Origin of the sequence: Microvirgula aerodenitrificans DSM 15089 (assembly GCF_000620105.1) — a bacterium.
GTDB lineage: Bacteria > Pseudomonadota > Gammaproteobacteria > Burkholderiales > Aquaspirillaceae > Microvirgula > Microvirgula aerodenitrificans.
In genome coordinates this window covers 114863-168560 of record NZ_JHVK01000003.1, presented here as the reverse complement: position 1 = coordinate 168560, position 53698 = coordinate 114863, and the positions used below count along the sequence as shown (strand labels likewise).

Here is a 53698-nt window from a genome sequence, read left to right as displayed (position 1 = left end):
CGGGTCGTACTCGACCTGAACCGCGTTTTCCAGCACGGACAGCACGGCACGCGGCACCGTCACGTCGACACCCCGCTTGATCAGATAGCTCACGCCATTGACGCCGACGAACACATCGCCAGCCTCGCCACGCTCCTTGCTGATGTGGATGACGACACTGTCGTTTTTGCCCTTGGGTTGCCTGGCAGCTTGCTTGGGTTCGGTGGATTCGGTCTGTTGGATCTCGTCCATATTCGCTCCTTGGAAAGAGAAATGCCCGCACTGGGCGGGCACTTCGGGTTACTTACAGGTCAGTGACAGCCACTTCAAGCCGCGCCATCCAGGCCTCGTTCAGGCGGATGGCGGTGAAATAGGTTTTCCAGCCCACCGTCCCTCGCTGGCCGAGGGGATCGCCGCCACGGGGAGTCCCCGGATTCAGCACCATCGGTGTGATGGCCGTGGCGCCCTTGAGCGCGACCGTGCCATAGGCGTCCTGACCGACGATCACGATCGGATACACGTCAGCACTGGTGCCGGCGGTCGACTTCATCGCGCCTTTGGCGCCACCAGCATCCACGAACGGCGCCAGCGCAGGAGACAGGATGAATCGGATGCCTTCGACCTTGCCGACTTCGTGCGGCAACGCCTTCATCGACTGTCCATAGAGTTCGACAGGCACGAACCCCGGCAGGGTGCGCAGATCGGCCTCGATGTCGGTATGGCCGAACGCGATGAATGCCGCACTGACCGGCTCGGTCTTGTAGTTCGTCGAGCCGCTCAGCATCTTGGTCACCTCCTTGGCCCGCTGAGCCTTGAGGAATCGGGTCACTGCACGCAGCTTGTTCAAACCGATGGCCGAGTTGACCGCGTTGCGGGCGGCACCGTTGCCGTAGAACACGTTGGTGCCACCACGCAGGACGCCATAGGTCAGCACCTCGATCGTCTCGGCCGCCTGCTCGCCGCACAGCGCGGTCGCATCTTTCAGCACCGGGTCTTCTGCCACGTCGGCAACCTTGTCGGTGATCTCGACCACATCACCGTACTGCTGTAGCGTGGCCGGTACGTCAACGTAGTTCATGGCCCGGGGCGTCGGGGTGACCCCCTCGGACAGCGGCGTGACAGCCGGCGGGAACGGAACCGGGCGGCGGAACTTGACCGCCTCGGCCGTGTTTTTCGGGATCGGCTTGGCCTGGGCGAATTTGCCCAGCACCAGGATCGGCTCGGCGTGCGCCAGCATTTCATTGGCAGCCCACGCCGCCGTGCGCTGGCTGATCGAGCCATAGGTAGTGGTACCCATTCAAAAATTCCTCAGCGTTTCCGCGCGTAAAACTCGAACGCGGATTCAAAATCTTCGGGCGCGCCGGACGATTCCGGTCGCCCCCCTCTGGCCGGGACACCGACGGCAGATTGCAGGCGCCGGTCGCGTTCGGCGGCTACCTTGTCGGTAGCGGCCTTGGCCTGCGTCTGGACCTGCGTCTGTTCCCGCTTGAATTGCGACAGCAGCCACACACTCTCATCGGCGTCATCACTGTTGAGGATGTCGCGGACACGGAGTGGCTGCTGATTGACCCAGCCATGAAATGCCGGATCATTCACCACCTGCATCCAGTCAGGGTGCGCGGCCCCAAGGGCGGCGAACTGCTGGGTCAAGTGGTTTTCGCGCGTCAGCGACTCCGCCGGGAGTCTGGCTGCCGCCGACACGGCGGCCAGATCGGCGCGGTGTCGCTCTCGCTCAGCTTTCAGCACTGCAGCCAATTCAGGCATGTCTGCTTCCAGTTGAGCCATGGTGGCGTCGTCTTGCGACGAGGCCGGTTCCAGCTTTTGCTGCAGCGCACGCTCGGCGGCAGCGCGCCGTTCACGCTCTTCTGCAAGGCGCCGTTGCAGCGCTGCCTGCCGGCCGGCATCGCTGCGCGCCGCCTGCAGAGCCGCATCGCGCTCCGCCTTCAGCCGATCCGCGTCTCCGGACTCGGCAGCAGGCATGGCCGTGTCCGGGGGAGTGGCGGTTTTCGGGTTGCCCGCATCGGGATCGCCATCGCCCCCCTTGCTGGCAGGCTCGGTGGCGAGGGGGGCGCTGCCACCCTGTGCGGCCGAGAACTCGGCAAAGGCGTCTTCGAAGTGCTGTTCTGCCGGCTGACCGGCATTGGCGGTTTGCGCAGGTTGATTGGTGTCCATGCGGTGTTTCCTTTCACGGCGTGGTGGGTGTGCGGCCTTGCGGCGGCAGGGTGAAAAAAACCCGCCATGAGGCGGGTCAGTAACCGGTCGTCTTGGGTGCCAGCGGCGCCGGGTCCCGGGTCAGTGCCAGCACGTCGCACAGCGCGGCAATCCGTCCGCGCAGGTATTGCGACCGGTCGTGGTCGAGCGTCGGTGACTCAAGCTGCTGACGGGCATCCTGCAGGGACTCCTCCACGAATTTGCTGACAGCGCCCCAGGTGTCGGAATGAATATCGACCATCAGATGCCTGCCCCCGTCTGCAGCCGTAGTGCCGCCTCGGCATTGAACAGTTTGTGCTTGCTGTCGAGTGTCAATTCCGTTTCCTCTCGCGCTGCCTGGATCTGCGCAGCGGACAGTTCACGGTCGGACTGCAGCCGCAGTAGAGCCAGTTGGGAATCCTGCTCGGCGGTTGCCTCACGCAACTGCATGTCGTGCGCATCCAACTGGGCATCCAACTGCGCCTTGGCCAGCTCGGCGCGTGCCGCCTCAGCGGCAGCCTGTGCGCGGGCCATTTCGGTTTGCTGGCGCATGGCCAGTTCAGCCTGTTGGGCCTGCATATCCATCTGCAGCCGCTGCGCCTCCATCTGCAACTTTTGCTCGTCCAGTTGCAGGCGCTTCATATCCACCTGTGCCTTGATCATCTCCGGTGGCGGCGTCTGCAGCCCAGCCGGCTGTTTCTGTTTCATTTGCTCATCGGTCAGCACCAGCCCGTCGGCGGAAATGCTCATCGACTGCACCAGCTTGCGGTACAGCGCCGGAATATCGGTCATCGGCCCGAGCACCGGCGAGGATTGCGCGAGCTGAAGCAGATTCAGCAGCCCCTGCTGCGTCTGCTCACGGACCAGCAGGGAGCTGGACCCGAGAGCGATGATCTCCATATCTCCCTTGATCGTTTCATCCTGGTCGTACTGCATGAACCAGTCGTACAGCCGGCTGAGCGTGGGTCGCAACATGTCGTCGTCGAATCGCTTGACGATACGGCGCAGCACGGTAGACGCGCCGGACAGCAGCATGGCCATGCCCTGGGCAGTCTTGGTGACCTCGGGTGTGGCCTGAGTCTGCTGACCCTGAGCGATCTGCGGCAGGCTCGTTTCCTCGTCGATCAGTTGCGCCGCCGTCTGGAATGTCTGCATCAGCTCGTTCAGGTTTGCTGCGACCGGGAACGCTCCGAATGCTGCATTGACCGGCGTGTTGCGCTCGGTTACTTGCCAGAGCTTGCCGGGGCGCAGCACCCACTCCCCGTCGACCGGGGTCACGATCTGGCTGTTGATCACGATTTGTGGCATCACGGACATGGCCGCGTTGTCGAGCAGCATGCGCCATGCGGCATTGGCCACTCGCTGACTGTCGCGGCACAGAGCCGGGATACCGAGGCCGAACGGCCGTGTACTGTCTGGCTCCCATGCGAACACGCTGTACGGCGGTTCTCCGCTGTCGAGTGGGTTGAGAGATGCCTTCAGCACATGTCCATCGCAGATCCACACCACACCGGATACCAGCAGTAGCGCGTCATCAGGCATTTCGACACCAGCGGCAGCCAGATCCTCACGGTCAATTTCGCCGTGGTATTCCCACACCTCGTAGCGGCCGCGATCGATCACGCGTCCGTCGTTGTCGGTTGCCACCTCGTCGACCCGGCCCGCAGAAGCGCTCCGCTTGGGTTCCCCCTCCAGCAGCTCACGAATGGCGTCGGCGTCGAATCCCGGCACGCGAGCAAGGTTACGCAGCGCTTGCCGCGTCATGCGGTGACGCTCAGCCATCCACTCAGCATCGGCAAGAGCGGTCGCGGTTGGGTCGACGAAAAAATCCCACGGCGACACACGTTGCACGCTCGGGCGCAGATCCCGCGTCATTTCCATGGCACTGACAAATGCCCCCGGCGCAATCTCTCGCCGGGCCCAGCGGCGCCGGGTACGGCTCTCGATTGCGGGCCCCTTGACGATGCCCGTGCCGAGCGTGACCGCATCGTGCAGCATCTCGCGCATAACGCCGTTCATGTCACATTCGGCCGTCACATCGTCCATACGGCGTCGCATGCGCGCCGCTGCGTCATCGGCAGACGCCTGACGCTGGGTTGCCATCGGGCCGCTCGGCATGTCGGGCTCCGGTGTCGGCTGGATGTCCCAGTTTCGGTCATCGGTTGGCAGCAGCATTTCCGCCAGCCTGGCCTCGGCAGCCAGGCACTTGGCCCGCGTCAGCCTGACAAACGCAGTCGAGCGTCCCGCCCGCTCCAGCGCAGACAGCGTCTCGGCATCATACCGACCCTCGTACTGGCGCAGGTCGTCGAGCCACCGCTGTTCCAGTGCTGATTTGTCGGCCACTGCACGGTCAATCAGCCCCTGCAGGCGGGAGCCGAATACCTGCATGCGCTCCGCTTGGGCGCGCCGGCTCGCCTCGGCGATCTCATCGTCGAGAGGGGAATCAATCATGGGGATACCTCAGTAGCCGCCGGCTCTGTCAACCGCGGCGAATTGTGAAGGAACACGGATGGCAGTCACCGGCCGCTCAACCGGGTACAGCCGCACGATGGGATAGGTGCCCGCATCGTTGACGTGATCAATGCCACTGGACTTGTCCGGCTCGCCGTTTTTGTCGTATGCCTGCTGTTCCAGACCCTCGGTGAATTTCGGGCAGCGATGCGTGTTTACGCGCATGCGGCGCTGACCGTTTGCATTCAGCAGCATGGCGTTTGTCGCCAACACGCGGTCACGGACAGCCGGGTTTGCGCCAGTCACGTAGATGGAGAATCCCGCTGCGCGCAGAATGGTCAGATCGGATTCGCTGGCCCGCTTGCTGCTGGTGTTTTGACCGGATGCGTCCGGATAGATCGTCACCGCGTGCCCGCGGTCTCGCCAGCGTTCGCTGATCATCTGCGCCATCGTCGGCGTGTCGCGCACATCAACCAGTTCGTCCACTGCAAGCGGGCAGCCATTGCGGATCACGTAGACCACTGCGGCCATGTGCAGCACGTTGAAGTCCATGCCGATGTGCAGCGGCTCCCCCTCATCCATTTCGGCATCAGTGTGAGACAGCGTTCGATCAAAATTCGGGTAGACAGACCCCGACTTCAGGTTGACGAACAGCCCGCGCAGGTAGGCATCGATGAGCTCGGGCGGGTATGAGTCGAACAGCGACGAGATGTAGTCATCAGGCAGGTTCGCTTCGTTGTCGTAGGTACTTGCCTGGATCAGGCCATACAGCGCAGACAGGCCGGGCTTATCGCGCACCGCCTTGACGAATTGCTCATAGACGAACTTGAAGCCCTCCGGTGTCGTCGTGACATCGACGCCATTTTTCAGGCCATTGGCCTGGTACCGCATCCGTGAAATGATCTTCCGCCATGCTTGGCGTGCTTTCTCGGCCTTCATGACGTCCAGCTCGTCACACAACGCCTTGCCGATCTTGAAGCCGACAATGGTCTCCGGCCGCTCCATGGACCGGCAGATTACCGTCCCGCGATAGCGTCGCCCCTCATGGATATGGACCTCCTTGTTGCTCTCGACAATGTTGCAGCGCAGCCCCCAGTCTCTGGCCACCTCCTCGACCGTCGGGTAGAAAATGTCGCGGATTTGCGGATAAGTCGGCGCGAAATACCCAGCGTTGATGCGTGGGTACTCCCAGAAATGTTGCATCAGCCCACCACAGCCGACCCACGTTTTCCCGGACCCAAACCCGGCCACGTAGGCGCGGAATTTGTGCGGCATCGCGAGGAACGAGGCCTGCGGAATGTTGAGGCTAGGCATGCGGTTTCCTTGCGTCCCTTACCTCGACCACCACCTTGACCGGTGACGGTATGTCGTCGTCGGGGTCTTTCAGCTCGGCACGCCGTTTCTCGATCTCCAATTGCTTGATCTCGGCGTCCAGCGCAGCAGCCACCAGGGCGACTCGGCGCGCTTCCAGCGACTCGACGCGCGCAGTCAGCTTGTCGATCAGCGCCGAGTAGTCCCGGACCTTGGCCGTTCTCTTGATCAGGTCGCCGCCGGTCGGCTCGCCGTCGATCTCTACCGGCTCGGTCGTCTCGGATTCGACCTCCAGCGTGTCGCCCTTGTCCTGCTCACGCTGCAGTGCCCGCATCAGACGGATGCGCGTCAGCCGCAGTTCCTCGTCGACGTTGCCCAGCTCGATGCTGGCCGCGATGCCCTGCTCCTCATCTGACAGGAATCGGCTGTACAGGCTGCCAGGGCGGGCGGCATATCGGTTGCCCTTTGCCGCTCCTGGGCTCTTGCCGCCGTGTAGCTTGCAGCGGGTCGAGCCGGGCACCGAGTGGCGCTTGCATGGCTCCCCGCTGCGGGTTTTTGCTCCGCAGAGGGCCATGTGCATGCACCTCGTTCATGGGGTAGTTATTGGAAATCGGCCATCAAACATAAACCCGCCTGACGGCGGGCTTGTGTTTGACGGCTGCGGCACGATCAGAGCAACAGGTTCCGCGCATGCAGCATTGCATCTCGCTCATCTGCGCTGCCGGTCTGACTAAGGGTCTCCGCCCTGACGGACATGAACTTGATCAGGTTAGATCGCTCATCAGCGTCAACCAGATTGGCAGTCACCTCCCCCACGACCTGCGCAATGCGCGAATAGTCATCCGGCCTTGAGCAGACATCGACAATCTGATCCAGCAGTAGCTGTTCGTGTGGGGTAATCCGTTCGGAAGGGTTCATGAGAGTCTCTTGCTGGCAAAATTGTGTCGCAATCGTACGTCAAGAAGCTAGCGCGGACCACCCCCTTTCCGAGGTGCCCGCGCGCAAATCTCACTCGACCAGCGTCAAGGTCGTCACCTGGCCACCGGTGAACACGTCCATGGTCATGGCGATGCGGACAGCGTGTTCAGCGTCAGCGCCGGCCCGCATGGCAGCAATCGCCGGCATGGCGCCCGAGCCGATCGCCCATAGCCATTCGAAGTCGTCAGGCTCGTCAACGCCGTCGGTGTAGGCACGCAGCACATGGCCGTCCCATACCAGTACATCGAATTCAGATTCACCGGCCGGGGTTGGCAGCGACTTCTCTTCGTCCAGCAGGAACCGCTTCACGCCCGGCAGGTACCGTGTATCGCCAGCAAACCCGACCAGACGGTCGCCGAGCCGGAACACCTTCACGTAGTTGTCACGCTCGATCACGCCATTGGCGGTGGCTCGGCCGTCTGCGGCCATCGTTCGGCCATCAAATGCGATCGTGGTCATGCGGCGGCTGCCGGTCTCGGTATGCCATTGAGGTCAGCGATGGCATCTGCCTCGGTCAGAACCGGGCGCGACAGTTGGGTACGCAGCTCGTAGCCCATCAGCGGCCAGACCTTGGCGATGGCATTCTCGCGCGCGATCTTTCGGCCAAGCTCGGTGTCGAAGTTTTCAGGGCTGGCGCACGCGCTCTCTCCGGTGACGGTGAAGCCGTTCTTCAGGACGAGGACGCAGAAGGTCAGCAGGCGCAGGCTTCCGACGTGTCCGCCACCTTGGTGCCGGGCATGCAGCTCCATCTTGGCCAGAGCTCCTTCGATGCCGTGGTCTGCGGTGAAGTAAATCTCGGTGTCGATGTTCGATTCAATATCTGCCGGCGTGATGCGCGGCGCGGTCAGGCCCTTGGCCTGGATTTCCTGCTCGATTTGCTGGTCGTTCATGCTGGCTCTCCCACGATGTACCAGTCTTCGGCCAGCATGTCGGTCTGCGATGCGAGCCAGCCAGCGACTAGCTTGTTGTCCGCAGTCTTCATGCAAATCGTGCTGACGAATTCCGGCTCGCCGATGAGTTCTCCGAAGCCATACTTGAGGCCGCTTTGCAGATCGGAGCCCTTAATCAGGTACAGGAACACTCCCTTTCCGTTCCATCCGGCGCGGGCGACACACTGTCCGAGCTTCATCGCCTCGATGGCCTGTCCGAACGTCATGCCGGCGGCCGGGCGATATGCGCGCTCGAACACATCCTCGGGCGACCACGACACGTAGCCGGCGTACTCGGCAGTGTTGGCCTTGCCGCCGTCGACGTATTCGACGAGGAAGCCTTCATCGGTGCCGTTCTCGCTAGCCGGCAGTTCCCATCCGCGAAACTGGTTGTAGGCGAGCCGGGTCATGGGCTTGGCGTTGATAATCTTGGTGCCGATGTATTGCTGCATTGCATACCCTCCATAAACGGGAAAACCCGCCGGAGCGGGTTGCGGATGAAATCAAGAACAGCTACCAAATCAAGCTGACAATGGCATAAAATTGACGCCACTCAATATTCTCATCGCCATGGATAAAGGAGCCGCTTATGGGGCCAAGGTACATCGTCAGGTCGGTCCACCCTGCCGTAATTCATCAAGGGAGCAGGCCGCAGGCAAGTACCAATATCCCCATCAGGCAGTTCTATCTTTATGACACGGTGCGAGAGCGACGGCTGTACGGGATCTTTCATTCCAAGGCCGATGCCGAAGAGGCCTGCAAAGCCAAGAATTCAGGGTAATGCACTCTCAGCCACCCATGCTGTCAAACGGGCCGGTCTCATCGCCAGCCTTCCCGCCGCCAAGTCGGCCTGCAGCGCCTGAGCGGCCGTCTGCCGGCAGGACGTCGAGTTGTCCGATCGGAACCCGGCGAGTGTTCGGTGTGCTTTACCAAGCCGTGACACATCCATGACCACAGCCAGAAAAATGGCTTATGGATTTTGTATAATAAAAACCATCCAAAACAGATAATCAGCCAATGGCCATTGTTCACGACACCAGGTTTATCCACACGGTCAGCACCAGAAGCACCTTGGCATCAGTGCCGGGCAGCCCCGCGCCTCGAACCGGGATCTATCGATGCAAGGTGTGTGGCTTTGAGGTAGTTTGCCATGCAGGAGACGAACTCCCATCTAATGCACTAGGCCACGCTGGGCACAGCATTTCTTGGCGGATGATCGTTGAGTGCCAGACCACCATGGGACGGGGGCGGTAAACGCAAAACGCCCACCGGATGACCGATGGGCGCACTGATTCACACTATGTATTTGACTCTACAGTGTAACATTCACGCTGTCAAGCAAGCGGTGGCTTGGTTGCGATCTACCATTGGCACCCGAATCAGCTGCAGGTGCTGAATCTCGATGACCAGCATCGCACGCCTTAGGATGGCGTTCAGCCGGCGGTACAGCGCCTTCTCATAGCGGTTTGCCGTCATGTGGCAGCAGGAATGCCGATCAGCGAAGTCCCGACACGACACCCCCTCCCCGCGCGACCACTTCAGCAACAGATCGCGATCCGCCTTCATCCCGTACCGGCCAGGCATGCCGCCGGCCAGAGCGATCGCTTCGGTTTCCCTTCCCGTGAAATACAGCCACAGCACGGCGCGCTCCTCGAACGGCAGCCGATCGACCTTGCCCATAATCAACGCCGCCTGCGCTTTGAGTTCGTTCGGCAACAGGCCACCGAACGATGGCGCGGCTGTCTCGCAGTATTTCTGCGTCTTGGCGAGGACGACAGTCTCCATCCGGAATGCCCAGCCGAGCATGTCTTTCACGGTCATGAACATCATGCCTGCCCCCTCTCGAATTCCTTGACCCTCACCAGCAGCCGCCCACCAGGCACCACGTCGCCGCGGCTCACCACCAGCCGGTCAATCTGGCTGTCGTCGTCCCATGCGCCGCCATGGGTGAGGCTGTCCAGCGTGGCCTTGAGGACGTTGTCCAGATCGCGCCGCCGGCGGTCAGGAGGGCACACCAGCATTTCCACGGTCACCCGGCCGGTCATGCGCCGCACGCGCTCAACCACGCACAGCGCCTGCACCTCGGCCCGGTACCGGCGCCCCTTCTCGCTCAGCAGGTGCCGGCCGGCCAGCGCGCCTTTGTTTGGGCTGCGCCAGTAGGTGTTTGCGCTGGGCGGGTATGGCATGGTCAGCTCGATCATGCTCTGTCCCATCCGGCGGCAACGCGCGCCTTCACGTCGGCAGCCAACTGCTCATCCTGCCGCGCCAGCCATGCGATCAGGTCGCGCCGATAGGCCTGGTGGTGGATTCCGCGGCAGCAGCCCAGAATGAATTTGGCGTAGAAATCGGCATCGCCCAGGTTCATTTCGGCACCTTCACCAAACCGAGCGCAATCCACCGGCGCCACGTCCGTACCATCGCGCGGCGCATGTAGAACTGCCGATCCTCCGTGCTCAGGCTGCCGGCCCGGCCGTCGATGACGTCGTGGCAGGCCGCACAGCCGAATACGGCGCAGATGTCGTCGGATTTGCGCGCCATGCCGTGGGACTCATCCGGCAGGTGGCACAGCACCACAGTGGCGCTGTCGTAGCTGCACACGCCAGCAATGTTCAGCGTGCAGTCCTCGCCGCGTGCGCTCGCACGAAGCTTTTTGCTCTCGATCCTCATGCCTCTTCCACCCAGCTTTCTGCCATTTCCTCGATCTGCTCCGGGCGCATCGACGGCCAATATTTCTCGCTGATGTACCGGCACATAGCTCTGGCCACCTCATGCCGCTCGCCGTCATCCATCGATTCAAACGACAGCGACAGAGGGAACCGCGCCATGGCCATACCGACGCCGGGAACCATGACGCCCATTTCCTCGCAGCCGATACCACCCTCCCACTGGATGCGCTTCAGCACCTGGTGTGCGTCCATGCCGGTGAACGAATCGATATTTGCAGCACACAGGGTGCCGATCCGATGCATCAACCGGTGGAATCGCGGGTTGTTCAGCTTTTTCAGTGTGGCCGAGAGGACATCACCCACCGTGTAGCCCTTCGCTCGCAACTGGCTCTGCGCATAGGCGTCGGCCGGTACCAGTGCGCCCTTGGCGACGCGCAGGAAAACGGTCGGTTTCTGGGCTCGTCTGGTCATGCCGCCACCCCAGCAAACATGTCGGCCTGCCCTGCCTCGGTCTCGTCCCACAGCAGCGCGGCCCGGTAGGTGTCGCATTCGACGCCCGTCGCGGGATTCAGCCGCTTCCCGGCGACGATCACAGCACCTGCGGCGCGCAGCTCATCCAGCCGTCCACAGACGCTCGACTGGAACATGCCCAGGTTCCCGGCAATCTCAGCCCGCAGCAGCGGTACCCGGCTGCGACGCAGTAGCGCGAGGATCTGCTCGCACTGGGTGCCGGCCCGGCCGCTGGCGCGGTGGTTGCGGTAGGCGTTGTTGCGTGTGGCGGTGGTCATGCGGCGACCTCCTGTGGCGTGCCCAGGAATTTGCGCAGGGTATCGCTGATGGGCAGGTTGAATTTCGCGCGGGCCTCGGCGGCGTAGCGGCAGGAAATCGTTGGCCAGTCGCGCGGGGCATCGTTGATTTTCTCGGTCCAGCTCAGGTCAACGCCGGCCGGGTATTTCGACGCACGCGGCGCCAGCACCTGGTCACGGGCCTCGGACAGCATGCGTGACACGTCAGCCTCGTTGCGGGTCGTGCGGCCAGGCGCCGGCAGCGACTGTTCGGGCGGGGCTGCAGCCGGGATCGGCCTGCTCACGTCGGCGGCAGCCTGTTCCCAGGCGGCGCGCCAGCGGCCGGCCAGATCGCGCCACGACAGGTGCTGCATGTCGCCGCCAACGCGCTGGGCAGCCCAGAAATGGCGCGGGCTCGGCCACTGCTCCGGCTGGCCAGCATGGCGGCGGACCATCTGGTCGGCGGCGATGTAGAACGCGGTCTCCGGGTCAGCGCTGGGCTGCGGGCGGCACAGCAGCAGGAATTCCGGCAAGGTCGGCGGCCATTTCTGGGTTTTGCATGCGTCCAGCCCGGCACGAATCTCGACACCAGTCAGGCCAGCCAGCGCATCGGCCCACGTCGATTTCATCTCGCCAGCGTCCACCGAGCCCCACATGTCGGCAAAACGGTTTCCGTACATCGCAGACAGGCGTTTGAACAGGCGCTCGACCCAGGCGGTCGACAGCGGTTCAGACGCGCTGGTATTCAGCATCGACGGTGCGAGCATGCTGGTCTCCTCGGGATTTGCCGGTCAGTTCGGCGATGGTGTTGGCACGACGGTCGGCGACGTTCATCGATGGCTGGCCGGATGGCATGCGCCGCTGAGAGAACTGCGCGGCGTTCCGCAACCAGTTCCGCAGCGCGGCGTCCCAGTCGACGAACAGGCTGCGCTTCGCAACGTGGTAATCACGGAACTTGTCGAACTCATAGCTCAGCGTCACCTGCAGTTCGTCGGCGAGGTGCCGGTGGGCATCCGATGGGGCAAACCCGTCAGGCAGAGGCGATTTGCGGCTGACCGGTTTCGCGGGCGGCACAACCTGAGCGTTAGCGAAGGTTGTAGTAGTCTCTGCAGTAGTCTCTGCTCTTTTAGCTGCGCGTTTTTCGCGTGACATGTTCTGCGTATTCCGCGAATCCTGTTCTGCGTTTTCCGCGTAACTGGAGTCGGCGTTTCTGGCGTGGTAAATCGACGCCAAAATCGCGTTCAGGCGGTCCGCATCCAGGCGGTAATACGGTTTGGCCGGCATGCCTGCGCGGCGGTACTCGATGACACCAAGGTTGACCAATGTTCGGCGGGCGGTCTCCAGCTCGCGTTTCGTCAGGCCGATCTCGTCACGCCATTCGTCTGCAGTTTTGTGGAACCAGTCGCCGTTACCAGTGCGCGGGTGCCAGTAGTGGATCTGCGACAGCAGTAGCGCGGCATTGGCGCAGCCGGTCACGTCGACGAACACTCGCTGGAATGCCACGGGTCGCTCCAGCATCGACAGGAAATTGATACCCACGCCCTACTCCTCCACCGCGTCGCAGAACGCTGTCAGCTCGGGCAGCAGCGGGCGCAGCAGTTCGTTAATGATCTGGTGCATGCGTCAATGCCTCCCGCACTCGCCCATACCCTGGCGTGCGCACTGACAGCTGGCACCGATCTGGCCCATGTAGGCCAGGCAGTCCAGATAGCGCGGCGTCACCGGCACATAGCCGAGGGCCTGAATGGCGGCATCCAGCTTGTCGATGGGGATGCCCTGCTGGCCGCTCAGAAACCTCGACACCTGGGAATCGTCCCACGACAAAGCGTCAGCAACGGCCCGCTTGTCGCGGGGGCTCGTCAGGGCCGAGCGGAAGGCTTGCTCAAGCCCGATCAACGTCGGCGCACTCATACACACTCCTGATCAAAAACGCCTGCGTGCGATTGCACCAGGCCACGGGCAACATTCGACTCATGCATGGCGGTTCCTATGCGACTGGTTCGGTGGTGGGTTTCTCGGGCCAGATCTCGCTTGCGGATGGGCAGAGGTCGTGCCGGCGAATTCGACCATCGGTTACCGCCTCAATCCTGATGGCGAGACGAGGGCCAGCCATCTTCTTCCCGAGAAGTAGGTTTGAAATCGTGGCCTGAGATGCACCGACCATCCGAGCAAATGCGGATTGGCTTCCGGCCTTCTCGACCTCATCCATGAGCGATTTTAAGGTGTTCATGCACGAATAATAACCTTAGTTATGGATTGATACAACCATAGTTCTTTGACCGCATATCACTTCGGTAATAACTTCGCCTCATGGAAAACACGACATCAGCACTAATCAAGCGCCTGCGTGAGGCGCGCGGCTGGTCTCAGGACGAGCTGGCAAAAAAAATCGGCATCAGTCAGCCGGGCTTGGCGAAAATTGAGAATGGTGGCAACACTCGCAAGATCGTTGAAATCGCCAAAATTTTCGGGGTGACGGCCGAGGAGTTGAGTCGCGGCGTCATACATGAAGGTGTCGCGCGAACTGATGACAAAGCTCGCATTGACACCAACGTCTCCCCAGGCCCGGACGTCCGCGGCATGCTGCCCCTGATCTCATGGGTACAGGCCGGGTCGTTCTGCGACGTGATCGACAACCTGGCGCCGGGTGATGCCGAGGCGTGGTATCCGTGCCCAGTCACCCACACCCCAAACGCCTACGTTCTGCGCGTTGAGGGGGAGTCGATGTCGCCAGAGTATCGTGACGGGGAAATGATTTTCGTGGACCCCCGTGGGGGCTACGTACACGGCGACGACATCATCGTGCGCACCCCGGAGGGTAAGGCAACGTTCAAGCGGCTGCAGGTCACCCAGGATGGAACGTTCCTGCTGGCGATCAATCCGGCATGGCCGGAGCGGATCATCCGTATCCCTGATAACTCTCAGATCTGCGGCAAGGTGATTTTCCAAGGACGTCCGCGGTAGCCAGCATGGTCTGGCGCGGTGGGTAGTGGGCGGTGGTGGCCACGGTAGCCGGTGTTGGCTGACATGACCGGTTAGCGAAGATGAAAATATCAACAAAAATTCAAACAGTTAGCGTGGAGAACTAAATGGAAGATGGGATTCGCGTCATCAACAGCATCAGAGTCTGCTTGGAGAAATTAGATTCAGATGTGTACGTTTACTTCGGGATGATAAACAAGGACGGATACCAATCAATTTGCGACTCACTACCCAGGAAGGCCAAAGACCGCGCTATCTTGGTATTGGCTACAAATGGGGGGGATCCGAATGCAGGCTACCGGATAGCAAGGGCTTTGCTGCATACGTACGGGAAAGGCAACTTTTCCATATTGATTCCTACGTCATGCAAGAGCGCTGGGACCCTAATGTGCATAGGTGCATCAGAGCTTGTTATCGCAGACAGAGGGGAGTTAGGGCCGCTAGATATTCAGGTAAGCAAGCCAGATGAGATGTTCCAAAACTCTTCTGGCCTAGATATTTTGCAGGCTGTAAAGTACCTAGAAAGCGCCGCGTTGACTTCGTTCAGGAAAGCTCTGGTCGACATAAATAGGGGAAGCGGTGTCTCCACAAAGACTGCAGCAAGCATCGCCGATGGACTTATAGCATCCCTCTACCAGCCGGTCGTTTCTCAGATAGACCCCGTGAGGCTTGGAGAGATGCAACGGGCAATCAACATTGCTCAGAAGTACGGGGAGCGCCTCAACGCCTACCATGAGAACCTACTAGAAGGGGCGCTGCAGAAGCTGATCTGGGACTACCCAGTCCACGAGTTCGTGATCGACAGGGCAGAGGCAAAAGAGCTGTTCTCAAAGGTTCGTAGCCCATGCCATGAGGAGTCGATAATCTGTGACTACTTAGTTGCGAATGTCGGACCGTACTGGCAGAATCAGCCGGTTACCTTTAACCTTAACCACGTGATATACGGTGTGCTAAAGCGTGCGGTGGAAGCAAGCGCTGCAGTAGCTACGCCAGTCACCAGTGGTGAAATTGACGATCAAATAGGAGATGACCATGGAACAGATGCTTCAGGAAGCCATCAAGAAGTCTCAGCAGGAGACGAGGGAGCCGAAGCTCAACCCGTGGCTGTCGGAACTACTGAAGAGCATGAAACCTACTCCGCAGCATAGCAGTGCGTTCGCGCTGAAGTGCCGCTGACCTAGTTCTGCTTTTCAGGCTAAGCCCCGCCATTCGCGGGGCTTTTTCGCGCCTGCCGTCCTAGCCGCCCACCCCCATCAACAGCCCGCCGCTCGCGGGCTTTGTTACGTCAGAACAACCAGAGTTCTTCCTACCAGCAAGAATTATTACTTTAGTTATTGACTTCATTTATAACCTAAGTTATCTTGCAATCACACCACGGCAACACACCGCCGACCGATCTCAGGAGCCCCCACGCGGGACCAGACAATTGAGCAGGATACGGTTCGATAGCAGGCGGAGAGCGCCTGTCGTAGACGGGGCCCCGCCAGCGCCCGAGAAGCTGAGCAAGACCCGCCGAGAGCAACAAGGCGGGCGATCAGACGACAAGGCGCATGAGGCGCTGCGAATGACTCTGACGGAACGCCGGCCTGTGGCGAGTAACGGGCAAAGGGCCGGTTCAATGAGCCGGCATCGTTGAGAGGGCTGTAGAAGTTCGGAGACCCGCCGAAGCGGGCCCCTTGGTCACAGCATCAGCAGAACAAGCGTGGTCAACGCGAGAATGCACTGGGCCACGTTTATCTTGATGCTCACCTTCACGACGGCTTTCATTCGATGTCCCTGATTGAAAGCCCGTGGCCACGGGCATTTAACCCGCTTGAGCACTTGTATTCCGCCCTTGCTGGCGGATGCCTGACTGCGGCTAGCACGCAATCTGACATTCGGCTTGACCGGCCGGCGGTGGCCCAAGGGCGACCATGGCGGGTTTCACCTTCAGCGCAGTAGCAGCCGCGCCGCCTGGCACTGCTATGCCAGGCCGGCCCCTTGCAGGGGGACGGTTCGCCGATGCTACACGCGGATCGAATGCGTATATAGCCCTCTCAACGATGCATGAACGGCCTCACCAGAAGCCGATCACCAAAGCCGAGACAGGCGGTTTTGGTGGCCAAAGGTCAGCCCGGTGAATCTGCAAACACTGCACGCCGGGCTGCTTGATCAAGGAAGCAAGGACTCAGCCCTTCGTAGCCCCTGACAGGAACCCGGCAAAAAGGCGCTCGCTCAAGGCCTTGGTGATTTCGTGGATCTCTTCAGGATGAAGAACATGCCCGCAGCCAACGCAGGCGTAGCTGTCCGGCCCTTCGCTTGTCTCGGCGTACTTGAGTTTATCGCCAGTGCATTCAGGGCAAGTGATGGGGGTGTTGATAGGAGTAGTCATGAGCATTTCTCCCAATGATTAGTTAGATGGCATTGCTCATTTTATGCGTCATGACGAAAATTTCTATCCGAATTTTCTGCCGCTGGTAAATTTTTTTCTCAAAGGATAGGCATGTCAGAACAACGATTCCAGATCCCATTCGTGACTGTCGATGATGCCGTTGCATCGGCGCAGGTGGTCGAAAGCCTGGCTGCAGATCTGGACAAGGGGCGGTGGGAATTTCTGGTAGAGCCGTGGACGCGGGTCCGAGCAGGCGCCCACGTCGTCATCCCCTACTCAGCCTGGATGAAGATCGAGGCCGAGCTGAGACGCGGGCACAAAAACGGAAAGGCCCCGACTGCTGAGTAGCAGCTGAGGCCTTCCCGGTCCCTACGGATGAGCTTTGCTTTCAACGCAGGGGCAATTTCAATATAGCAGCACCCCGGCGCAATTCAATGCCGGTGCGTGGCTCCCGAGCGCATTATGGTATCGGGAGTGGATCGCCAGCGGCGCGGGTAGCTGCTGCCGGCTGATCGTAGGCCCTCATGGGCTTTCTCCATCCTCTGGCCCGGAGGTTAAACGGGCACCAACACAGAGCGCGCCTTGCCGAAGGAATTCATGGCTCACAGCCGTGGTTCCACGACCGCCGCAGTAGGTCGATTCCGGAAGGTGCTGCGAAGGCGCGCTCTGTGTTGGTGAATGCGCAGGCTGATGCGATAGGGCCAGAATCGAGACGGGCAACCAACCCCGAATTAGGCCAGTAGCTTGGATAAAGCCGAACGAAGACAAGCTGTGCCGGGGAGCAGCGCCGGCCACCAACAGCGCGACGGGCGCGGACTTCCAACCCGTGTACCCAACGTCAGGACGCATGACGAGACCAGCCGGGAGAGCAGCGGCACCCATACCAGCATGAGCGCATGCCGTGGGCCTCGCGTAATGAGGCAAGAACAACCACCCAGCCCGGCCCTGTGCCGGGCTTTTTTATGGGAGACCAACATGGTCACGACTGAATTGGCGGAGCTGGACGAGTTGGACGACGCCACGGTGCTGCGGCTCCGTGCCGAGGGTTGCCGCGCGAAATGCATCATCCGCTGCGGCGTGGCCCTGTTTTTCATCTACCGCTGGAGGATGTGATGGGACCGATCCGCCGCCGTATTTTCACCCGCGACCCGGCCGACACGCCGCTGGCCGTTGCCTGCGATGTTGCTCTCACCACGCTGGGCGCCCTGTTCTACGCCGCTGCTGCTGCCACCCTGGCCGCCATCTGCTACGACGCCGTGCCGCTGGACCTGTGGGGGCTGCTGTCATGGAAATGATCGAGGCCCCTCTGGGTGTCGCCTGGCACTCGAACGACCCACGGTTGAGTACCGACCCGCGCCGGCAGGATGAGGCCGACGATCTGACCACTGCTGCTGATATGGCCGTGACCGACATTGAGGCCGCTGCAGCCCTGGTGCGCTGCGGACGGCTGGCCGAGGCCCGGCAGGCGCTGATCGATTCGGCGTGCGGCCTGATGAGCAGCCTGCAATGAGGGCATCGTTCACCCAGCGCCAACTGCAGGACTACATCCACCGGGCGCGGGAACGACGGGCGTCCGATGCCGGCGGGCCAGCACGCAGCAACGAATACGACCGACGCCGGGCTGATGCTCGGCGTTTTCGCGAGAGCCTGGACGAGCTGATCGGCGCCGTGTTTGGGCCTCGCCGGGATGGACACAGGGAGAGATAGCAATGAACGAACAGTCAACCCAGCAGGCGCTGACCACACGCCAGGAGTTTGGCGGCGCCAGCGCCACTTTTGCAGTCCAGGAAACCGCTGCGACAGCGATCGCCGCCCAGGCGAAGGCCATGGTCGAGGCACGCTATGTGATGGCGTTGCAACGCCCGCGCAACTGGGATCAGGTACGGCAGGACCTGATGAAGGAATGCCGGCGGCCAACATTCGCCAACAACAAAAGCGCCTACTACCGCAAGCCGATTGGCAGCGGCGTGGAAGGCCTCGGTATTCGGTTTGTCGAGGTGGCGTTGCGCTGCATGAAAAACGTCTTGGTGGAAACCACCATGATTTTTGAGGACGACCGCAAAGAGCTGCATCGCGTATCCGTCACCGACCTGGAATCGAATCTCACCTACCCGCTGGATGTGCGTGTCTCGAAGACCGTCGAGCGCTCACGCCCGATGGATGACGGCAGCTACATCAGCGTCCGCACCAACAGCTACAACCGGCCCGTGTACACGGTGCTGGCCACCGAAGACGACCTGCTCAACAAGCGTGCGGCCCAGATTTCCAAGGCGATTCGCACGCTGGGGCTGCGCATCATCCCCGGCGACATGCAGGACGAGGCCGAGGAAATTATCAAGGCCGTTCGCCTGGACGAGGCGGCGCGAGACCCGGATGCCGAGCGCAAGAAAATCGCCGACGCTTTTGCTGGCATTCGCGTGAGGGCCTCCGATCTGACCGAGTACCTGGGGCATTCGCTGGACACCTGCTCACCGGCCGAGCTGGTGAATCTGCGCGGGCTTTATGGGGCGATCCGAGATGGCGAAGCCACGTGGAAGTCCGTAATGGAAAGCAAGGATAGCCAGCCGGCCACAGAGGGTGGCGAGAGCCGCCAGCAGCCGCAGGCATGCAGCAAAGAGACGTTCGACAAGAACGCCGAGGGCTGGAAGAAGGCACTCAAGGCCGGCAGATCGGTCAACGATCTGATTGCGTTCATCCAGACAAAACACAACCTGACCAACGATCAGCGTATGGAAATCGCATCGTGGGCCAATGACGGGGCACAGCAATGAAAATCCACGACCTGATCCAAGGCAGCGACGAATGGGCCGCATTCCGGCTGAATCACCACGGCGCCAGTGAAGCGGCTGCAATGCTGGGTCTGTCGAAAAAGACGACCCGCTCCGAGCTGCTGCATATGAAGCATACCGGTACGCCGAAGGAATTCAGCGACTGGGTACAGAAAAATATCCTCGACTATGGCCATGAGGTCGAGGCAATGGCCCGCCCGCTGATCGAGGACATTCTCGGCGAGGATTTCTACCCGGTAACGTGCTCGAATGAAGATGTTGGCGGGAACCTGTCAGCCTCGTGTGACGGACTGACGATGCTCTACGACACGGCGTTCGAGCACAAGCAATGGAACACCGAGCTGGCCACATCCATTGCCGCCGGCATCCTGCCCGCCGACCACATGCCCCAGTGCCAGCAGATCATGCTGGTGACCGGCGCCGAGCGGGTCATCTTCACCGTCTCCAACGGCACGCGGGAAAACCTGGTCTGGATGGAAGTGCTGCCGTCCCCGGAATGGTTCGATCGCATTCTGGCTGGCTGGGCTCAGTTTGACCGAGACCTGGTCGACTACACGCCGCCCGAAGTGAAGCCCGAGGTCGTGGCCGAGCCGGTGCGCGACCTGCCGGCCGTCATCGTCCAGATCAGCGGCGAAATCGCCGTTCACGAAAACTTCTCCGTGTTCGAGGCTGCCCTGCGAGAATTCCTCGACGAGACGCTGATCCGCGAGCCGCAGACGGATCAGGACTTTGCCGATCTCGACCTGCAGATCAAGGCCATGAAGAAGGCAGAGGAAGCACTCGACGCGGCTGAATCGCAGATGCTGGCTCAGGTGCAAAGCATCGACCAGGCCAAACGCCAGAAGGACCAACTCCACAAGTTGGTCCGCGACAACCGGCTGATGGCCGAGAAGCTGCTCGACAGCGAGAAGGCCAGGCGTAAGGCTGAACGCATCGAGGCCGCGCGCGGCGCGTATACCGCGCACGTCGCCGGACTGCAGGAAGGGATTGTTGGCCTGACGCTGGCCTACCAGATGCCAGATTTCGCAGCCGCCATCAAGGGCCTGCGCACGCTGACCAGCATGCAGGACAAGCTGGATACCGCGCTGGCAAACGCGAAGATCGCGATCGACCTGCAGGCTGCTGACCTGGTCACCAAACTGGAATGGGTCGCCGAGAACGCTGCCGAGCATCGCGCCCTGCTGGCCGACCTGCAACAGCTTTCTGCCAAGCCGATCGATGACTTCAAGCTGGTCATCCGGACGCGCATTGACGCCCGCAAGAAGGCCGAGGAAGCGCGTCTGGAAGCTGAGCGTGAGCGCATCCGGAGGGAAGAGGCGGACAAGCTGGCGCGCGAGGCGGCGCAGGAAGCCACCCGAAAGAAGGCGGAGGAAGATGCAACAGCGGCTGTGGCACGGCTGCCGGCCGACATCCCCGAGGATCCTCAGCCGGTCGCGCTAGAATCCGGCGAGCTCTGGCCACGCAAGGCGTTGACGCATCCGCTGACCAGCCCGGTGCCAGCCACGTCGACCCCGACCCTGCGCCTCGGTCAGATCAATGAACGGCTGTCGCCGATCAGCCTGACGGCCGATGGGCTCGCAGGTCTCGGCTTCACGCACGCGGCAACGGACAAGGCCGCGAAGCTCTACCACGCGAGTGATTTCTCGCGGATCTGCTCCGCGCTGGTTCAGCATATCCAGGCCGCTCAGGGCATGCATGACCCGCAGAAAGAGAAAGCGGCATGATCCACGCAGACCTTGCCGGTTGCCAGTTCGGCCGGCTGACCGTATCCGGTCCGTCAGACGTCAGGATATTCGGTGGGCGCACCGTTCTCTGCCGGTGTCGCTGCGGCGGTTCCATCAGCGTCCGTCCCGGTGACCTGCGCAAAGGGAAGGTGAAGTCCTGCGGCTGCTACCGGCGCGAATTGGCGCTTGCAGCGCTTCAGCGGGCGAACCAGCCCGAGGCCAGGTCTCGGCAACTGGTCTCGGCCAACAGAACGCGGCGCCGAAAACAGATTTTGGCGCTGGGGTCCGTCACCACCACCCGCCAATACATCGACGGTCAACCAGCCCCGCTATGAGCGGGGCGATTCATTTCAAGGATTCGCACCATGGAAATCAAAATCGAGCTGGATCTGCCCAGCATCATTTCTCAGGCTGTCAGCGCCGAACGCATTCAACCCATCGTCGATAAAGCAATCGCCGACGCAGTGAAGTCAGCCATCAATGATGCCACCGGCTACAGATCCGAATTCCAAAATGCGGTAACCAGCCAGATGAAGGCTGCCATGCCGCATGGCATCAATATCGGTGATGTCGCGAAATTCCAGCACATGATTAACAGCGCCATCACAAACGCCGTGCATGGCGCCAACGCCGCCACCATCCAGGCCGCGATGAAAAAAGCGGTTGATCATGTCGTCCCCGATGTGCCCGAGCGGATCAAGCTGTCGGATCTCATGCAGGAAGCCAGGGAAGGATTTCACAAAGGGGCTGGAGATGCGTTCTACGCAAACTACAAGCCGAGCGAGTATGGCGGCGGCTGGTTGAGTTTCGATGAAGACGAGAGCATCAGCAGCAGCCATAGCGCCAGTATCCGCCTCTCGATCGACGATGACGGCACCGTCTACGCTCTCAAACTCAACGGGAAAAGCATCGTTCCGGGCAGCGTGCCGGACGTCATCGGTCAATTCGATAGCCTGCTGCTGTCTATGTACGTTGGCCGAACCAGCATTGACCTGGACATCGACGAGTACGACGTTGAATCGCTTGCATCTGAACAATACGACTGAAAAAAGGACACAGCCATGTGGTTTCGCCAAATCGCCCTCTTCCGCCTCGACCCCAAGCATCTCCCCGATTTCGACAAGCTCGAAACCGCCCTGGCCCGGCATCCGTTCGCCACGTGCGGCGGGCTGGACTGGTACAGCGACGGCTTCGTCCCCGCCGCGCCGCACAAGCCGGACCAGATGCTGGCCCGCGCCGGCGCCGCCGCCCTGGTGACGCTGAAGCGCGAGGACAAGGTGCTGCCGGCCGCCGTGGTGCGTGACTTCGTCGAACGCCGGGTGGCCGAGATCGAGGAAAAGGAACTGCGCCAGGTCGGTCGCAAGGAAAAGAAGGAACTGCGCGAGACGGTCGAGGACGATCTGCTGCCGCGCGCATTCACCAAGAGCAGTCGCAGCCGCTGCTATATCGACCTGCAGTCTGGCTGGCTGGTCGCCGATGCCGGTGGCGCCAAGGCCGAGAGCCTGGTCAGCGCTATCCGTGAACAATTTCCGCCGTTCCCGGCCCGCCTGCCGCGCACGCTGTTGTCGCCGGCCACGGCCATGACGCTGTGGCTGACCGAGGGCGCGCCGGCCGGGTTCGAGCTGGACAGTGACGCCCTGATGCAGTCGCCGGGCGATGACGGCGCGCGCATCCGCGCCAGTCGGCAGGACCTGACCGCGCAGGAGGTTCGCCAGCACGTCGACACCGGCAAGCAGGTGACCAGCCTCGGCCTGATCTGGCAAGAGCGCATCCGCTTTGTGCTGACCGACAAGCTGGAGCTGAAACGCGTGCAGTTCCTCGACGTGATCGAGGACGAGGCCAATCAGGACGGCGACGATGCCGAGGCGCTGTTCGACGCCACCCTGCTGCTGATGGTCGGCGAGCTGCGCGGCCTGATCGGCGAGCTGATCGAAGCGCTTGGCGGCGAGCTGCCGGTGGATAGGGAATAGCAGGCAGCTAGCAGCTATCATTGGGACCGTGTTATGACAAAGTCTTTTCGCATCAATCGGAGTGTGCTATAAATTCTGTCGTCAATATTAATTGATATGCGGACTCCACCGTCCATATAAATTCTACCAAGAAAAATGATTATTATGCTATCAAATGCTGAAATTATTAAACAAGGCGTAATGGAAGGAAATTTTCCTCAGAATCTATATAAGTACCGCCCTCTTGATGACGGGGAAGGTGAAAAACGATCACTGGAAATCCTGAAGAAGTCAGAATTTTGGTTTGCCAGCGCACCAACATTCAATGACCCATTTGATTGCAATCTTTCTGAAGTTCTTCAGCATAGCGAGGAGGATATTGAGGCATACATCGATAAGCACGGATTTTCCTCAAAGAAGAGATCGAATATCAAAAAAAAATTTTCCGACGATCCATCATCCATAAGAAATATGGCCATTAATTCAAGAGCCAAGGCTATAAATTCACGAGGGATACTTTCGTTATCCAGTAACTATGATCAAATATTGATGTGGTCCCATTATGCTTCCAGTCATACAGGGATGGTAATTGGGTTAGACATTCTGGAAGACCCTGAATTTTTTGAAATTCCATTCCGTGTTTCATATGTTGATGAGTACGAGCCACTTGATTACTTCGCGAAACAGAAGGAATCCATCAAAAAAAATATTAGTACCAAATCAAAGAGTTGGGCGTACGAGGAGGAACTACGTATTTTTAAAGAATCTGTAAAAACGTACCAAATTTCACGAAAGGCAATTAAAACCATTCACTTCGGATGCAAAACACCCGATGAAAAAATTCATGAAATTATCAAGAGTTGCGCGACCTGGGACCTAAGCCACTTGCGCTTTTACAAAGCCTCTCCGGCGCATGGCGCTTTTAAACTGACGTTTGATGAAGTCCATGGCTAGTTTGCCTAACAATTCGCTGCAGCGGGCGGCCATAACGAGCCACAGCTAAACTCAAAAGCTGATGGCAACTTTTCTACTAACGCCGGCCGTTCATCAGCCGGATAGTTAAAGCTTTCCTTTGTCAGCAAGTGGCCGACACCAGTCATCACACACTTATGATTTGCATCTGAATAATCACTCTATCTTAAGAAATTCCCAGCCTTCAACCCAGAACCCGCCCCATCCGGCGGGTTTGTCGTTTTCGACACCCCACTGACACCCGGCACGCTCCCGGCGTGCGGCTGGGTGCCGGCTGAACATATGGAGGTCATTGCATGGACGACAGCCAGCTCCAGTTGGACTTCGATGGCCCGCCAACAGAAGACGAGCTCCGATCTGCCCGCGTGCTCATTGAAACAGGACTGGACGTCAGCTTGATCGAGCGCCGCCATGACGGCGGATGGATCCTCTGGCACGACCCGATTATGGCCACGCCAGGCGCTATTCCTGATGGCGCCCCACCGGAATGCGCTGACCAGTTCTGGGCGAGCGTTGAGGCAGCCATGGGTCTGCTGGAGGCGCACGGCTGGCTCATTACCAGCGACACGGGGTTGGTGACGGTATTTGCCCCGGGCGAGAGAGAAAGGATTGCAGCATGAGTACCTACCACGGCTACGGCCAGGACCATCACATCACCGAACGGAGCGGGGCCGATGCCTGGAAGCAATCGAATCCCGGCACGCCTCTGGCGGCTGATCCGCACGCTAGCGCTCTGGCAGGCGCGGATGCACCGCTGGCTGGTGGTGATACCGGCGATCAGGGCGAGGAATAGCCATGACCCGCGATGAACACACAACGAACCGCCCCACCCCGGGCGGTTCTGCATTTCAGGAGACAGGAATGGATGACTATCTGACCCGCGTGGCCGAGGCCGTGCGCGATGCTGTTTTAGACGAGACCGTCATTGTGGAAATGCCTGCCTTACGAACGGTTTGCCGTGACCGAATCGACCTGCCGGCGGTCATCGCCAGCGTGCCGAGGCCGGAGCCGGTGGCGTGGAGGCATAGCCATACCCATTCCCTGCATGACCTTGCAGCCGATGTTGAACTGGCTGACGGGGATGAGTGGGCCGAACCGCTCTACGCCGAGCCGGTAGCCGCTCAGCCGGCCGTGCCGGGTGAAATCGACTGCAGCGACGCTCCGTATATGCCGGCAGACATGGAACCGGACTTGGCGTACCGGGACGGCTGGAATGCATGCCGGGATGCCATGCTCGCCGCCGCGCCCGAGGCGCCGCAGCCGGCCGCCGCCCGCGACGTGCTGGCCGAGCGCCAGCGGCAGGTAAGCGCTGAGGGATGGACGCCGGAACATGACGACGTTCATAGCCATGGCGAACTTGCACAGGCCGCAGCCTGCTACGCCATCAACGCCCATCAGCAGGAACGACTGAAGCAACTCATGGGCCCGGCTGGCTGGCCGTGGGATTACTCGTGGTGGAAGCCGGGACTGCCCCGCCGCGATCTGGTCAAAGCCGGCGCACTGATCCTGGCCGAGATCGAGCGGCTGGACCGCGCCCGGGGAGCACAATCATGACCGACACAAATACTCCAGCCCTGCCGGCCTGGCTGCTGTCCGCTGACGACATGAAAGCCCTGATCCGCTTTGCCGAGTGCGCCGAGGACTGGGACACCGACGAGCACGACGTGTCGAAAGAGGCCATGAAGCGCCTGGAGCGCCTGGGCGCAGTTCGGTCGCTTGGATTTGGCCGACATGAAACGACAGCATTCGGCGACGCCATGCTCGCCGCCGCGCCCGAGGTGCCGCAGGTGGACTCTCAGGCCATGCAGGCCGACGAGCTGCAGGCGAACGTCTACCTCGACCGTGACGAGATAGCCGGCCTGCGGGCGCAGAACGATCAGCTGCTGGCGGCATGCAGGAAAGCCGTGCTGGCGCTGGGACATGCCGCAGAGCGGCACCCGGTCTATCGCCGTGACTACGATGCACTGAGCGCCGCCATCGACGCCGCCCGGCCCGAGCAAAAAAACCCGGCAGCGCCATAGGGGAGTAGGCGCCACCGGGTTTGAGGTTCAACGATAGAAAACAGCACGCAAAAATTCACGTCCGCCCTGATGGGCGGCTTTGCTTTTATGGAGAGCCGACATGGCATGCACACACCGACGGCACATCAAACCGACCGTCATCGGCGTCTATCAGGCGTTCGCCGAAATCGACGACCTGCTCCACCGCCTGGATACCGAGGGCGCCATTCTGGTCGACCAGGACGACATACCGGTATTTCGGGCCGGGGACGGCCAGTGGTACCGGACTGGGCCGGCATTCGACGGCCGGCTGGATTTCTGGCGCCTGCTCCAGCAGCGCATGCGGCGGACGCTCCCGATCATGCCGATCGAGGCCGTATTCGTTCGTCTGCGGGATGGCGGCCAGGTGCTGGCCCGGGAGCTGGCCGACGCGCGACGGGCAGTTGACGAGCTGCGCGCCATCTACCGTGGCCTCAGCGTCACGCTGATTGGGGATGTGCGCGACAGCGTGCTGATCCGCAATGAGCTGGACCGACAGGCAGCATGACGCACGACACACCAACAACGGCCGCCTACGGGCGGCTTTACTTTTATGGAGGCAGCAAATGGCCACGCTCGATCTGATGGAGGAAACGCTCCCCCTCAACGCAGCGGCTCGATTCCTGCAGGTCAGCGAACGAAAGCTCCGCTACCTGGTCGCCGGCAACAAGATCCCGTCGTCGAAACCCGGGAAGACCCGGGTCTTCCGTCGCTCGGCGCTTGTCGCCTACCTCGTCTCGCTCGAAAATGCAGGCGCGCACAATCCGGGCGCGCGAAAGGATGGAACATGGGTATCCGATTGCGCGGCTCAACATGGTGGGCCGATTACACGACGCCGAGTGGCAAGAGAGTTAGACGATCTCTTGAAACCAGCGACAAAAAATCCGCCCAGGAACTGTACGACCAACTGAAGGCGGGAGCATGGAGACAGGAACGGCTGGGCGACAAGCCCGACAAGACGTTTGATGAGGCGGCGCTGCGCTGGCTCAGGGAGAAGGCCAGCAAAAAGAGCCTGGACGACGACAAGTCGAAGATCAGGTACTTCCTGACCTATTTCGGTGGCCGATCGCTGGCCGGCATCACGGCGGACGAGATCAAGGCGGCCGTGAGCGAACTGATTCATCGTCGCGGGAAAGGGAAAGGGGCGTCACGGATCACTGGCCAGCCGGTAACCGACTCGACCCGGAACCACTACCTGACGTGGATGCGATCGCTGATGCGCCGAGCGCAGGATGAATGGGGATGGCTGGACAAGGCCCCTGCCATGGCCAAAGCCAAAACGCCGAATCGCCGGATTCGCTGGTTGACCAACGAAGAGGCCGCGAGGCTGATCGAATGCGCGCCGCCGCATCTGGCTGCGATCATTCGGTTCGCTCTGGCCACCGGTCTGCGCCGCTCCAACATCATCAATCTGGAGTGGTCACAGGTCGACCTGCAGCGACGGGTCGCGTGGATCCACCCGGATCAGGCCAAAGCCGGCCGGGCGATCGGCGTTGCGCTGAACGACTCGGCCTGCGCGGTCATTTCCGAGCAGCTCGGTCGGCACCGGCGGTTCGTGTTCACCTATGAGGGACGGCTGATGCGACTGGATGCAAACACCGCCTGGCGCGCGAGCCTGCGCCGGGCCGGGATCACGGATTTCCGGTTCCATGACCTGCGGCATACCTGGGCCAGCTGGCTGGTTCAGGCCGGCGTGCCATTGTCGGCGCTACAGGAAATGGGGGGCTGGGAGAGCATCGAAATGGTTCGCCGTTACGCGCACCTGGCGCCCGCTCACCTGGGCGAGCATGCCAAACGGCTGGATTCGATTTTGGGAGGGTTTGGCACAAATCCGGCACAAACAAAAAAGGGGTCAGACGTTGAGACCGTCTAACCCCTTGATTCTACTGGTGCCGTTGAAGTGAATCGAACACTCGACCTACTGATTACGAATCAGTTGCTCTACCAACTGAGCTACAACGGCAACCTGACCTGCGGAATGTCGATGAATCGGCATTCCATAAACTGTCCCGAGCCGCGAATCGTTCGCTGACTGAGGGTGCGAATAATAAAGACTGCCGCCGCCGCCGTCAAGCCCCGCAAGCCAGTAGCGGCGGGGCCTGGCGGGGATCAGCGTGAGCCGACGCCGGCGATCTGCAGCACGATGCGCGCGGCCAGGCTGGCGCCGTCGCGCTGCAGCTCGCGGTGCAGGCTCGCAAAACGCTTCGACAGCCATTCGCGGTAGCGCGGGTCGTCCAGCGCGTTCAGTGCGGCCTGGGCGATGTTGTCGGCGGTTGCGTCATCCTGCAGCAGCTCCGGTACGACAAAGCGGCCGGACAGGATATTCGGCAGGCCCACGTACGGCAGGCGCAGTTTCTTTTTCACCAGCCGATACGTGCTGTTGGACACCCTGTAGCTGATGACCATCGGCCGCTTGGCCAGCGCCACTTCCAGCGTTGCCGTGCCGCTGGCGGCCAGTACCAGGTCGGAAGCGACCATCGCTTCACGCGCATGGCCAAACAGCACGCGGATCGGCAGGTCTTCGGCCTTTTCGGCGTAAAGGTGGTGGCGGAAGCGTTCCATGGTCGGCCGGGTCGCGATCGGCACCACAAACTGGGCATCCGGGCGTGAGGCCAGCAGCCGGCGCATGGTGGCGATGAACAGCGGCGCCATGTAGTCGACTTCGGACACGCGGCTGCCGGGCAGCACGGCGAACACCGGCACGTCCTGCGCCACGCGCAGCACCTTGCGCGCCGCTTCGCGGTCCGGTTCCAGGTCGAAGTTGTCGGCATACGGATGGCCGACATAGGTGACCGGCACGCCGGCAGCCTTGTACAGCGGCGCTTCCATCGGGAACAGCGCCAGCACATGGTCGACCGCGCGCTTGATCTTGTGGATGCGTTCGCCGCGCCATGCCCAGATCGACGGACTGACGTAGTGCACGGTGCGCACACCGCCACGCTTCAGCGCGGTTTCCAGCCCGAGGTTGAAATCGGGTGCGTCGATGCCGATGAACACGTGCGGGCGTTCATCAAGCAGCGCGCGCTTGAGGCCACGGCGGATGCGCAGCAGGCGCGGCAGGCTGCGGATCACTTCGGCGTAGCCGCGCACGGCCAGCGCCTCCTGCGGGTACAGGCTGTTCAGCCCCTCCCCCTGCATCCGGGGTCCGCCGATGCCGACGAACTCGATGTCGCGATGCAGCGCCTTCAGCGCCGCCATCAGGGCAGCACCCAGGCCGTCTCCGCTGGCTTCGCCAGCGACCATGGCTACTCGAAAGGAAGTCGTGCGGTGAAAAAGCGTCATGGTTTAGCGGATGATGCCGCGCGTGGTCCGGGCGAAGAATTCGTTGAAAAGAGCCAGCTCGGTCACCGTTTCCGACCCCTTCGCGATCTGCGCCTTCGCATCGTCGAAGCTCAGTCCGTTGCGGTAGAGCTGCTTGTACGCCATGCGGATGGCCTTGATCGCCTCGGCGGAATACCCGCGACGCTTCAGCCCTTCGCTGTTGATGCCGACCGGCGACGCATGGTTGCCGGCGGCCATCACGTACGGCGGAATGTCCTGCACCACGATCGAGCCGCCGGCCGTCATGGCATGGGCGCCGACATGGCAGAACTGGTGCAGTGCGGTCAGGCCGCCAAGCACCACCCAGTCGCCGAGGGTCACGTGACCGGCCAGCGTGGCGTTGTTGGCCAGGATGCAGTGATCGCCGACCTGGCAGTCATGCGCGATATGCACGTAGGCCATGATCCAGTTGTCGTTGCCGACCCGGGTCACGCCCACGTCCTGCACCGTGCCGAGGTTCAGGGTGCAGAATTCGCGGATGGTATTGCCGTTGCCGATTTCGAGGCGGGTTTCCTCGCCGGCGTATTTCTTGTCCTGCGGCGCCTGGCCCAGCGAGGCGAACGGGAACACGGTGTTGTTCTCGCCAATGCGGGTATGGCCTTCGACCACGGTGTGATGACCGATCTTGCTGCCCTTGCCGACACTCACGTGCGGACCGATGACCGCGTACGCGCCAATCTCGACATCAGTGTCGATCTGCGCGGCGGGGTCAATCAGGGCCGTAGGGTGAATCGACATGTCAGATCTCCCGGCGGGCACACATCAGTTCGGCTTCGCAGGCGACTTCGCCATCGACCAGGGCACGGGCGGAGAACTTGCCGATACCGCGGGCGACGCGGAGCATTTCCACTTCGAACACCAGCTGGTCACCCGGCACCACCTGGCGCTTGAAGCGGGCGTTGTCGATGCCGACGAAGAAGTACAGCGCATTTTCCTGGCGCACGTCGCCATCATGGGTCTTGATGGCCAGGATGCCGGCGGCCTGCGCCAGCGCTTCGATGATCAGCACGCCCGGCATGACCGGGTACTGCTCGAAGTGACCGACGAAGAACTGTTCGTTGGCGGTCACGTTCTTGATCGCCCGGATACGCTTGCCGATTTCGATGTCCAGCACGCGGTCGACCAGCAGGAACGGATAGCGATGGGGCAGCAGCTTCATGATGCCGCGGATGTCGATATGGTTGGAGACGTCGCTCATGAGGGTCTTCCTGTCTTGAATTCGTAAGTTGCTGCCAACGGTTGGCACAGCACCGTGGCACTGGTGTTCATTCGCCGCTGCCGTCCCGGCGCTTAAGGGCGTCAAGTTCTTGCTCCAGCGCCTTCATGCGGTCGAACAGGCTGCCGATCTGGCGCACCCGCGCGGCATTGGTCAGCCAGTCGCGATGTTCGGCCAGCGGGTAGACGGCGGTATAGACGCCGGGGGTGCGGATGGATTTGGCCACCAGCGTACCGCCGGAGACCTGCACCCGGTCGCCGATATCGAGATGGCCGGAAATCATCGCCGCCCCGCCCATCAGGCAGTACGCGCCAATGCGGGTGCTGCCGGCCACGCCGACGCAGGCCGCCATGGCAGTGTGCTTGCCGATCCGGCAGTTGTGCGCGATGTGGATCAGGTTGTCGAGGCGGACACCGTCCTCGATCACGGTATCGCCCAGTGCACCACGGTCGACCGTGGTGTTGGCGCCGATCTCGACGTCGTTGCCGATCAGCACGCGGCCGATCTGCGGAATTTTTTCCCAGTGGTCGCCGGCAAACGCGTTGCCGAAGCCGTCGGCGCCAATCACGCAGCCCGGATGCAGGATGCAGCGCAGGCCGATCTCGCAATGGTGCTCGACCACCGCATGCGCATACAGCAGCGTGCCGTCGCCGATGACCGCCCCGTCGCCGACGCAGGCGCCGGCCGACAGTATGACACCATGGCCGATAACGGCATTTTCGCCGACAAATACGTTCGGCCCGATCTGCGCATCCGGCGCCACGCGGGCGCTGGCGGCGACATGGGCGGAAGGATGCACGCCAGGCACCGCGACCGGCAGCGGGTGAAACAGCGTGGCGACACGGGCAAAGTACAACTGCGGATCGCGAACGGCGACATGCGGCTGTGCCAGCGTGCCCGCCAGTGCGGTCGGGACGATCAGCGCCGCAGCGGCGCTGGTCGCCGCCTGTGCGGCGTGCTTGATGGTCACGAAGGCGATATCGCCATCCGCGGCTGCGGACAGCGTGTTCACGCCGGTGATGACCCGTTCGCCATCACCATGCAGTTCGCCGCCCAGCCGGGCGACCAGATCGTTCAGGGTCAGCATGATGGCCTTGCAAAAAAACCGCGGCCGACTAGGCCGGCCGCGTGTTGCACCGTACGCACAGTGCTCAGTTGTCCATCGCCTTCAGGATGCGTTCGGTCAGATCGTGCTTCGGGTTGACGTAAACCGCTTCCTGCACGATCAGGTCGTAACCTTCCTTCTTGGCGATGTCGAGCACCGCCTGGTTGGCACGGTCCAGCACCGAAGCGAATTCCTCGTTCCGGCGCGTGGTGAACTCCGCCCGCAACTGGCCCTGCTTCTGCTGGAACTCCCGCTCGATGGAGACCAGATCGAGCTCCTTCGACTTGCGGTCGTTCGCGCTGAGCTTGCCCTTGTCGAGCGTCTGCTTCAGGTCGCGGGCCTTGTCAGCCAGCTGCTTGAGTTCGCCATCGCGACCGGCGAACTCCTGCTCAAGCCGCTTCTGCGCGGCGACGGCCGGCGCCGCCTCGCGGTAGAGGCGCTCGATATTGACGTAACCCATCTTGAAATCGGCCAGGGCCGGCATCGCAATGGTCAACGCCAGCATCGGCAGCAAAATGCGGGACAGATTCATGCATCCCCCTCAGGTCAGAACGTTGTGCCCAGCGAGAACTGGAAGCGCTGCAGGTTATCCTTGTTTTCACCGCTGTCTTCACTCTTCAGCGGGAACGCGTAACTGAACTTCATCGGGCCCATCGGCGACAGCCACGACAGGGCCAGACCGGTAGAGTAGCGCACATTGTCACGCCAGGTTGCGGTCGAACCATCGCCGCCCCACAGCGTACCGGCATCGAAGAACGCCGACGCACGCAGCGTCTTGTCATCCTTCATGCCCGGGAACGGGAACAGCAGTTCGGCATTGATGATGGCACGACGGGTTGCACCGTAGGCATCGTCATTCTCGTCCTTCTTGCCGATCGACGCGTTCTCGTAACCGCGCACCGAACCGATACCACCCAGGTAGAAGTTCTGGAAGAACGGCACCGAATCGGTCTTGCCGTAGCTCTGCACCGCACCCAGTTCGCCATTCAGCGCCAGCACCAGCCGCTTGGTCAGCGGGAAGAACGTCTGCTGACTGCCAACCAGGCGCATGTAGTTGATGTCACTGCCCGGGACCGACATTTCGTAGTTGATGCGCGAAATGCGGCCGGTGGTCGGCCACAGGTAGCTGTCGCGCGTGTCGCGTGCCCAGCCTACCTTCCAAAGATAGTTCAGGTTGTTGGTGCCGAAGTCATCAACATACTTCTTGTAGCGGCTCGGGCTGCTGTCGAAGACCTTGACCTTGGTCTGCTCGACACCGAGGCTGGTGTTGATCGTGTCGTATTCGGTGATCGGAATCCCGAAGCGGACGTCGGCGCCGACGGTGTCGGTGCGGTACTGCTGGGTATTGGTCTCGTTCGGCGAGTAGCGACGATAGTAGGCATCGTAGCCGATCGACACGCCGTCTTCGGTGAAGTACGGGTCGGTGAAGGAGAAGTTCAGGTAGCGGTTCAGCTTCGACGTGTTGAACGACGCGCTGACGGCCTTGCCCGAGCCGAAGAAGTTCGACTGCGAAATCCCGGCGGACAGGATCAGACCTTCGTCCTGCGCGTAGCCGGCGCCCAGCGTCACGTTGCCGGTCGGCTTTTCCGTCACCTTGAAGTTCACGTCGACCTGGTCGGCGGTGTCGGGCACGGCCGGGGTCTCGACGTTGACGTCGGTGAAGTATCCAAGCAGGTCGAGGCGTTCCTTCGAGCGCTTGATCTTCTTGGCGTCGTACCAGCCGGCTTCCATCTGGCGCATTTCACGGCGCACGACTTCGTCGCGGGTCCGGGTGTTGCCGGTCACGTTGATCTTGCGCACATAGGTGCGGCGGCCCGGGTCGACAAAGAAGGTGAAGGCGACTTCGCCCTTTTCCTTGTTCACTTCCGGCACGGCGTTGACGTTGGCGAACGCATAGCCGTCCTGGCCGAGGCGATCGGTCAGCGCGGTAACCGACTGGTTGATCTTGTCGCGGGTGAACACTTCGCCCGGCTGGATGACCAGCAGCGGCTTCAGTTCACTCTCGGGCACGATCAGGTCACCGGCCAGCTTGACGTCGGTCACCTTGTACTTCTTGCCCTCGGTCATGTTCACGGTAATGAACATGTCCTTCTTGTCCGGGCTGATGGAAACCTGGGTCGAGTCGATGTTGTACTCGAAGTAGCCCTGGTTCAGATAGAACGAGCGCAGCTTCTCCAGGTCACCGGTCAGCTTCTGCTTCGAATACTGGTCGTCCTTGGTGATCCACGAGAACCAGCCCGGGGTCGACAGCTGCATCTGGTCGGTCAGATCGTCGGCATCGTAGGCATTGTTGCCGACGAAGGTGATCTGCTTGATGCGCGCGGCAGCGCCTTCGCTGATATCGAGCGTGACGGCAACCCGGTTGCGATCGAGCTTGCTGACCGACGGCTTGATTTCGACCGAGTACTTGCCCCGGCTGAAATACTGCCGTTTGAGTTCCTGGACGGCCTGGTCGAGCAGCGCCTGGTCGAAAATCCGGCTCTCGGCGAGACCGTTTTCCTTCAGGGCCTTCTTCAACTGTTCCTTGTCGAACTCCTTGGAACCGTTGATGCTCAACTGGGCAACGACCGGGCGCTCGTCAACCGACACGATAACCACGTCGCCTTCGGTCTCCACCCGGACATCATTAAAGAAGCCGGTGGCGAACAGCGCCTTGATGGAGGATTCGGCCCGATCGTCGGTAAACGTATCCCCCACCTTGAGCGGCAGGTAGTTGAATACCGTGCCGGGCTCGGTGCGTTGCAAGCCCTCGACCCGGATGTCACGGACAACAAAGGGCGCTACGGCCCAGGCCGGCAGCGCGATCAGCCCGATGACGGCCGCGGCAATGTGTGTCAATTTCATAAGGTGGCGGTTATCCCGCAAAAAGACGGGTTATGTCGTTGAAAAAAGCAAATAACATCAGGGCGGCCAGTGCCGAGAACCCGATGCGGCGGCCGATTTCCTGCGCTCGCGCAGACAGCGGCCGACCACGAATGATCTCGGCCGCATAATACAGCAAATGCCCGCCGTCCAGCAGCGGAATGGGGAGCAGGTTGAGTACGCCGAGGCTGATGCTGATCAAGGCCATGTAATCCAGGAAGGCTTCCCAGCCGGCGCGCGCGCTCTTGCCGGCGTAGTCGGCCATGGTGATCGGCCCGCTGATGCTGGCCGGTGACACGTCTCCGGTCACCATGCGTCCGATCATCCGCGTGGTCAGCGATACCGACTGCCAGGTCTGGGTGAAGGCTTCGCCGATCCCGCCCAGCAGGCCGGGATCGCGGCGGAACTGCAGCCCGTTCATCCAGTCGGCGTCCGGTGCCGGCGCAATGCCCAGCCGCCACGGACCGTCCGGCGTGGCACGCTGCGGCGTGACGTTGACCGTGCGCGGCGCGGCGCCACTGTGCTCGACCGTCAGCGCCAGCGGCTTGCCGCCGCTGTGCAGCACGGCGGTCACCAGCCGTGTCCAGTCACCGTCCAGTGCCACGCCATTGACGGCCAGCACGGTGTCCTCGGTCCGCAGCCCGGCGCGGTCGGCGGCGCTGCCGGCCTCGATATAGGCCAGCCGGGTCGTCAGCCGCAGCGGCGACAGGCCGAACGGCCCGATGCCGCGTTCGATGTCCAGATTGGCCAGCTGGGCTGGCGGAATGCTCACCTTGCGTTCGACGCCGCCATCGCTGATGCCGACCACCAGCGGCGAGCCGCGATCGGTCACGCCGTCCACCAGTTGCAGCCGCAGTTGCTGCCAGTCCTCGACCGCTTCGCCATTGATCGACACCACCGACTGTCCGGCGCGCAGCCCGGCCATGGCCGCCGGCGTGTCCGGCGCCACCATGCCGATGACCGGGCGGATGCCCTCGACGCCATTGAGCAGGGTCAGCCAGGTCAGCACCACCGCCAGCAGCATGTTGGCGACCGGTCCGGCCGCCACGATGGCGATCCGGTGCCAGACCGGCTGCAGATCGAACGCCCGCGCCCGCTCCTCCGGCAGCACGGCCACGTCCTCGCGGGTGTCGAGCATCTTCACATAGCCGCCCAGCGGGATCGGCGCCAGCGCCCACTCGGTCTCGCCGCGCCGCCAGGTCACCAGCGGCTTGCCGAAGCCGATGGAGAACCGGACCACCTTGACGCCAAGGCGTCGGGCGACCCAGTAGTGACCGAACTCGTGGAACGTGACCAGCACGCCGAGTGCGACCAGGAAGGCAAGAAGGGTTGTCAGCATCCAGGCAAAATCCTTGTTGAGTCAGCGGGTCATGGCGAGCGCATCGCGCAGCGCCCGCGTCGCGTGTTCCGGCCGGTCGACCGGCAGATTGTGGCCGGCCCCCGGCACCACGATCAGCCGCGCATTCAGTGCGCGGGCCAGACGCTGGCCGATCGGCAGCGGGAAAATCCGGTCATCGCTGCCCCAGATCACCACCGGCAGCGGCCACGGCTGCGCCGGGTCCAGGGTGGCAACATAGTGATCGCGGTTGGCATTCAGTTCGCGGATCAGCGCAAGTTGCGACGGCCGGCGACCGGCGAAATAGTACTGGAGCACATCGCGCAGCACCCAGTCCGGGGCATCGCGGGAAGAATGCGAGTAGACCAGCCTGACCAGCCGCCGCAGCGCTTCCGGCGTATCCGGCACGAACAGCGCTTCGGCCGACGGCACCCCGGCCCGGGACAGCAGGTCGCGGGCATCGGCGTCGGTGTAGATCCAGCCCGGCGAGTCCACCATGACCAGCTGGCTGATCCGCTCCGGCACCCGGCGCGTCAGTGCCTGGGCGACAAATCCGCCATAGGACAGGCCCACCACTCTGACCTCGCGCAGGTCCAGTCGTTCGAGCAGCGCGGCCAGCGCCGCCGCCTGCGCATCCAGCGAGGGCGGGCGCTGCGAGGTCGACGCGCCGAACCACAGCAGGTCCGGCACCAGCACGCGGTGGTCGCGCGCCAGGTCAGTCATCTGCGCCTGCCAGTTCACCAGCCCGTTGCCGCCGAAACCGTGCAGCAGCAACACCGGCTGGCCGCTGCCGGCTTCGCGCCAGGCCAGTCGCCCGTCGGGCAGATCCAGCGTCTTCGACACGAACCCCTTGCCGCTGACGACCGAGTCGGCCCACCACGCCTGCATCGCCGACGGCGAGCACGCGGTCAGCGACACGGCCAGCAGAGTGGCGCTCAGCCAGCGAAGTACGGTCTGTGACGAAAGTTTCATGCGGATGCCGGATGAAAAGCAGGCGGCAGAGTCTAGCATGGCGCGGCGGCATCGCGCGCCGCATGCTGATCGGCTGACGGGCCGGGCCCGAGCAGTTCGACCAGCGCCAGCAGGGCGCGTGGCGCCCGGTCGCGCCGCCACACCAGCCAGGTTTCCGCATCGGCAACGGCACTGGGCAGGCGGTGCAGCGCCAGCGGCAGGTGCATGTCGCGCTGGGCATCGACCACCGTCTTCGGCAACAGCGCAATGCCCATGCCGGCGGCCGCGCAGCCGAGGATGGCCTGGAAGGAGCCGAATTCAAGAATCGAGGCCGGAAACACGCCTTCGGTACGGCACCAGTGCTCCAGCCGTTCGCGATAGGCACAGCCGGCGCGAAAGGCCAGCAGCGTCGGCGCCGGCAGGTCGGCCGCCTGGCCGACCGGAGCGTGGCCGGCTTCAGTCACCAGCACCAGCTCCTCGCGCCACAGCCGGCAGCCATCCAGCTGCGGGTCGGAAACCGGCCCGGCAATGAACGCGGCGTCCAGCCGGTAGTCGCAGACCTGGTCGATCAGCGTCCGCGTCGGCCCGGTTTCCAGTGACAGGTGAACGGCCGGATAACGGCGGTGATAATCAGCCAGCGGCAGTGGCAGACGTATCGCCGCCGTGGTTTCCATCGAACCGAGCCGCAGCTGGCCCGACGGCGCCGCACCGCGCACCGCCTCGCGCGCTTCATCCGCCAGCGCGGTCAGCCGCCGTGCGTAACCGAGCAGCTCGCGCCCGGCCGGGGTCATGATCATCTGCCGCCGGTCGCGATGGAACAGCGCCGTGCCGAGCTCGTCTTCCAGCTGGCGCAAGCGGGCGGAGACGTTCGACTGCACGCAGTGCAGCGCCTGCGCCGCCCGGGTCACGCCCCCCTGCTCGGCCACGGCGGTAAACAGTCTGAGGCTGGACAATTCCATTGCAACGGCCTTCCGGATCATCAATAACGAACGATGTGTTCATATTAAATCGTTTCTGATGATGATCAATATTGGCTAGTCTGAAGATCAGCCCAGCCCGGAAGCCCCCATGCCCGTCCACACGTCCCGCCCCGGCCTCTACGGTCTCGTCGCACTCTGCCTCGCCATGGGGCTGGGACGCTTCTTCTATACCTCGATGCTGCCGCCGATGCTGGCCGAGCAGCGGCTGACACTGGCCGACGGCTCGGCGCTGGCATTCTGGAACTATGCCGGCTACCTGGCCGGCAGCATGGTGATGGCACGCTACCCGCTCGCGCGCCGGCTCAGCCTGCGGCGCGGGCTGATGGCCGGCGCCGGGCTGACGGTGCTGACCATGGCCGCCATGATTCCGGACTGCCCGCCGGCGCTGTGGTCGGCGCTGCGCTTTGTCGCCGGCTTTGCGTCAGCGCTGATGTTCGTCTGCATCTCGACCCTGGTGCTGCCGCGTGCGGATGCCGCCACCCGGGGCATATTGTTTGCCGGCGTCGGCGTCGGCATCGTGCTGTCCGGCCTGCTGTCCGGCCTTGGTGAAGGACTCGGCCTGTCGTCGGCCGTCACCTGGGCGCTGGGCGCGCTGCTCGGACTATTGTCGCTGGCCTGGATTGCCCGGCCACTTGCCGCACCGCGCTCGGCGCAGGCCGCGCCGGCCACCCGGAGCGCCGTGTCCCAGTCCGCGCTGACCTGGCTGTACGGGCTGGCCGGTTTCGGCTACATCATCGCTGCCACCTATCTGCCCACTCTGGCGGCCGAGACACTGGGCAACACCCGTGCCGGCGGCTGGATCTGGCTGGTCGCCGGCCTCGCCGCCATGCCGTCGCCCATCCTGTGGGCGAAAGCCAACCACCGCTACGGCACCGCACCGATGCTGACGCTGAACCTGCTGCTGCAGGCGATCGGCGCCGCCCTGCCCGCGCTGTGGCCGACCCAGGCCGGCCTGTACCTGACTGCCGTGCTGATCGGCGGCACCTTCATGGGCACGGTCACGCTGGTCATGCCGCTGGCCCGCTCGCTGCCGCTGCGGCCGAATCATCATCCGCTGGCCTGGATCGTCGCCGCCTATGGCCTCGGCCAGCTGGCCGGTCCGCTGCTGGCCGGCTGGCTGCGCCACAGCAGCGGCAGTTTCGCCCTGCCGTGCCTGATCGCCGGCGCCGCCCTGCTGCTGGCGCTGCCGCTGGTGCCGGCCGCCTGCGGCAGCCGCCGCTCCGTTTCCCCACCCCAACCCTGAACTGGAACCCGCCATGCCTTATGTCAATATCCGCATTACCCGCGAAGGCGCCAGCGCCGAACAGAAACAGCGCCTGATCGAAGGCGCCACCCGGTTGCTGGCCGATGTGCTCGGCAAGAACCCGGCCACCACCTTTGTCATCATCGACGAGGTGGAGACCGACAACTGGGGCATTGCCGGCGAAAGCGTGACCGAACGCCGCAAGGACGGTCGCTAGCACCGGGCGCCCGCCAGGCCGCTGGCCGCGCCGGAACCGCCCCCGTATCATGGCCGCGCCATCACTCCTCCTGTGCGCACCATGCTGCTGAATGTCATCTGGGCCGGATTCATTCTGGTCGCCGTCGTGTCCGCCTTCGTCCAGACGCTGGTGTTCGGCAATGCCGATATCCTGCCGGCGCTGGTGCGGGCCATGTTCGACACCGCCCGCACCGGCTTCGAGATCGCCCTCGGGCTGACCGGCGTCATGACACTGTGGCTCGGCATCATGAAGATCGGCGAGCGCGCCGGGCTGATCGCGCTGATGGCACGCGGTCTGGCGCCGCTGTTCCGCCGCCTGTTTCCCGGCGTGCCGGACGGCCATCCGGCGCTGGGCAGCATGACCATGAATATCGCCGCCAATATGCTCGGCCTCGACAATGCCGCCACGCCGCTGGGTCTGAAGGCGATGCGCGAGCTGCAGACGCTGAACCCGGTGCCGGATACCGCCACCGACGCGCAGATCCTGTTCCTGGTCATCAATACCGCCGCCGTCACCCTGTTTCCGGTCACCATCTTTGCCTACCGCGCGCAGCTCGGCGCCGCCGACCCGACCGATGTGTTCATCCCGCTGCTGCTGGCCAGCTATATCGCCACCCTGGCCGGGGTGGCACTGACCGGCGTCATCCAGCGCCTGAAGCTGTTCGATCCGGTCGTGCTCGCCTATGCCGGCGGGCTGACGCTGCTGGTCGGCGGCGTGACTGCCTGGTTCGCCAGCCTGCCGCCGGAGCAGATGCAGCGCCAGTCGGCCATGTGGAGCAATGGTCTGCTGCTCGCCGTGGTCACGCTGATGATCGTTGCCGCGCTGTGGCGGCGGATCAATGTGTACGAGGCCTTTATCGACGGCGCCAGGGAAGGCTTCCAGGTTGCGGTCGGTATCATTCCGTATCTGGTGGCAATGCTGGTGGCGATCGCGCTGCTGCGCGCCAGCGGCGCGCTGGAACTGGCCATTGGCGCGGTGCGTGCCGCGGTCGCGGGTTTCGGTTTCGATACCCGCTGGGTCGACGCACTGCCGAACGGGATCATGAAATCGCTGTCCGGCAGCGGCGCACGCGCGGTGATGATCGACAGCATGAAGACCCATGGTGCGGACAGCTTTGTCGGTCGTCTGGTATCCATCATCCAGGGATCGAGCGAAACCACCTTCTATGTGCTGGCGGTGTATTTCGGCGCAGTCAATATCCGCAACACCCGCTATGCCGCCGGCTGCGGGCTGTTTGCCGACCTGATCGGCTTTATCGCGGCGGTCGGCGTTGCCTATCTGTTCTTCGGCCATCTGGCATGACACCATGGGGGGTCGGCCGGTGGGCATTGAGACAGGGATCTGCAGCAACGCGAACCCGCGCTTGATGTCAGCCGTCGCCACACGTTACCGTCCCCGCCCCATTACTGAAGCCAAGGCCCGTCATGTTGGAAACGATCACGCTGTTCTTCAGCAAGGTGCTGTTCATCATCGCTGCGCTGTTCCCGATCCTGAATCCGCCCGGACACGCGCCGATCTTCCTGTCGCTGACGGCGCACAACACCCATGAAGAACGGGCCATCCTCGCGCGCAAGGTCGGCATCTACAGCTTCGTGCTGCTGCTCGCTGCCATGTATGTCGGCGGCTATGTACTGAAGCTGTTCGAGGTCTCGCTGCCGATCGTGCAGGTCGGCGGCGGCTTTCTGGTGACGATGGCGGCATGGGAGATGCTGACCGACAAGCACGACATCGCCCGCGACCAGGGCGATACCGGCCACCTGACCCGTGACCAGCTGTCGCAGCGCGCGTTCTACCCGCTGACCTTCCCGATCACCGTCGGGCCGGGTGCGACCACCGTGGCCATCACCGTCGCCGCCAACCTGCGCGGCAGCGGCACGCTGGCCAGCGCCAGCCTCCAGCACGTGACGGTGCTGGTACTGGCCAGTCTGGTCGGCACCGGGTTGATCGCCTTCTCGCTGTACGCCTGCTACCGCTATGCCGATACCCTGCTCCGCGTGCTCGGCAATACCGGTACCATGGTGTTCATGCGTCTGTCGGCCTTCATTCTGATGTGCCTCGGCGTGCAGATCATCTGGGACGGCCTGACCCAGCTCGTGCTGCAGTTCGGCCTGGCCCACCTCAGCGGCTTCGTCAAATGAGTGACATGAAAACCTATATCGTCGGTGGCGCGGTGCGCGACCGCCTGCTCGGGCTGCCGGTACGCGACCGCGACTGGGTCGTGGTCGGCGCCTCGCCCGAAGACATGCTCGCGCGCGGCTTCATGCCGGTCGGGCGCGACTTTCCGGTATTCCTGCATCCGCAGACACACGAGGAATACGCACTGGCGCGCACCGAGCGCAAGACCGCGCGCGGCTACCACGGCTTCAGCTTCCACGCGGCCCCGGACGTGACGCTGGAACAGGATCTGGCCCGCCGCGACCTGACCATCAACGCCATTGCCGAAGACGAGGATGGCCGGCTGATCGATCCGTACCACGGCCAGGAAGATCTGCAGGCCGGCATGCTGCGCCATGTCGGCCCCGCCTTTGTCGAGGACCCGGTGCGCATCCTGCGTCTGGCGCGTTTCGCCGCCCGCTTCGGCTTTGCCACCGCGCCGGACACGCTGGCGCTGATGCGCAGCATGGTTGCCGATGGCGAGGTCGACGCACTGGTGCCGGAACGGGTGTGGCAGGAAGTGGCCAGGGGACTGATGGAAGACCGCCCGTCGCGCCTGTTCTCGACCCTGCGCGAATGCGGCGCGCTGGCCCGGGTCATGCCCGAGGTCGATGCCCTGTACGGCGTGCCGCAACGGGCCGACTACCACCCCGAAGTCGATACCGGCATCCATATGGAGCTGGTTCTGGATGCGGCGGCCCGCGAGGGGCTGCCGCTGGCGGCACGCTACGCGGCACTGTGCCATGACCTCGGCAAGGCGCTGACGCCGGCCGATGTGCTGCCGCGCCATATCGCCCACGAACAGCGAGGGGTTGCCCCGGTCGAGGCCCTGTCGGCACGACTGAAAGTGCCGGCCGAATGCCGTGATCTGGCGCTGATCACCTGCCGCTTCCACACCCACGTTCACCGGGCGCGCGAGCTGCGTCCGGCCACGGTGCTGAAGCTGTTCCGCGATGCCGATGCGCTGCGCCGGCCGGCGCGCTTTCTGGATTTTCTCGCCGTCTGCCGCGCCGACTGCCATGGCCGCACCGGCTATGCCGATGCCGTGTATCCGCAGGCCGACTATCTGCTCGCCCTGCTCGCGGCGGCCCGCGCCGTCGATGCCGGCGCCATCGCCGCCGCCTGCACGGACAAGGCCTCGATTCCGCAGCAGGTCGACGCCGCACGCGTCGCCGCCATCACCACCGCACAGGCTGCCTTCCCGTCATGACCGCCATCCATATCCTGCCGGCCACGCTGATGCGCGGCGGCACCAGCAAGGGGCTGTTTTTCCGGGCCGACCGGCTGCCGGCTGCGCCGGCACTGCGCGAGTCGCTGCTGATCCGCGCCATCGGCAGTCCCGATCCCTATGGTTCGCAGATCGACGGCCTCGGCACCGGCATTTCCAGCACCAGCAAGGTGGTGGTGCTGTCCCGTTCCGAACGTCCCGGCCACGATGTCGACTACCTGTTCGGTCACGTGGCCATCCGCGAGGCGCTGATCGACTGGTCCGGCAATTGCGGCAACCTGACTGCCGCCGTGCCGCTGTTTGCGCTGATGGAGGGGCTGGTAGCCCGTGACGACGGTCCGGCCGAAATCCGTATCTGGCAGGCCAATATCGGCAAGACCATCATTGCCGGACTCGATGTCCGTGACGGGCAGCCGTGCTGGACCGGCGACTGTGCCATCGATGGCGTCGCCTTCCCTGCCGCGCCGATCCGGCTGCGCTTTCTCGATCCGGCCGGCGGCAGTGCCGGGCGCCTGTTCCCGACCGGCCGCGCCATCGATACGCTGCGGCTGCCGGACGGCCGGGCCATCGAAGCGACGCTGATCGACGCCGGCAATCCGCTGGTGCTGATCGATGCCGCCGCACTGGGTCTGGCTGGTGATGAAACCGCGGATCGCATCGATGCCGCCACCCAGGCCACCCTCGAACACCTGCGCGCAGCCGGCAGCGTGGCAATGGGTCTGGCCGACAGCCTGGAACAGGCCAGTCGCCAGCGTCCGGCCACGCCGAAAATCGCTTTTCTGAGCCGGGCACGACGCCCGGACTGCCAGTTGAATGCCCGCATCCTGTCGATGGGCCGGCTGCATCATGCCTTTACCGGCACCGGCGCCATCGGCCTGGCTGCCGCCGCCGCCCTGCCGGACACGCTGGCCAGCCGTTTGCTGGATGCGCCGGCCACACCGCTGTGCTTCAGCCACGCCGCCGGCAGCCAGACGCTCAGCGCCGTGGTCAGCCGCAGTGGCAGCGACTGGCGCATCGACGAGGTGGTGATGACCCGCACCGCCCGGCCGCTGATGCGCGGCGAACTGTTCATCCCTCTCGACTACTGATCCCCGGAGTCCGCATGTCCATTCGCTTGCTAGGTCTGTATACCGGCCGCGCCGCCCCGCTCGGCGACGATGGCCGCCTGTCCGCCATCGTCAAGAGCGCGGTTTCCACCGCCCATATCGGGCCGACCGGACTGGATGGTGACCAGCAGGCCGATCTGAGCGTGCATGGCGGTCCGGACAAGGCGGTGCATCTGTACCCGGCAGAACACTACGCGCGACTGGCCGAAGCCTATCCGGCGGTGGCCGACCGGCTCGGCCCCGGCTTTCTCGGCGAAAACCTGTCCCTGACCGGCCTGCTGGAAACGACGCTGCGCGTCGGAGACCGGCTGCGTGTCGGCGAGGCGCTGCTGGAAGTCAGCCAGCCGCGCAGCCCGTGCTGGAAAATCGACGCCCGTTTCGGTTGCAAGGGAGTGGCGGCGACCGTTGCCCGTCAGCGGCTGACCGGCTGGTACTGTCGGGTGATCGAGACCGGCGGCATCCACCTCGACAGCCGCATCGAGCCCCTGCCCGGCGACAGCGAGGCCCTGACCCTGGACGCGCTGATGGTACTGATGGCCTCGCACCGCCCCGACCCGGCGCAGTTGCGTGCCGCCGCCGTGCCGGCGCTGACCGCCTCCTGGCGCAAGCGCCTGCTCGACCGTGCCGACTGGCTGCAGCAGAACCAGGCTGACAGCGTGCAGTGGCCGCCGGCACATACGCCCGGCGCCCATGGCTGAGGCGACGCCTCAGTCGCCACTGCCTGTTCGCCCGGCAGCCACGGCACAGGCTTCGTTGCCTTCCCGCCGACCGATGGCAAGGACGGTGACGAGGACCCCGTCACCGTCCACCCGGCATGCCAGGCGATAGCCCGCACGCCGCAGCCTGATCTTGTAGCCGTCCTTCATGCCGCTCAAGCGGGATTTTGGCACGTGAGGATGGCGCAGCCTTTCTGCAAGCTTTTTCTTGAACTGCGCCCGGACTGCGCCGTCAAGCCGCGGCCCTTATACCGTCAGCACGACCTTGCCCAGATTGCGGTTGGCCTCGACATAGCGATGGGCTTCGGCCGCCCTGGCCAGCGGGAACGAGCTGTCCAGCGTGATGCGGACTCGCCCACTGGCCAGGGCCGGCAACACGGTATCGCCCAGCCGCCCGGCCAGCCGCGCCTTGTCGGCCAGCGGCCGGCTGCGCAGGGTCGAGCCGATCAGCGTCAGATGCTTGACCATCAGTTGCGCCAGATCGAGTTCGGCCAGCCGACCGGCCATGAAGGCGATGACGACCAGCCGGCCGCCCGGATTCATGCAGGCCAGGTTGCGTGACAGCGAATCCCCCCCGACCGGGTCCAGCACCACATCGGCCCGACCGGCCGCCTTCAGCGCTGCGACCACGTCGTCGTCGCGATAGTTCAGTGCCAGTTCGGCGCCAAGCTGACGACAGAATGTGCATTTGTCAGCCGTGCCGGCGGTCGCAATCGCGCGCGCACCGACCAGGCCGGCCAGCTGGATGGCCGCCGCACCGACACCGCCGGCACCGGCATGGACCAGCGCTGTCTCGCCCGGCATCAGCCGTGCCAGATCGATCAGGTTCAGCCACGCCGTCATCCAGGTCTCGGGCAGCGTTGCCGCTTCGACAAAGCCGAGTTCGTCCGGCAAGCGCACCGCCAGCGGCGCATCGACCAGCGCATATTCGGCATAGCCACCGCCGCCGACCAGTGCCATGACCCGGTCGCCGACCGCGAAATCCTTGCTGCCGATACCGACCGCATCGACTTCGCCGGCCACCTCCAGCCCCAGCGTTTCCGGTGCGCCCGGTGGTGGCGGATAGCGGCCTTCACGCTGGGCAATGTCAGCCCGGTTGATGCCGGCCGCGCGCACGCGGACGCGCAACTGGCCGGGCCCCGGTTCCGGCATCGGCAGTTCGCCGACGATCAGGGTGTCGGCATCACCGGGGGCGGTCTGGATGATCGCTCTCATGACGGTTGTCTCCTCTGACATGAATTCAGCATCCAGTCTGCCCCGATCCGGCGACAACGGCAAACCACTAACGAGTTGCAGCGCAGCACGAAAAAAGAAAAACGGAGCCAGTAAATGGCTCCGTTTCCGGGCAGAAAGCCTGTCGACGCCTATTCGGCAGCCGGCTTGCTGTCATCGATCAGCTTGATCAGGTCGTTCAGCTCGGCCTTGACCTCCTCGATCGCCTGCTGGCGTTCGCCGGCCGGCACTGCATCGGCAACCGCCGCTGCAGGCGCAGCGTCGGCAGGGGCCGCGACAGCGTCCTTGCCGGTACCCATGCCGTCCAGCCGACGCTTGGCGTCGTCCTTCTCGGCATCGGTCAGTTCAGCGGCGCGCTTGCCGTCGAGCTTGTAGCGATACTGTTCGCGCTGCATCGCCTTCAGGTAGCGCGCGGTGCAACAGTGGCGCTGAATCACGCGCTGAACCACTACCGGATCAAACTGGGGCAGTTCGGCGATGAGCGCCTCGTGGATGCCGATTGCCAACGGCTTGAATTGACGCAACACGCCAAAGCGCTTGTAGATCAGGTCGGTTGCTTCCTTGACCTGCTGACGCTTGGGTTTGTCACGCATCGCCTGTTGCAGGGCAAGTTGGAGCACGGGATTATGTTGTTGGGACATGAATCAAACAAATCTGATGAAACGGATTGGCCGCGAGTATAGCCGTGTTACGCCGGTTTGCCTGCTAAAGCTGACATCTTATGACGTACGACAACCACACTCACGGTTTCAACAAGGCGTCTGCCGGCGTTATTCCGCCGCCTGGACCGGGATGCCGTCAGGCAATTCGACGATCCGGTTCCGTTCGTCGACATGAACCAGACGGGGTTTGTGCGCCGCCAGTTCGGCGTCCTCGAACATGCCGTAGCTGGCAATGATCAGCAGGTCGCCGACTGCCGCACGCCGGGCGGCCGAGCCGTTGACCGAGATCATGCCGCTGCCGCGTTCGCCGCGGATGGCGTAGGTTGCGAACCGTTCGCCGTTATTGACGTTCCAGATCTGGATTTCTTCGTACTCGCGGATGTCCGCGGCTTCGAGCAGATCCTCGTCGATCGCGCACGAGCCGATATAGTGCAGTTCGCACTGGGTCACGCTGACCCGGTGCAGCTTGGACTTCAGAATAATGCGTTGCATGCTGGTTCCTGCCGGTGTTCGCGGACGACGTGTCCGCTAGCGATGAATTTCAATATTGTCGATCAGCCTGGTCTTGCCCTGACGCGCGGCAGCCAGCACCACCAGCCGTTTTTCGCCGGCATGGGCCAGTTCCAGCGTGTCGGCCTGGCGGATTTCGACGTAGTCGACCTGCCAGCCATGCTGTTCCAGCGTTGCGCGTGCCGCCTGCTCCAGCCCGGCGTAGTCGTTGTCGCCGTCGATCAGGCTGTCGCGGATGCGCGCCAGTTCACGCTGCAGTCGCGGCGCCTCGGCGCGTTCGGCGGCGGACAGGTAGCCATTGCGCGACGACAGCGCAAGGCCGTCGTCGGCACGGCCGGTGTCCACCGGCACGATCTCGACCGGGATGTTCAGGTCTTCGACCATCGACTTGATCACGTGCAGTTGCTGGAAGTCCTTCTTGCCGAAGCAGGCGACGTCCGGCTGCACGATATTGAACAGCTTGCTGACCACGGTCGCCACGCCCCGGAAATGCCCGGGGCGGAATGCGCCGCACAGCTCGTTCTGGATATGCGGCGGCTCGACGTTGTAGTCCTGGCGGATACGCGGATACAGCTCGCGTTCGTCCGGCAGGAACAGCGCGTCGACCCCGGCCTGTTCGAGCCTGGCACGGTCGGCTTCGAAGGTGCGCGGATAACTGTCGAAATCCTCGCCCTGGCCGAACTGGATGCGGTTGACGAAGATGCTGACCACGACACGCTCGGCGCGCTTCTTCGCTTCGTGCACCAGCGCCAGATGGCCTTCGTGCAGATTACCCATGGTCGGCACGAGCGCGAGGTGGCCGGCCGTCTTGCGCCAGGCGCGCAGATCGGAAATGGTGCGGATGATGTCCATAGTTCTGAGAAAAAGGTATCCCGGTCAACGGGGGGAACGGGCTGGCGCCGCGAACGGCGCCGGTCGGGGAATCAGGTCAGAAACTGTGCTCTTCGCCAGGGAAGGCGCCAGTCTTCACTGCCTTGACATACGCTTCGAAGGCACCGGCGATGCTGCCGGCCTCCTGCATGAAATTCTTGACGAAACGGGCCTTCTTGCCCGGGAAGGCGCCGAGCATGTCGTGCATGACCAGCACCTGGCCGTCGACGTCGACACCGGCGCCAATACCGATGGTCGGCACCGACAGCGCTTCGGTCACCTGGCGCGCCAGGGCGGCCGGCACGGCCTCCATCAGCACCAGTGCGGCGCCGGCATCCGCCAGCGCACGGGCGGCAGCCAGTTGCACGGCAGCGCCTTCTTCGGTCTTGCCCTGAACCTTGTAGCCACCAAACACATTGACCGACTGCGGCGTCAGCCCGATATGCGCGCAGACCGGCACGCCGCGCTCGACCAGGAAACGCACGGTATCGGCCATGCCCGTACCGCCCTCGAGCTTGACCATGTGCGCCCCGGCCGCCATCAGCCGGACCGAGCTGTCGAACGCCTGCGCCGGCGAGGTCTGGTAGCTGCCGAACGGCAGGTCGGCCAGCACCAGTGCATTCTTCGCCCCGCGCGCGACCGCACGGGTGTGGTAGATCATGTCGTCGAGACTGACCGGCAGCGTCGAGTCATGGCCCTGAACGACCATGCCCAGCGAATCGCCGATCAGCAGGATTTCGACCCCGGCTGCATCCATCAGCGCGGCAAAGCTCGCGTCATAACAGGTGAGCATGGTGATCTTCTGGCCATCGGCCTTCAGGCGGGCCAATGTGCTTACGGTGACTTTCATCGGGTGTATGTATCCTGGTGACGGAGGGCCTAGGCGCCGGCGCCCTTGTTGAAGTAGCTGCGGGTTCCCTGCATGTCGGTGATACAGCGCAACAGCAGTTCGAAATCCTCGTCACTGTCGACAAGGTTGAGATTGTCGGTATTGACGATCAGCACGGGCGCGCCGTCGAAGTGATGGAAAAATTCGTTATACGCTTCGGCGACACGGCGCAGGTAACCATCCGGAAAGTTGTACTCGTATGCCAGACCGCGCTCGGCAATGCGTCTGGCCGCCGTATCCGGCGACACTTCCAGCGCGATCAGCAGATCCGGCAAAGGATACTCTGGCAGGACTTTACGCTGCAATGCACGATACAGCGCCAGTTCATCGCCCTCGAGGTTCAGCTGCGCGAACAGGAATTCCTTGTCGAAGCAGTAATCGGCAACCACCGGGTGCTCGCTGACGGTATCCATCAGCTGGCGGCGCTGCTCTTCCCGCTGCAACAGGAACTGCAACTGGGTGTGCAGCGCGTAGTGCTTGCGGTCCTGGTAGAAGCGCGGCAGGAACGGGTTGTCGTCGATCACCTCTTCGAGCAGGCGGGCCTGCCAGTGCGCGGCCAGGCGGCGGGCAAGCGTGGTCTTGCCGGCGCCGATAGGGCCTTCGACGGCAATATAACGGTATGGCGACATGATTCTCCCTGGGCGGTTCACCCGGCCGCCGCAACGACGACGGGGCCCGGGCATGATAGCGTCATTTACCGGCCGAACGACCGCCGGAATGCAGACAACTTCCTGCTGGCTGACTGCCGGTCAATCAATACGTTCCACACCGCTGCAATCCAGGACGGACAGCAGCTCGGCCACCCGGCCGCGGCCGGGCACGGACAGGTCCGGGGCGATGTCGGCCAGCGGCGCCAGCACGAAGGCACGCTCGTGCATGCGCGGGTGCGGCAGCGTCAGCGCCCGGTCATCGCGCACGAGTTCGCCCCAGGTCAGCAGATCCAGATCCAGCGTGCGTGGCGCATTGCGGAAGGTGCGCACCCGGCCGCAGTCGCTTTCGATCTCCAGCAGCGCGGCCAGCAGCGCATCGGCGTCCAGCGTGGTCTCGACCAGCGCGGCGGCGTTGATGAAATCCGGTTGCCCGGCATAGCCGACCGGTGCGGTGCGATAGCGCGGCGAGCGGGCGATCACCCGGGTCGCCGGCAGCAGGTCCAGCCGCGCGAACGCTTCGTTCACGGTCGCAGCGGCGTCGCCGAGGTTGGCCCCCAGCGCCACGGCAGCCAGTGTCATGCGTCCACGCCCGGCGTATCGCCGGCCGGCTTCTTGCGCCGGCGGCGGCGCTTCTTGCGCGCCGGGTCCTGTGACGGTTCGTCGGTGACCATCATTGATTCGCGACGGTCGCCATCGGCAAACTGGAAGTGCTCCCACCACTCGGCCAGCGCCTTCGGCACCTCGCCGACTTCGGCGCGCAGGCACAGGAAGTCGTAGCCGGCGCGGAAGCGCGGCTGTTCCAGCAGGCGGTAGGGACGCGAACCGTTGCGGATCTCGAAACGCGGCTGCAGCACCCAGATCTCGCGCATGGTCGCCAGGAAGCGGCGCGGGATGGCCAGCCGGTCACCGAGCCTGGCTTCGACCGTGTCCATCGCATCGAGCAGGGCCGGAATGGATTTTTCACCGGTATCGAGACGACGCTGCCACTCGGCGTTGACATTGCTCCACAGCAGCGCGGCAAACAGGAAGCCGTCGGAAATGCCCTTGCCTTCCATCAGCCGGCGATCGGTCTGTGCCAGCGCCAGCTTGACGAAGTCCTCGCCGCCCGGCTGGTCGATGATCGCGTCCAGCAGCGGAAACAGCCCCTTGTGCAGCCCTTCGGCGCGCAGGCGGGTCAGACAGGCCCAACTGGCACCGGAATGCAGCATCTTCAGCATTTCGTCGAACAGCCGCGCTGACGCCACGTCCTTCAGCAGTCCGGCCAGATGGCCGATCGGCTTGCGGGTCGCCTCGTCGATCGAGAAGCCGAGCTTGGCCGCCAGACGCACCGCGCGCAGCATGCGCACCGGGTCTTCCTTGTAGCGCTCGATCGGCGGGCCGATCATCACCAGCTTGCGCGCTTCGACATCGCGCACGCCATGGTGATAGTCGTGAATGGTTTCGTCGGCGGTGTTGTAGTACAGCGCATTGGCGGTGAAGTCGCGACGCCGCGCATCCTCGGCCATGCTGCCATAGGTATTGTCGGAGACGATGCGCCCGGACTCGGTGGTCTCCAGATCGCTGCCGTCGCCGCGGAACGTGGTGACCTCGATCACCTCGTCCCGACCGAACACCACGTGAACGATGCGGAAACGGCGACCGATGATGCGCGAACGGCGGAACAGCCGGTGCACTTCTTCCGGCGTTGCGTTGGTGGCGACGTCGAAGTCCTTCGGTTCATGGCCGATCAGCAGATCGCGGACCGCGCCGCCAACCACGAAGGCGTCGAAACCCGCCTCCTGCAGTCGCGTAGTGACTTTTAGCGCGGACGGGCTGAGCTCGTCGCGCCGGATACCGTGCTGGGCGAACGGGATGATCTTGGCGCGTGCCGCACCACGGGATTTGCCCGGCAGGCGGAGCACACGACTGATAAATTTGCGAATCATCGCGGAGGTCGGATTCGTACGGATGGCCAGAGAAGCCGGCGATTATACCGCCATCCGTCGCTTTGGCTTCATCTGTTCTGCCGGAGGGGGCGTTTGCAGTCACCGGCTACTGCGATGACGGCAGGGACGGGCGCGGAATTAACCACACTTTTACCGATAACAAAAGCCCCTCTTGCGAGGGGCTTTTGGGGATCACCGGTTTCTCTTGTCTATCCCACTCCCGAGGCTTTCCCGCCACGCCCCGCCTCAAACCACCCCAGCCGTTTCCAGCCTTACCGGCAGGCGGAAGCGGAAGCGACAGCCGCCGCCCGGGGCCGGCTCCAGTTCGAACTCGCCGCGGTGGTACTCGATCACCGAACGGCAGATGTTCAGGCCGATGCCCATGCCCTCGGCCTTGGTGGTAAAGAACGGCATGAACAGCTGCTCGGCCAGTTCCGGCGCGATACCCGGGCCGTTGTCGGTCACCTCGACCTCGACCATGCTGCCGGCCTCGCGGGTGCAGATCGACAGCATCGGCTTGGCGATGCCGGCATCGCGCATCGCCTCGACCGCGTTGTTGACCAGGTTCAGCAGCACCTGCTCGATCAGCACCCGGTCGACGTCGGCGGCCCGGCATTCGGACAGCGAGGCCTCCAGCCGCACGCCCTGCACGCGCATCACCGGCCCGGCCAGCGTCAGCACCGACTCGACCACGGCATTGATGTCCACTGGCGCCAGCTGTGGTGCCCGTTTTTTCACAAAGCCGCGAATGCCGTGAACGATCTGGCCGGCGCGGCGCGCCTGCTCGGCGATTTTCTCCAGCGGCGCACGCAACTGCTCGCGGTCGAAACCGGGCAGGTCCATCTTCTTCAGGCAGCCGGTCGAATAGGTGGCAATCACCGCCAGCGGCTGGTTGATCTCGTGCGCCAGCGTGGACGCCATCTCGCCCATGGTGACCAGCCGCGCGGTACTCTGCAGCTTCTCGGCGTGCTGGCGTTCGCGTTCGGCCAGCCGCTTGGATTCAGTGATGTCGGCATAAATGCCGAGCCATGCCGCCTCGCCATCAACCCATTCGATGCGTCGACGGTGAATCTGGTACACGCGCGGCGACCCCGGGAAAGTCAGCTCGCAATCGATCACGTCCTCGTCGTTGCGCGTGTCGCGCGGCCACGGCAGTACCACGCAGAACGGGGCATCCTGCTCGGCCCGAACCATGTTTTCCTCGAAGGCGCGGTTGGAGAACAGCAGTTGCCGGTCGACGCAGCGGCTGACGCACACCGGCGCATCCAGCCCGTTGAGCACCGTCGCCAGCCGTTCCTGCGCCGCGGCCACCGCCATCCGCTTGCGCTTGTGTTCGGTGATGTCATAGAAGCTCGCCAGCCAGCCGGTCTGCCGGCCGCCCTCGTCCACCAGTGGCGTCAGGTACAGCCGCACGTCGAAACGTCCGCCATTGCGCCGCTCGAACAGCAGCTCGAAGCCCAGGCTGGGGATGCGGTCCTCGGCGATGCGGGTCAGCATCTCGTCCAGGTCAGCCTGGCGGTCGGCCGGCCAGAAGGAATACGGCGGCGCCTGGCCGACCAGCATCTCGGCCGGCACGCCAAGCATGTCGCACAGCGCGCGGTTGACGCGGGTGATGCGGCCACTGAGGTCGATCGCGATCAGGCCGTTTTTCATCGAGTTTTCGATCGCGCTGCGCAGCGCCATTTCGCGCCGCAGCGCACGCTCGACCCGGTTGCGGGTCTTGATGTCGAGGCGGATCTTCCACAGGCTGGCAACCAGCAGCGCCATCAGCAGCAGGGACACGCCGCCAAGCACCGGCATCGCCATCCCGACGCCGACCCGGTAGGCGGTCGCCTTCAGCCGCAACCCGTGCCCGGGCGGGGTGAATTCGATTTCATGGCTCAGCGCGCCGGGCCGCTCGGCCAGCTGGAATTTGGTCGCCAGCACCTCGCCACCGAGGTCGACCACACTGATCTGGTATTTCTGCCCGATCCACCACGGCACCTGGTGGTACAGCAACTGGCTGAGGCTGAAGGTCAGCCGGATGCCGCCGGCAAACTGCTTGCCGATATAGATCGGCGCCACCAGGTCGACCAGCGGTTCATGATCGGCCAGCCGGTACACATCGCTGTAGCTTGGTTCGGTCAGCCGGCGTGCCACGTCCAGCGTGTCGAGCAGCGAGTAGCGCCCGCCCTTGTCGCCGCCCTGCTGCGGGACATCGACAAAGCGGCCGATATGCCAGCGCACATGACCGTCGGTATCCAGCCGCTCGATGCGGGCGATTTCGGGGTTTTCCCGGATCAGCAGTTTCGCCGCGGCGGAAAAATGGCTTTCCGTCATGTCGCGCTTGGCAATCTCGCTGCCGATCATGCCGCTCCACTCTTCCAGCGAGTCGAAGCGCAGGCGGAA

The 53698-nt window shown here is 63.3% G+C and carries 66 protein-coding genes, 1 tRNA gene and 1 pseudogene (2 of these 68 cut by a window edge); 26 read left to right on the top strand and 42 right to left on the bottom strand.

Annotated elements, in window-relative coordinates; genetic code table 11:
• The 21 genes from Q352_RS19780 to Q352_RS24410 form a co-directional block, all read right to left on the bottom strand.
• Nucleotides 1-231 carry the 5' portion of a hypothetical protein gene (locus Q352_RS19780; protein WP_036385242.1) on the bottom strand. 54 nt of this gene lie to the left of the window's left edge, so 231 of the gene's 285 nt are visible here — the first part of the coding sequence; it begins with the start codon at nt 229-231; its stop codon lies beyond the left edge, outside the window.
• A 52-nt stretch (nt 232-283) separates the two neighbouring features.
• Nucleotides 284-1276, bottom strand: coding sequence for a N4-gp56 family major capsid protein (locus Q352_RS0104440; protein ID WP_028498298.1), 993 nt, complete (start codon nt 1274-1276; stop codon nt 284-286).
• 11 nt (nt 1277-1287) lie between these two features.
• Entirely contained in the window at nt 1288-2151 is an 864-nt protein-coding gene (locus tag Q352_RS0104435) for a hypothetical protein (protein ID WP_028498297.1), read from the bottom strand.
• A gap of 76 nt (nt 2152-2227) precedes the next feature.
• Entirely contained in the window at nt 2228-2431 is a 204-nt protein-coding gene (locus tag Q352_RS19775; RefSeq protein WP_036385240.1) for a hypothetical protein, read from the bottom strand.
• On the bottom strand, nt 2431-4620 hold the full coding sequence (locus tag Q352_RS0104425) for a portal protein (protein WP_028498296.1): 2190 nt from the start codon (nt 4618-4620) through the stop codon (nt 2431-2433). Before Q352_RS0104425 ends, Q352_RS19775 begins: the two co-directional genes overlap by 1 nt.
• Nucleotides 4621-4629: 9 nt before the next feature.
• Nucleotides 4630-5934, bottom strand: a complete 1305-nt coding sequence (locus Q352_RS0104420; RefSeq protein WP_028498295.1) for a terminase large subunit domain-containing protein — start codon at nt 5932-5934, stop codon at nt 4630-4632.
• The gene (locus Q352_RS0104415) at nt 5927-6505 is read right to left on the bottom strand and encodes an HGGxSTG domain-containing protein (protein ID WP_028498294.1); all 579 of its coding nucleotides are present in this window, start codon (nt 6503-6505) and stop codon (nt 5927-5929) included. The genes Q352_RS0104420 and Q352_RS0104415 overlap by 8 nt, the downstream gene beginning before the upstream one ends.
• 95 nt (nt 6506-6600) lie before the next feature.
• Complete coding sequence (locus Q352_RS0104410) at nt 6601-6849, bottom strand: hypothetical protein (RefSeq protein WP_028498293.1); 249 nt, start codon at nt 6847-6849, stop codon at nt 6601-6603.
• 90 nt (nt 6850-6939) lie between these two features.
• Nucleotides 6940-7368, bottom strand: coding sequence for a hypothetical protein (locus Q352_RS0104405; protein WP_028498292.1), 429 nt, complete (start codon nt 7366-7368; stop codon nt 6940-6942).
• Nucleotides 7365-7799 carry a Gp49 family protein gene (locus Q352_RS19770; protein WP_084299838.1) on the bottom strand — a complete coding sequence of 145 codons (435 nt, stop codon included), beginning with the start codon at nt 7797-7799 and terminating at the stop codon, nt 7365-7367. The genes Q352_RS0104405 and Q352_RS19770 overlap by 4 nt, the downstream gene beginning before the upstream one ends.
• Nucleotides 7796-8290 carry a DUF2829 domain-containing protein gene (locus tag Q352_RS0104395; RefSeq protein ID WP_028498291.1) on the bottom strand — a complete coding sequence of 165 codons (495 nt, stop codon included), beginning with the start codon at nt 8288-8290 and terminating at the stop codon, nt 7796-7798. Before Q352_RS0104395 ends, Q352_RS19770 begins: the two co-directional genes overlap by 4 nt.
• A gap of 874 nt (nt 8291-9164) precedes the next feature.
• Nucleotides 9165-9668 (bottom strand): hypothetical protein, encoded by a 504-nt coding sequence (locus Q352_RS0104385; RefSeq protein ID WP_028498289.1) that lies wholly within the window; start codon nt 9666-9668, stop codon nt 9165-9167.
• Nucleotides 9665-10024 (bottom strand): RusA family crossover junction endodeoxyribonuclease, encoded by a 360-nt coding sequence (locus Q352_RS0104380; protein WP_211249597.1) that lies wholly within the window; start codon nt 10022-10024, stop codon nt 9665-9667. The genes Q352_RS0104385 and Q352_RS0104380 overlap by 4 nt, the downstream gene beginning before the upstream one ends.
• An 11-nt stretch (nt 10025-10035) precedes the next feature.
• Complete coding sequence (locus Q352_RS23210; protein ID WP_156952462.1) at nt 10036-10203, bottom strand: hypothetical protein; 168 nt, start codon at nt 10201-10203, stop codon at nt 10036-10038.
• Entirely contained in the window at nt 10200-10505 is a 306-nt protein-coding gene (locus tag Q352_RS0104370; RefSeq protein WP_028498287.1) for a nuclease domain-containing protein, read from the bottom strand. The genes Q352_RS23210 and Q352_RS0104370 overlap by 4 nt, the downstream gene beginning before the upstream one ends.
• Nucleotides 10502-10975, bottom strand: coding sequence for a hypothetical protein (locus Q352_RS0104365; protein WP_028498286.1), 474 nt, complete (start codon nt 10973-10975; stop codon nt 10502-10504). The genes Q352_RS0104370 and Q352_RS0104365 overlap by 4 nt, the downstream gene beginning before the upstream one ends.
• Nucleotides 10972-11292 (bottom strand): hypothetical protein, encoded by a 321-nt coding sequence (locus tag Q352_RS0104360; protein ID WP_028498285.1) that lies wholly within the window; start codon nt 11290-11292, stop codon nt 10972-10974. Before Q352_RS0104360 ends, Q352_RS0104365 begins: the two co-directional genes overlap by 4 nt.
• On the bottom strand, nt 11289-12056 hold the full coding sequence (locus Q352_RS19765) for a hypothetical protein (RefSeq protein ID WP_051528675.1): 768 nt from the start codon (nt 12054-12056) through the stop codon (nt 11289-11291). Before Q352_RS19765 ends, Q352_RS0104360 begins: the two co-directional genes overlap by 4 nt.
• Nucleotides 12019-12828: a hypothetical protein gene (locus Q352_RS22155; protein WP_051528674.1), complete on the bottom strand. Its 810-nt coding sequence runs from the start codon at nt 12826-12828 to the stop codon at nt 12019-12021. Before Q352_RS22155 ends, Q352_RS19765 begins: the two co-directional genes overlap by 38 nt.
• A gap of 84 nt (nt 12829-12912) precedes the next feature.
• Nucleotides 12913-13200 (bottom strand): helix-turn-helix domain-containing protein, encoded by a 288-nt coding sequence (locus tag Q352_RS0104345; RefSeq protein WP_028498284.1) that lies wholly within the window; start codon nt 13198-13200, stop codon nt 12913-12915.
• Between the two features lie 76 nt (nt 13201-13276).
• Nucleotides 13277-13498 (bottom strand): transcriptional regulator, encoded by a 222-nt coding sequence (locus Q352_RS24410; protein ID WP_373280112.1) that lies wholly within the window; start codon nt 13496-13498, stop codon nt 13277-13279.
• 101 nt (nt 13499-13599) lie between these two features.
• Between Q352_RS24410 and Q352_RS19755 the strand changes: the two genes are divergently transcribed.
• Together Q352_RS19755 and Q352_RS19750 are read left to right on the top strand one after the other, a co-directional pair.
• Nucleotides 13600-14253 carry a LexA family protein gene (locus Q352_RS19755; RefSeq protein ID WP_036385237.1) on the top strand — a complete coding sequence of 218 codons (654 nt, stop codon included), beginning with the start codon at nt 13600-13602 and terminating at the stop codon, nt 14251-14253.
• Between the two features lie 125 nt (nt 14254-14378).
• Nucleotides 14379-15419 (top strand): S49 family peptidase domain-containing protein, encoded by a 1041-nt coding sequence (locus tag Q352_RS19750; protein ID WP_051528673.1) that lies wholly within the window; start codon nt 14379-14381, stop codon nt 15417-15419.
• 1019 nt (nt 15420-16438) lie between these two features.
• On the opposite strand, the gene Q352_RS0104320 is transcribed toward Q352_RS19750, so the two are convergent.
• Complete coding sequence (locus tag Q352_RS0104320; protein WP_146745079.1) at nt 16439-16642, bottom strand: ECs_2282 family putative zinc-binding protein; 204 nt, start codon at nt 16640-16642, stop codon at nt 16439-16441.
• Between the two features lie 111 nt (nt 16643-16753).
• On the opposite strand from Q352_RS0104320, the gene Q352_RS0104315 reads away from it, so the two are divergent.
• The 17 genes from Q352_RS0104315 to Q352_RS19730 all read left to right on the top strand — a co-directional run bounded on the left by Q352_RS0104315 (nt 16754) and on the right by Q352_RS19730 (nt 27988).
• The gene (locus tag Q352_RS0104315) at nt 16754-16990 is read left to right on the top strand and encodes a hypothetical protein (protein WP_028498282.1); all 237 of its coding nucleotides are present in this window, start codon (nt 16754-16756) and stop codon (nt 16988-16990) included.
• Between the two features lie 627 nt (nt 16991-17617).
• Entirely contained in the window at nt 17618-17755 is a 138-nt protein-coding gene (locus Q352_RS23205; RefSeq protein ID WP_156952461.1) for a hypothetical protein, read from the top strand.
• Nucleotides 17755-17937 carry a hypothetical protein gene (locus tag Q352_RS0104305; protein ID WP_028498280.1) on the top strand — a complete coding sequence of 61 codons (183 nt, stop codon included), beginning with the start codon at nt 17755-17757 and terminating at the stop codon, nt 17935-17937. Before Q352_RS23205 ends, Q352_RS0104305 begins: the two co-directional genes overlap by 1 nt.
• A complete protein-coding gene (locus Q352_RS0104300) occupies nt 17928-18152 on the top strand; it encodes a hypothetical protein (protein WP_036385235.1) in 225 nt (74 codons plus the stop codon). The genes Q352_RS0104305 and Q352_RS0104300 overlap by 10 nt, the downstream gene beginning before the upstream one ends.
• Nucleotides 18153-18351: 199 nt before the next feature.
• A complete protein-coding gene (locus Q352_RS0104295) occupies nt 18352-19413 on the top strand; it encodes a hypothetical protein (protein ID WP_211249596.1) in 1062 nt (353 codons plus the stop codon).
• Nucleotides 19410-21155, top strand: coding sequence for a YqaJ viral recombinase family protein (locus Q352_RS19740; protein WP_051528672.1), 1746 nt, complete (start codon nt 19410-19412; stop codon nt 21153-21155). Before Q352_RS0104295 ends, Q352_RS19740 begins: the two co-directional genes overlap by 4 nt.
• Nucleotides 21152-21490: a hypothetical protein gene (locus tag Q352_RS23200; protein ID WP_156952460.1), complete on the top strand. Its 339-nt coding sequence runs from the start codon at nt 21152-21154 to the stop codon at nt 21488-21490. Before Q352_RS19740 ends, Q352_RS23200 begins: the two co-directional genes overlap by 4 nt.
• A gap of 30 nt (nt 21491-21520) precedes the next feature.
• A complete protein-coding gene (locus tag Q352_RS0104280) occupies nt 21521-22201 on the top strand; it encodes a hypothetical protein (protein WP_028498277.1) in 681 nt (226 codons plus the stop codon).
• A 15-nt stretch (nt 22202-22216) separates the two neighbouring features.
• Nucleotides 22217-23125: a recombination-associated protein RdgC gene (locus tag Q352_RS0104275; RefSeq protein WP_028498276.1), complete on the top strand. Its 909-nt coding sequence runs from the start codon at nt 22217-22219 to the stop codon at nt 23123-23125.
• Nucleotides 23126-23260: 135 nt separating this feature from the next.
• Nucleotides 23261-24058, top strand: a complete 798-nt coding sequence (locus Q352_RS22660; RefSeq protein ID WP_084299834.1) for a DUF2971 domain-containing protein — start codon at nt 23261-23263, stop codon at nt 24056-24058.
• Between the two features lie 314 nt (nt 24059-24372).
• Nucleotides 24373-24696 (top strand): hypothetical protein, encoded by a 324-nt coding sequence (locus Q352_RS0104270; RefSeq protein ID WP_028498275.1) that lies wholly within the window; start codon nt 24373-24375, stop codon nt 24694-24696.
• Nucleotides 24693-24869 carry a hypothetical protein gene (locus Q352_RS23195; RefSeq protein WP_156952459.1) on the top strand — a complete coding sequence of 59 codons (177 nt, stop codon included), beginning with the start codon at nt 24693-24695 and terminating at the stop codon, nt 24867-24869. The genes Q352_RS0104270 and Q352_RS23195 overlap by 4 nt, the downstream gene beginning before the upstream one ends.
• Nucleotides 24870-24937: 68 nt before the next feature.
• Nucleotides 24938-25630, top strand: a complete 693-nt coding sequence (locus tag Q352_RS23860; protein WP_084299832.1) for a hypothetical protein — start codon at nt 24938-24940, stop codon at nt 25628-25630.
• Nucleotides 25627-26097, top strand: coding sequence for a hypothetical protein (locus Q352_RS0104255; protein WP_028498273.1), 471 nt, complete (start codon nt 25627-25629; stop codon nt 26095-26097). Before Q352_RS23860 ends, Q352_RS0104255 begins: the two co-directional genes overlap by 4 nt.
• Nucleotides 26098-26197: 100 nt before the next feature.
• On the top strand, nt 26198-26623 hold the full coding sequence (locus Q352_RS0104250) for a hypothetical protein (protein ID WP_028498272.1): 426 nt from the start codon (nt 26198-26200) through the stop codon (nt 26621-26623).
• Nucleotides 26598-27026 (top strand): helix-turn-helix domain-containing protein, encoded by a 429-nt coding sequence (locus Q352_RS24405; RefSeq protein ID WP_084299831.1) that lies wholly within the window; start codon nt 26598-26600, stop codon nt 27024-27026. The genes Q352_RS0104250 and Q352_RS24405 overlap by 26 nt, the downstream gene beginning before the upstream one ends.
• On the top strand, nt 26909-27988 hold the full coding sequence (locus Q352_RS19730) for a tyrosine-type recombinase/integrase (protein WP_373280111.1): 1080 nt from the start codon (nt 26909-26911) through the stop codon (nt 27986-27988). Before Q352_RS24405 ends, Q352_RS19730 begins: the two co-directional genes overlap by 118 nt.
• 14 nt (nt 27989-28002) lie before the next feature.
• Here Q352_RS19730 and Q352_RS0104230 read toward each other — a convergent pair.
• The 10 genes from Q352_RS0104230 to Q352_RS0104185 all read right to left on the bottom strand — a co-directional run bounded on the left by Q352_RS0104230 (nt 28003) and on the right by Q352_RS0104185 (nt 37865).
• Nucleotides 28003-28078, bottom strand: a tRNA-Thr gene (locus Q352_RS0104230).
• Nucleotides 28079-28224: 146 nt separating this feature from the next.
• Nucleotides 28225-29397 (bottom strand): lipid-A-disaccharide synthase, encoded by a 1173-nt coding sequence (gene lpxB / locus Q352_RS0104225; protein WP_028498271.1) that lies wholly within the window; start codon nt 29395-29397, stop codon nt 28225-28227.
• 3 nt (nt 29398-29400) lie between these two features.
• Entirely contained in the window at nt 29401-30174 is a 774-nt protein-coding gene (lpxA, locus tag Q352_RS0104220; RefSeq protein WP_028498270.1) for an acyl-ACP--UDP-N-acetylglucosamine O-acyltransferase, read from the bottom strand.
• 1 nt (nt 30175) lies between these two features.
• The gene (fabZ, locus tag Q352_RS0104215; RefSeq protein WP_028498269.1) at nt 30176-30634 is read right to left on the bottom strand and encodes a 3-hydroxyacyl-ACP dehydratase FabZ; all 459 of its coding nucleotides are present in this window, start codon (nt 30632-30634) and stop codon (nt 30176-30178) included.
• A gap of 67 nt (nt 30635-30701) precedes the next feature.
• Nucleotides 30702-31739: a UDP-3-O-(3-hydroxymyristoyl)glucosamine N-acyltransferase gene (gene lpxD, locus Q352_RS0104210; RefSeq protein WP_028498268.1), complete on the bottom strand. Its 1038-nt coding sequence runs from the start codon at nt 31737-31739 to the stop codon at nt 30702-30704.
• A gap of 64 nt (nt 31740-31803) precedes the next feature.
• Nucleotides 31804-32289: an OmpH/Skp family outer membrane protein gene (locus Q352_RS0104205; protein ID WP_028498267.1), complete on the bottom strand. Its 486-nt coding sequence runs from the start codon at nt 32287-32289 to the stop codon at nt 31804-31806.
• A 14-nt stretch (nt 32290-32303) separates the two neighbouring features.
• Nucleotides 32304-34601, bottom strand: a complete 2298-nt coding sequence (gene bamA, locus Q352_RS0104200; protein WP_028498266.1) for an outer membrane protein assembly factor BamA — start codon at nt 34599-34601, stop codon at nt 32304-32306.
• A 10-nt stretch (nt 34602-34611) separates the two neighbouring features.
• Nucleotides 34612-35958: an RIP metalloprotease RseP gene (rseP, locus tag Q352_RS0104195; RefSeq protein ID WP_036385228.1), complete on the bottom strand. Its 1347-nt coding sequence runs from the start codon at nt 35956-35958 to the stop codon at nt 34612-34614.
• 21 nt (nt 35959-35979) lie between these two features.
• Nucleotides 35980-36927, bottom strand: coding sequence for an alpha/beta fold hydrolase (locus Q352_RS0104190; protein ID WP_028498264.1), 948 nt, complete (start codon nt 36925-36927; stop codon nt 35980-35982).
• A gap of 32 nt (nt 36928-36959) precedes the next feature.
• Nucleotides 36960-37865 (bottom strand): LysR family transcriptional regulator, encoded by a 906-nt coding sequence (locus Q352_RS0104185; RefSeq protein ID WP_028498263.1) that lies wholly within the window; start codon nt 37863-37865, stop codon nt 36960-36962.
• Nucleotides 37866-37974: 109 nt separating this feature from the next.
• Between Q352_RS0104185 and Q352_RS0104180 the strand changes: the two genes are divergently transcribed.
• The 7 genes from Q352_RS0104180 to Q352_RS19725 all read left to right on the top strand — a co-directional run bounded on the left by Q352_RS0104180 (nt 37975) and on the right by Q352_RS19725 (nt 44553).
• Complete coding sequence (locus tag Q352_RS0104180; RefSeq protein ID WP_028498262.1) at nt 37975-39129, top strand: YbfB/YjiJ family MFS transporter; 1155 nt, start codon at nt 37975-37977, stop codon at nt 39127-39129.
• 13 nt (nt 39130-39142) lie between these two features.
• Complete coding sequence (locus Q352_RS0104175; RefSeq protein ID WP_028498261.1) at nt 39143-39346, top strand: 2-hydroxymuconate tautomerase family protein; 204 nt, start codon at nt 39143-39145, stop codon at nt 39344-39346.
• 81 nt (nt 39347-39427) lie between these two features.
• Nucleotides 39428-40669, top strand: coding sequence for a spore maturation protein (locus Q352_RS0104170; protein ID WP_199489755.1), 1242 nt, complete (start codon nt 39428-39430; stop codon nt 40667-40669).
• A 122-nt stretch (nt 40670-40791) separates the two neighbouring features.
• On the top strand, nt 40792-41505 hold the full coding sequence (locus tag Q352_RS0104165; protein ID WP_051528670.1) for a MarC family protein: 714 nt from the start codon (nt 40792-40794) through the stop codon (nt 41503-41505).
• Between the two features lie 5 nt (nt 41506-41510).
• Nucleotides 41511-42731 (top strand): multifunctional CCA addition/repair protein, encoded by a 1221-nt coding sequence (locus Q352_RS0104160; RefSeq protein WP_028498258.1) that lies wholly within the window; start codon nt 41511-41513, stop codon nt 42729-42731.
• Complete coding sequence (locus tag Q352_RS0104155; RefSeq protein WP_028498257.1) at nt 42728-43837, top strand: PrpF domain-containing protein; 1110 nt, start codon at nt 42728-42730, stop codon at nt 43835-43837. The genes Q352_RS0104160 and Q352_RS0104155 overlap by 4 nt, the downstream gene beginning before the upstream one ends.
• Nucleotides 43838-43851: 14 nt before the next feature.
• Nucleotides 43852-44553, top strand: a complete 702-nt coding sequence (locus tag Q352_RS19725) for an MOSC domain-containing protein (RefSeq protein ID WP_051528669.1) — start codon at nt 43852-43854, stop codon at nt 44551-44553.
• Between the two features lie 9 nt (nt 44554-44562).
• Here the strand turns inward: Q352_RS19725 and Q352_RS19720 are convergent.
• From Q352_RS19720 to Q352_RS0104100, 10 genes and pseudogenes are all read right to left on the bottom strand, one after another.
• Nucleotides 44563-44790: pseudogene (locus Q352_RS19720) on the bottom strand (type II toxin-antitoxin system RelE family toxin); the annotation flags it as partial.
• Between the two features lie 27 nt (nt 44791-44817).
• Nucleotides 44818-45786, bottom strand: a complete 969-nt coding sequence (locus Q352_RS0104140; RefSeq protein WP_028498256.1) for an NAD(P)H-quinone oxidoreductase — start codon at nt 45784-45786, stop codon at nt 44818-44820.
• A 149-nt stretch (nt 45787-45935) separates the two neighbouring features.
• Nucleotides 45936-46424, bottom strand: a complete 489-nt coding sequence (locus tag Q352_RS19715; protein ID WP_158537409.1) for a ProQ/FINO family protein — start codon at nt 46422-46424, stop codon at nt 45936-45938.
• Between the two features lie 150 nt (nt 46425-46574).
• Nucleotides 46575-46958: an aspartate 1-decarboxylase gene (gene panD / locus Q352_RS0104130; RefSeq protein WP_028498255.1), complete on the bottom strand. Its 384-nt coding sequence runs from the start codon at nt 46956-46958 to the stop codon at nt 46575-46577.
• 36 nt (nt 46959-46994) lie between these two features.
• Nucleotides 46995-47828 (bottom strand): pantoate--beta-alanine ligase, encoded by an 834-nt coding sequence (gene panC, locus Q352_RS0104125; protein ID WP_028498254.1) that lies wholly within the window; start codon nt 47826-47828, stop codon nt 46995-46997.
• 76 nt (nt 47829-47904) lie between these two features.
• A complete protein-coding gene (panB, locus tag Q352_RS0104120; RefSeq protein ID WP_028498253.1) occupies nt 47905-48696 on the bottom strand; it encodes a 3-methyl-2-oxobutanoate hydroxymethyltransferase in 792 nt (263 codons plus the stop codon).
• Nucleotides 48697-48725: 29 nt separating this feature from the next.
• Nucleotides 48726-49364: a deoxynucleoside kinase gene (locus Q352_RS0104115; protein ID WP_028498252.1), complete on the bottom strand. Its 639-nt coding sequence runs from the start codon at nt 49362-49364 to the stop codon at nt 48726-48728.
• 120 nt (nt 49365-49484) lie between these two features.
• On the bottom strand, nt 49485-49964 hold the full coding sequence (gene folK / locus Q352_RS0104110; protein ID WP_028498251.1) for a 2-amino-4-hydroxy-6-hydroxymethyldihydropteridine diphosphokinase: 480 nt from the start codon (nt 49962-49964) through the stop codon (nt 49485-49487).
• On the bottom strand, nt 49961-51310 hold the full coding sequence (gene pcnB, locus Q352_RS0104105; protein WP_028498250.1) for a polynucleotide adenylyltransferase PcnB: 1350 nt from the start codon (nt 51308-51310) through the stop codon (nt 49961-49963). The genes folK and pcnB overlap by 4 nt, the downstream gene beginning before the upstream one ends.
• A gap of 246 nt (nt 51311-51556) precedes the next feature.
• A protein-coding gene (locus Q352_RS0104100) for a PAS domain-containing sensor histidine kinase (protein ID WP_051528667.1) crosses the window boundary here: on the bottom strand, nt 51557-53698 show its 3' portion. It continues 219 nt past the right edge of the window; only the last 2142 of its 2361 coding nucleotides appear in the window; its start codon lies off the right edge, out of view; the stop codon is at nt 51557-51559.

What these genes read in the sequence shown, in the direction of transcription:
- Q352_RS0104440 (WP_028498298.1), bottom strand. Translation starts at nt 1,276, where the DNA reads ATGGGTACCACTACCTATGGCTCGATCAGCCAGCGCACGGCGGCGTGG.
- Q352_RS0104435 (WP_028498297.1), bottom strand. Translation starts at nt 2,151, where the DNA reads ATGGACACCAATCAACCTGCGCAAACCGCCAATGCCGGTCAGCCGGCA.
- Q352_RS19775 (WP_036385240.1), bottom strand. Translation starts at nt 2,431, where the DNA reads ATGGTCGATATTCATTCCGACACCTGGGGCGCTGTCAGCAAATTCGTG.
- Q352_RS0104425 (WP_028498296.1), bottom strand. Translation starts at nt 4,620, where the DNA reads ATGATTGATTCCCCTCTCGACGATGAGATCGCCGAGGCGAGCCGGCGC.
- Q352_RS0104420 (WP_028498295.1), bottom strand. Translation starts at nt 5,934, where the DNA reads ATGCCTAGCCTCAACATTCCGCAGGCCTCGTTCCTCGCGATGCCGCAC.
- Q352_RS0104415 (WP_028498294.1), bottom strand. Translation starts at nt 6,505, where the DNA reads ATGGCCCTCTGCGGAGCAAAAACCCGCAGCGGGGAGCCATGCAAGCGC.
- Q352_RS0104410 (WP_028498293.1), bottom strand. Translation starts at nt 6,849, where the DNA reads ATGAACCCTTCCGAACGGATTACCCCACACGAACAGCTACTGCTGGAT.
- Q352_RS0104405 (WP_028498292.1), bottom strand. Translation starts at nt 7,368, where the DNA reads ATGACCACGATCGCATTTGATGGCCGAACGATGGCCGCAGACGGCCGA.
- Q352_RS19770 (WP_084299838.1), bottom strand. Translation starts at nt 7,799, where the DNA reads ATGAACGACCAGCAAATCGAGCAGGAAATCCAGGCCAAGGGCCTGACC.
- Q352_RS0104395 (WP_028498291.1), bottom strand. Translation starts at nt 8,290, where the DNA reads ATGCAGCAATACATCGGCACCAAGATTATCAACGCCAAGCCCATGACC.
- Q352_RS0104385 (WP_028498289.1), bottom strand. Translation starts at nt 9,668, where the DNA reads ATGATGTTCATGACCGTGAAAGACATGCTCGGCTGGGCATTCCGGATG.
- Q352_RS0104380 (WP_211249597.1), bottom strand. Translation starts at nt 10,024, where the DNA reads ATGCCATACCCGCCCAGCGCAAACACCTACTGGCGCAGCCCAAACAAA.
- Q352_RS23210 (WP_156952462.1), bottom strand. Translation starts at nt 10,203, where the DNA reads ATGAACCTGGGCGATGCCGATTTCTACGCCAAATTCATTCTGGGCTGC.
- Q352_RS0104370 (WP_028498287.1), bottom strand. Translation starts at nt 10,505, where the DNA reads ATGAGGATCGAGAGCAAAAAGCTTCGTGCGAGCGCACGCGGCGAGGAC.
- Q352_RS0104365 (WP_028498286.1), bottom strand. Translation starts at nt 10,975, where the DNA reads ATGACCAGACGAGCCCAGAAACCGACCGTTTTCCTGCGCGTCGCCAAG.
- Q352_RS0104360 (WP_028498285.1), bottom strand. Translation starts at nt 11,292, where the DNA reads ATGACCACCGCCACACGCAACAACGCCTACCGCAACCACCGCGCCAGC.
- Q352_RS19765 (WP_051528675.1), bottom strand. Translation starts at nt 12,056, where the DNA reads ATGCTCGCACCGTCGATGCTGAATACCAGCGCGTCTGAACCGCTGTCG.
- Q352_RS0104345 (WP_028498284.1), bottom strand. Translation starts at nt 13,200, where the DNA reads ATGAGTGCGCCGACGTTGATCGGGCTTGAGCAAGCCTTCCGCTCGGCC.
- Q352_RS24410 (WP_373280112.1), bottom strand. Translation starts at nt 13,498, where the DNA reads ATGGATGAGGTCGAGAAGGCCGGAAGCCAATCCGCATTTGCTCGGATG.
- Q352_RS19755 (WP_036385237.1), top strand. Translation starts at nt 13,600, where the DNA reads ATGGAAAACACGACATCAGCACTAATCAAGCGCCTGCGTGAGGCGCGC.
- Q352_RS19750 (WP_051528673.1), top strand. Translation starts at nt 14,379, where the DNA reads ATGGAAGATGGGATTCGCGTCATCAACAGCATCAGAGTCTGCTTGGAG.
- Q352_RS0104320 (WP_146745079.1), bottom strand. Translation starts at nt 16,642, where the DNA reads ATGACTACTCCTATCAACACCCCCATCACTTGCCCTGAATGCACTGGC.
- Q352_RS0104315 (WP_028498282.1), top strand. Translation starts at nt 16,754, where the DNA reads ATGTCAGAACAACGATTCCAGATCCCATTCGTGACTGTCGATGATGCC.
- Q352_RS23205 (WP_156952461.1), top strand. Translation starts at nt 17,618, where the DNA reads ATGGTCACGACTGAATTGGCGGAGCTGGACGAGTTGGACGACGCCACG.
- Q352_RS0104305 (WP_028498280.1), top strand. Translation starts at nt 17,755, where the DNA reads ATGGGACCGATCCGCCGCCGTATTTTCACCCGCGACCCGGCCGACACG.
- Q352_RS0104300 (WP_036385235.1), top strand. Translation starts at nt 17,928, where the DNA reads ATGGAAATGATCGAGGCCCCTCTGGGTGTCGCCTGGCACTCGAACGAC.
- Q352_RS0104295 (WP_211249596.1), top strand. Translation starts at nt 18,352, where the DNA reads ATGAACGAACAGTCAACCCAGCAGGCGCTGACCACACGCCAGGAGTTT.
- Q352_RS19740 (WP_051528672.1), top strand. Translation starts at nt 19,410, where the DNA reads ATGAAAATCCACGACCTGATCCAAGGCAGCGACGAATGGGCCGCATTC.
- Q352_RS23200 (WP_156952460.1), top strand. Translation starts at nt 21,152, where the DNA reads ATGATCCACGCAGACCTTGCCGGTTGCCAGTTCGGCCGGCTGACCGTA.
- Q352_RS0104280 (WP_028498277.1), top strand. Translation starts at nt 21,521, where the DNA reads ATGGAAATCAAAATCGAGCTGGATCTGCCCAGCATCATTTCTCAGGCT.
- Q352_RS0104275 (WP_028498276.1), top strand. Translation starts at nt 22,217, where the DNA reads ATGTGGTTTCGCCAAATCGCCCTCTTCCGCCTCGACCCCAAGCATCTC.
- Q352_RS22660 (WP_084299834.1), top strand. Translation starts at nt 23,261, where the DNA reads ATGATTATTATGCTATCAAATGCTGAAATTATTAAACAAGGCGTAATG.
- Q352_RS0104270 (WP_028498275.1), top strand. Translation starts at nt 24,373, where the DNA reads ATGGACGACAGCCAGCTCCAGTTGGACTTCGATGGCCCGCCAACAGAA.
- Q352_RS23195 (WP_156952459.1), top strand. Translation starts at nt 24,693, where the DNA reads ATGAGTACCTACCACGGCTACGGCCAGGACCATCACATCACCGAACGG.
- Q352_RS23860 (WP_084299832.1), top strand. Translation starts at nt 24,938, where the DNA reads ATGGATGACTATCTGACCCGCGTGGCCGAGGCCGTGCGCGATGCTGTT.
- Q352_RS0104255 (WP_028498273.1), top strand. Translation starts at nt 25,627, where the DNA reads ATGACCGACACAAATACTCCAGCCCTGCCGGCCTGGCTGCTGTCCGCT.
- Q352_RS0104250 (WP_028498272.1), top strand. Translation starts at nt 26,198, where the DNA reads ATGGCATGCACACACCGACGGCACATCAAACCGACCGTCATCGGCGTC.
- Q352_RS24405 (WP_084299831.1), top strand. Translation starts at nt 26,598, where the DNA reads ATGAGCTGGACCGACAGGCAGCATGACGCACGACACACCAACAACGGC.
- lpxB (WP_028498271.1), bottom strand. Translation starts at nt 29,397, where the DNA reads ATGACGCTTTTTCACCGCACGACTTCCTTTCGAGTAGCCATGGTCGCT.
- lpxA (WP_028498270.1), bottom strand. Translation starts at nt 30,174, where the DNA reads ATGTCGATTCACCCTACGGCCCTGATTGACCCCGCCGCGCAGATCGAC.
- fabZ (WP_028498269.1), bottom strand. Translation starts at nt 30,634, where the DNA reads ATGAGCGACGTCTCCAACCATATCGACATCCGCGGCATCATGAAGCTG.
- lpxD (WP_028498268.1), bottom strand. Translation starts at nt 31,739, where the DNA reads ATGCTGACCCTGAACGATCTGGTCGCCCGGCTGGGCGGCGAACTGCAT.
- Q352_RS0104205 (WP_028498267.1), bottom strand. Translation starts at nt 32,289, where the DNA reads ATGAATCTGTCCCGCATTTTGCTGCCGATGCTGGCGTTGACCATTGCG.
- bamA (WP_028498266.1), bottom strand. Translation starts at nt 34,601, where the DNA reads ATGAAATTGACACACATTGCCGCGGCCGTCATCGGGCTGATCGCGCTG.
- rseP (WP_036385228.1), bottom strand. Translation starts at nt 35,958, where the DNA reads ATGCTGACAACCCTTCTTGCCTTCCTGGTCGCACTCGGCGTGCTGGTC.
- Q352_RS0104190 (WP_028498264.1), bottom strand. Translation starts at nt 36,927, where the DNA reads ATGAAACTTTCGTCACAGACCGTACTTCGCTGGCTGAGCGCCACTCTG.
- Q352_RS0104185 (WP_028498263.1), bottom strand. Translation starts at nt 37,865, where the DNA reads ATGGAATTGTCCAGCCTCAGACTGTTTACCGCCGTGGCCGAGCAGGGG.
- Q352_RS0104180 (WP_028498262.1), top strand. Translation starts at nt 37,975, where the DNA reads ATGCCCGTCCACACGTCCCGCCCCGGCCTCTACGGTCTCGTCGCACTC.
- Q352_RS0104175 (WP_028498261.1), top strand. Translation starts at nt 39,143, where the DNA reads ATGCCTTATGTCAATATCCGCATTACCCGCGAAGGCGCCAGCGCCGAA.
- Q352_RS0104170 (WP_199489755.1), top strand. Translation starts at nt 39,428, where the DNA reads ATGCTGCTGAATGTCATCTGGGCCGGATTCATTCTGGTCGCCGTCGTG.
- Q352_RS0104165 (WP_051528670.1), top strand. Translation starts at nt 40,792, where the DNA reads ATGTTGGAAACGATCACGCTGTTCTTCAGCAAGGTGCTGTTCATCATC.
- Q352_RS0104160 (WP_028498258.1), top strand. Translation starts at nt 41,511, where the DNA reads ATGAAAACCTATATCGTCGGTGGCGCGGTGCGCGACCGCCTGCTCGGG.
- Q352_RS0104155 (WP_028498257.1), top strand. Translation starts at nt 42,728, where the DNA reads ATGACCGCCATCCATATCCTGCCGGCCACGCTGATGCGCGGCGGCACC.
- Q352_RS19725 (WP_051528669.1), top strand. Translation starts at nt 43,852, where the DNA reads ATGTCCATTCGCTTGCTAGGTCTGTATACCGGCCGCGCCGCCCCGCTC.
- Q352_RS0104140 (WP_028498256.1), bottom strand. Translation starts at nt 45,786, where the DNA reads ATGAGAGCGATCATCCAGACCGCCCCCGGTGATGCCGACACCCTGATC.
- panD (WP_028498255.1), bottom strand. Translation starts at nt 46,958, where the DNA reads ATGCAACGCATTATTCTGAAGTCCAAGCTGCACCGGGTCAGCGTGACC.
- panC (WP_028498254.1), bottom strand. Translation starts at nt 47,828, where the DNA reads ATGGACATCATCCGCACCATTTCCGATCTGCGCGCCTGGCGCAAGACG.
- panB (WP_028498253.1), bottom strand. Translation starts at nt 48,696, where the DNA reads ATGAAAGTCACCGTAAGCACATTGGCCCGCCTGAAGGCCGATGGCCAG.
- Q352_RS0104115 (WP_028498252.1), bottom strand. Translation starts at nt 49,364, where the DNA reads ATGTCGCCATACCGTTATATTGCCGTCGAAGGCCCTATCGGCGCCGGC.
- folK (WP_028498251.1), bottom strand. Translation starts at nt 49,964, where the DNA reads ATGACACTGGCTGCCGTGGCGCTGGGGGCCAACCTCGGCGACGCCGCT.
- pcnB (WP_028498250.1), bottom strand. Translation starts at nt 51,310, where the DNA reads ATGATTCGCAAATTTATCAGTCGTGTGCTCCGCCTGCCGGGCAAATCC.